The sequence below is a fragment of the Streptomyces sp. NBC_00503 genome, assembly GCF_036346895.1.
Taxonomy (GTDB): Bacteria; Actinomycetota; Actinomycetes; order Streptomycetales; family Streptomycetaceae; genus Streptomyces.
Genome location: NZ_CP107856.1, coordinates 171,624 through 225,709 on the forward strand (window position 1 = coordinate 171,624; position 54,086 = coordinate 225,709).

General features: G+C 71.3%; 57 protein-coding genes (2 of these 57 cut by a window edge). 29 read left to right on the top strand and 28 right to left on the bottom strand.

Annotated features, from left to right (window positions below):
- The 3 genes in view from OG490_RS38020 to OG490_RS38030 are tightly spaced (at most 21 nt apart) and all read right to left on the bottom strand, a layout consistent with a single transcriptional unit that may run on beyond the window.
- Positions 1-40, bottom strand: the 5' portion of a protein-coding gene (locus OG490_RS38020) for a DUF2071 domain-containing protein (RefSeq protein ID WP_330301310.1). The gene continues 704 nt to the left of window position 1, outside the view; 40 of the gene's 744 nt are visible here — the first part of the coding sequence; the start codon lies at positions 38-40; its stop codon lies off the left edge, out of view.
- Positions 37-369, bottom strand: coding sequence for a metalloregulator ArsR/SmtB family transcription factor (locus OG490_RS38025; protein ID WP_330301311.1), 333 nt, complete (start codon positions 367-369; stop codon positions 37-39). Before OG490_RS38025 ends, OG490_RS38020 begins: the two co-directional genes overlap by 4 nt.
- Before the next feature lie 21 nt (positions 370-390).
- Positions 391-867 (bottom strand): phospholipase, encoded by a 477-nt coding sequence (locus OG490_RS38030; protein ID WP_330301312.1) that lies wholly within the window; start codon positions 865-867, stop codon positions 391-393.
- Positions 868-1,226: 359 nt separating this feature from the next.
- Here OG490_RS38030 and OG490_RS38035 point away from each other — a divergent pair, with 359 nt between their 5' ends.
- Together OG490_RS38035 and OG490_RS38040 are read left to right on the top strand one after the other, a co-directional pair.
- Positions 1,227-1,898 carry a DUF4097 family beta strand repeat-containing protein gene (locus OG490_RS38035; protein ID WP_330301313.1) on the top strand — a complete coding sequence of 224 codons (672 nt, stop codon included), beginning with the start codon at positions 1,227-1,229 and terminating at the stop codon, positions 1,896-1,898.
- A 77-nt stretch (positions 1,899-1,975) separates the two neighbouring features.
- Entirely contained in the window at positions 1,976-4,252 is a 2,277-nt protein-coding gene (locus OG490_RS38040) for a S9 family peptidase (RefSeq protein ID WP_330301314.1), read from the top strand.
- Here OG490_RS38040 and OG490_RS38045 read toward each other — a convergent pair.
- Positions 4,249-5,862 carry a TROVE domain-containing protein gene (locus OG490_RS38045; RefSeq protein ID WP_330301315.1) on the bottom strand — a complete coding sequence of 538 codons (1,614 nt, stop codon included), beginning with the start codon at positions 5,860-5,862 and terminating at the stop codon, positions 4,249-4,251. The genes OG490_RS38040 and OG490_RS38045 overlap by 4 nt on opposite strands.
- Positions 5,863-6,184: 322 nt before the next feature.
- Between OG490_RS38045 and OG490_RS38050 the strand changes: the two genes are divergently transcribed.
- Positions 6,185-6,838, top strand: a complete 654-nt coding sequence (locus tag OG490_RS38050) for an HAD family hydrolase (protein ID WP_330301316.1) — start codon at positions 6,185-6,187, stop codon at positions 6,836-6,838.
- 19 nt (positions 6,839-6,857) lie between these two features.
- Here OG490_RS38050 and OG490_RS38055 read toward each other — a convergent pair whose 3' ends face one another.
- From OG490_RS38055 to OG490_RS38070, 4 genes are all read right to left on the bottom strand, one after another.
- On the bottom strand, positions 6,858-7,334 hold the full coding sequence (locus tag OG490_RS38055) for a hypothetical protein (RefSeq protein ID WP_330301317.1): 477 nt from the start codon (positions 7,332-7,334) through the stop codon (positions 6,858-6,860).
- A gap of 32 nt (positions 7,335-7,366) precedes the next feature.
- Positions 7,367-7,639 carry a hypothetical protein gene (locus tag OG490_RS38060; RefSeq protein WP_330301318.1) on the bottom strand — a complete coding sequence of 91 codons (273 nt, stop codon included), beginning with the start codon at positions 7,637-7,639 and terminating at the stop codon, positions 7,367-7,369.
- A 171-nt stretch (positions 7,640-7,810) separates the two neighbouring features.
- Complete coding sequence (locus OG490_RS38065) at positions 7,811-9,709, bottom strand: S9 family peptidase (protein WP_330301319.1); 1,899 nt, start codon at positions 9,707-9,709, stop codon at positions 7,811-7,813.
- A gap of 191 nt (positions 9,710-9,900) precedes the next feature.
- Positions 9,901-10,890, bottom strand: coding sequence for a helix-turn-helix transcriptional regulator (locus OG490_RS38070; RefSeq protein ID WP_330301320.1), 990 nt, complete (start codon positions 10,888-10,890; stop codon positions 9,901-9,903).
- 272 nt (positions 10,891-11,162) lie between these two features.
- Here OG490_RS38070 and OG490_RS38075 point away from each other — a divergent pair, with 272 nt between their 5' ends.
- The 7 genes from OG490_RS38075 (at position 11,163) to gatA (ending at position 16,297) form a co-directional block, all read left to right on the top strand.
- The gene (locus tag OG490_RS38075) at positions 11,163-11,462 is read left to right on the top strand and encodes a hypothetical protein (RefSeq protein WP_330301321.1); all 300 of its coding nucleotides are present in this window, start codon (positions 11,163-11,165) and stop codon (positions 11,460-11,462) included.
- Positions 11,463-11,657: 195 nt separating this feature from the next.
- Positions 11,658-11,822: a hypothetical protein gene (locus OG490_RS38080; protein WP_330301322.1), complete on the top strand. Its 165-nt coding sequence runs from the start codon at positions 11,658-11,660 to the stop codon at positions 11,820-11,822.
- 218 nt (positions 11,823-12,040) lie between these two features.
- Positions 12,041-13,105: a ParB N-terminal domain-containing protein gene (locus tag OG490_RS38085; RefSeq protein ID WP_330301323.1), complete on the top strand. Its 1,065-nt coding sequence runs from the start codon at positions 12,041-12,043 to the stop codon at positions 13,103-13,105.
- An 81-nt stretch (positions 13,106-13,186) separates the two neighbouring features.
- The gene (locus tag OG490_RS38090) at positions 13,187-13,711 is read left to right on the top strand and encodes a nucleoside deaminase (RefSeq protein WP_330301324.1); all 525 of its coding nucleotides are present in this window, start codon (positions 13,187-13,189) and stop codon (positions 13,709-13,711) included.
- 108 nt (positions 13,712-13,819) lie between these two features.
- Positions 13,820-14,392, top strand: coding sequence for a nitroreductase family protein (locus OG490_RS38095; RefSeq protein WP_330301325.1), 573 nt, complete (start codon positions 13,820-13,822; stop codon positions 14,390-14,392).
- A 95-nt stretch (positions 14,393-14,487) separates the two neighbouring features.
- The gene (gene gatC / locus OG490_RS38100) at positions 14,488-14,784 is read left to right on the top strand and encodes an Asp-tRNA(Asn)/Glu-tRNA(Gln) amidotransferase subunit GatC (protein WP_330301326.1); all 297 of its coding nucleotides are present in this window, start codon (positions 14,488-14,490) and stop codon (positions 14,782-14,784) included.
- A 4-nt stretch (positions 14,785-14,788) separates the two neighbouring features.
- A complete protein-coding gene (gene gatA / locus OG490_RS38105; protein ID WP_330301327.1) occupies positions 14,789-16,297 on the top strand; it encodes an Asp-tRNA(Asn)/Glu-tRNA(Gln) amidotransferase subunit GatA in 1,509 nt (502 codons plus the stop codon).
- 85 nt (positions 16,298-16,382) lie between these two features.
- Here the strand turns inward: gatA and OG490_RS38110 are convergent, their stop codons facing one another.
- The 4 genes from OG490_RS38110 to OG490_RS38125 all read right to left on the bottom strand — a co-directional run bounded on the left by OG490_RS38110 (position 16,383) and on the right by OG490_RS38125 (position 18,749).
- Positions 16,383-16,556, bottom strand: coding sequence for a hypothetical protein (locus OG490_RS38110; RefSeq protein WP_330301328.1), 174 nt, complete (start codon positions 16,554-16,556; stop codon positions 16,383-16,385).
- Between the two features lie 16 nt (positions 16,557-16,572).
- Positions 16,573-17,154 (bottom strand): TIGR00730 family Rossman fold protein, encoded by a 582-nt coding sequence (locus OG490_RS38115; RefSeq protein ID WP_330301329.1) that lies wholly within the window; start codon positions 17,152-17,154, stop codon positions 16,573-16,575.
- Positions 17,155-17,213: 59 nt separating this feature from the next.
- On the bottom strand, positions 17,214-18,503 hold the full coding sequence (locus OG490_RS38120) for a Zn-dependent hydrolase (protein WP_330301330.1): 1,290 nt from the start codon (positions 18,501-18,503) through the stop codon (positions 17,214-17,216).
- A 69-nt stretch (positions 18,504-18,572) separates the two neighbouring features.
- Positions 18,573-18,749, bottom strand: coding sequence for a hypothetical protein (locus OG490_RS38125; protein ID WP_330301331.1), 177 nt, complete (start codon positions 18,747-18,749; stop codon positions 18,573-18,575).
- A gap of 40 nt (positions 18,750-18,789) precedes the next feature.
- Here OG490_RS38125 and OG490_RS38130 point away from each other — a divergent pair, with 40 nt between their 5' ends.
- The 7 genes from OG490_RS38130 to OG490_RS38160 all read left to right on the top strand — a co-directional run bounded on the left by OG490_RS38130 (position 18,790) and on the right by OG490_RS38160 (position 27,272).
- Positions 18,790-20,739 carry a S9 family peptidase gene (locus OG490_RS38130; protein ID WP_330301332.1) on the top strand — a complete coding sequence of 650 codons (1,950 nt, stop codon included), beginning with the start codon at positions 18,790-18,792 and terminating at the stop codon, positions 20,737-20,739.
- A gap of 106 nt (positions 20,740-20,845) precedes the next feature.
- A complete protein-coding gene (locus OG490_RS38135) occupies positions 20,846-22,813 on the top strand; it encodes a carbamoyltransferase C-terminal domain-containing protein (protein ID WP_330301333.1) in 1,968 nt (655 codons plus the stop codon).
- Between the two features lie 89 nt (positions 22,814-22,902).
- A complete protein-coding gene (locus OG490_RS38140; RefSeq protein WP_330301334.1) occupies positions 22,903-23,352 on the top strand; it encodes a hypothetical protein in 450 nt (149 codons plus the stop codon).
- A complete protein-coding gene (locus tag OG490_RS38145) occupies positions 23,322-23,828 on the top strand; it encodes a DinB family protein (RefSeq protein ID WP_330301335.1) in 507 nt (168 codons plus the stop codon). Before OG490_RS38140 ends, OG490_RS38145 begins: the two co-directional genes overlap by 31 nt.
- A 545-nt stretch (positions 23,829-24,373) precedes the next feature.
- Positions 24,374-25,573 (top strand): cupin domain-containing protein, encoded by a 1,200-nt coding sequence (locus tag OG490_RS38150; RefSeq protein ID WP_330301336.1) that lies wholly within the window; start codon positions 24,374-24,376, stop codon positions 25,571-25,573.
- Positions 25,574-25,734: 161 nt separating this feature from the next.
- Positions 25,735-26,985, top strand: coding sequence for an MFS transporter (locus OG490_RS38155; RefSeq protein ID WP_330301337.1), 1,251 nt, complete (start codon positions 25,735-25,737; stop codon positions 26,983-26,985).
- A 119-nt stretch (positions 26,986-27,104) separates the two neighbouring features.
- Positions 27,105-27,272, top strand: a complete 168-nt coding sequence (locus OG490_RS38160; protein ID WP_330301338.1) for a hypothetical protein — start codon at positions 27,105-27,107, stop codon at positions 27,270-27,272.
- 79 nt (positions 27,273-27,351) lie between these two features.
- On the opposite strand, the gene OG490_RS38165 is transcribed toward OG490_RS38160, so the two are convergent.
- Positions 27,352-27,927 (bottom strand): hypothetical protein, encoded by a 576-nt coding sequence (locus OG490_RS38165; protein ID WP_330301339.1) that lies wholly within the window; start codon positions 27,925-27,927, stop codon positions 27,352-27,354.
- Between the two features lie 125 nt (positions 27,928-28,052).
- Here OG490_RS38165 and OG490_RS38170 point away from each other — a divergent pair, with 125 nt between their 5' ends.
- Positions 28,053-28,571 carry a PadR family transcriptional regulator gene (locus OG490_RS38170; protein ID WP_330301340.1) on the top strand — a complete coding sequence of 173 codons (519 nt, stop codon included), beginning with the start codon at positions 28,053-28,055 and terminating at the stop codon, positions 28,569-28,571.
- A 101-nt stretch (positions 28,572-28,672) separates the two neighbouring features.
- Here OG490_RS38170 and OG490_RS38175 read toward each other — a convergent pair whose 3' ends face one another.
- Complete coding sequence (locus OG490_RS38175) at positions 28,673-29,764, bottom strand: alpha/beta fold hydrolase (RefSeq protein ID WP_330301341.1); 1,092 nt, start codon at positions 29,762-29,764, stop codon at positions 28,673-28,675.
- 106 nt (positions 29,765-29,870) lie between these two features.
- Here OG490_RS38175 and OG490_RS38180 point away from each other — a divergent pair, with 106 nt between their 5' ends.
- The gene (locus OG490_RS38180; RefSeq protein WP_330301506.1) at positions 29,871-30,611 is read left to right on the top strand and encodes a TetR/AcrR family transcriptional regulator; all 741 of its coding nucleotides are present in this window, start codon (positions 29,871-29,873) and stop codon (positions 30,609-30,611) included.
- A gap of 143 nt (positions 30,612-30,754) precedes the next feature.
- Here the strand turns inward: OG490_RS38180 and OG490_RS38185 are convergent, their stop codons facing one another.
- Positions 30,755-31,603: an SDR family oxidoreductase gene (locus OG490_RS38185; protein ID WP_330301342.1), complete on the bottom strand. Its 849-nt coding sequence runs from the start codon at positions 31,601-31,603 to the stop codon at positions 30,755-30,757.
- 106 nt (positions 31,604-31,709) lie between these two features.
- Here OG490_RS38185 and OG490_RS38190 point away from each other — a divergent pair, with 106 nt between their 5' ends.
- Positions 31,710-32,099: a winged helix-turn-helix transcriptional regulator gene (locus OG490_RS38190; protein WP_330301343.1), complete on the top strand. Its 390-nt coding sequence runs from the start codon at positions 31,710-31,712 to the stop codon at positions 32,097-32,099.
- On the opposite strand, the gene OG490_RS38195 is transcribed toward OG490_RS38190, so the two are convergent.
- The gene (locus OG490_RS38195) at positions 32,083-33,348 is read right to left on the bottom strand and encodes an MFS transporter (protein ID WP_330301344.1); all 1,266 of its coding nucleotides are present in this window, start codon (positions 33,346-33,348) and stop codon (positions 32,083-32,085) included. The genes OG490_RS38190 and OG490_RS38195 overlap by 17 nt on opposite strands.
- Before the next feature lie 91 nt (positions 33,349-33,439).
- The gene (locus OG490_RS38200; RefSeq protein WP_330301345.1) at positions 33,440-33,652 is read right to left on the bottom strand and encodes a hypothetical protein; all 213 of its coding nucleotides are present in this window, start codon (positions 33,650-33,652) and stop codon (positions 33,440-33,442) included.
- Between the two features lie 154 nt (positions 33,653-33,806).
- On the opposite strand from OG490_RS38200, the gene OG490_RS38205 reads away from it, so the two are divergent.
- Complete coding sequence (locus OG490_RS38205) at positions 33,807-33,968, top strand: carbohydrate-binding protein (RefSeq protein ID WP_330301346.1); 162 nt, start codon at positions 33,807-33,809, stop codon at positions 33,966-33,968.
- 46 nt (positions 33,969-34,014) lie between these two features.
- Here the strand turns inward: OG490_RS38205 and OG490_RS38210 are convergent, their stop codons facing one another.
- The 4 genes from OG490_RS38210 to OG490_RS38225 all read right to left on the bottom strand — a co-directional run bounded on the left by OG490_RS38210 (position 34,015) and on the right by OG490_RS38225 (position 36,596).
- Positions 34,015-34,890, bottom strand: a complete 876-nt coding sequence (locus OG490_RS38210) for a hypothetical protein (protein ID WP_330301347.1) — start codon at positions 34,888-34,890, stop codon at positions 34,015-34,017.
- Positions 34,887-35,774, bottom strand: a complete 888-nt coding sequence (locus tag OG490_RS38215; RefSeq protein WP_330301507.1) for a sigma-70 family RNA polymerase sigma factor — start codon at positions 35,772-35,774, stop codon at positions 34,887-34,889. Before OG490_RS38215 ends, OG490_RS38210 begins: the two co-directional genes overlap by 4 nt.
- 2 nt (positions 35,775-35,776) lie before the next feature.
- A complete protein-coding gene (locus OG490_RS38220) occupies positions 35,777-35,995 on the bottom strand; it encodes a hypothetical protein (protein WP_330301348.1) in 219 nt (72 codons plus the stop codon).
- Between the two features lie 436 nt (positions 35,996-36,431).
- Complete coding sequence (locus OG490_RS38225; RefSeq protein WP_330301349.1) at positions 36,432-36,596, bottom strand: alpha-hydroxy-acid oxidizing protein; 165 nt, start codon at positions 36,594-36,596, stop codon at positions 36,432-36,434.
- 58 nt (positions 36,597-36,654) lie between these two features.
- Here OG490_RS38225 and OG490_RS38230 point away from each other — a divergent pair, with 58 nt between their 5' ends.
- From OG490_RS38230 to OG490_RS38240, 3 genes are all read left to right on the top strand, one after another.
- Positions 36,655-37,392 carry a hypothetical protein gene (locus tag OG490_RS38230; protein ID WP_330301350.1) on the top strand — a complete coding sequence of 246 codons (738 nt, stop codon included), beginning with the start codon at positions 36,655-36,657 and terminating at the stop codon, positions 37,390-37,392.
- Positions 37,389-37,721 carry a winged helix-turn-helix domain-containing protein gene (locus OG490_RS38235; RefSeq protein ID WP_330301351.1) on the top strand — a complete coding sequence of 111 codons (333 nt, stop codon included), beginning with the start codon at positions 37,389-37,391 and terminating at the stop codon, positions 37,719-37,721. Before OG490_RS38230 ends, OG490_RS38235 begins: the two co-directional genes overlap by 4 nt.
- A 67-nt stretch (positions 37,722-37,788) precedes the next feature.
- Entirely contained in the window at positions 37,789-38,577 is a 789-nt protein-coding gene (locus tag OG490_RS38240; RefSeq protein ID WP_330301352.1) for an HNH endonuclease family protein, read from the top strand.
- Here the strand turns inward: OG490_RS38240 and OG490_RS38245 are convergent.
- The 3 genes from OG490_RS38245 to OG490_RS38255 form a co-directional block, all read right to left on the bottom strand.
- Positions 38,564-40,081 carry a hypothetical protein gene (locus OG490_RS38245; RefSeq protein ID WP_330301353.1) on the bottom strand — a complete coding sequence of 506 codons (1,518 nt, stop codon included), beginning with the start codon at positions 40,079-40,081 and terminating at the stop codon, positions 38,564-38,566. The genes OG490_RS38240 and OG490_RS38245 overlap by 14 nt on opposite strands.
- Positions 40,082-40,119: 38 nt before the next feature.
- The gene (locus tag OG490_RS38250) at positions 40,120-43,893 is read right to left on the bottom strand and encodes an ACP S-malonyltransferase (protein ID WP_330301354.1); all 3,774 of its coding nucleotides are present in this window, start codon (positions 43,891-43,893) and stop codon (positions 40,120-40,122) included.
- A 323-nt stretch (positions 43,894-44,216) separates the two neighbouring features.
- Positions 44,217-45,425 carry an MFS transporter gene (locus tag OG490_RS38255; protein ID WP_330301355.1) on the bottom strand — a complete coding sequence of 403 codons (1,209 nt, stop codon included), beginning with the start codon at positions 45,423-45,425 and terminating at the stop codon, positions 44,217-44,219.
- A 248-nt stretch (positions 45,426-45,673) separates the two neighbouring features.
- Here OG490_RS38255 and OG490_RS38260 point away from each other — a divergent pair, with 248 nt between their 5' ends.
- Positions 45,674-46,024 carry an ArsR/SmtB family transcription factor gene (locus OG490_RS38260; protein WP_330301356.1) on the top strand — a complete coding sequence of 117 codons (351 nt, stop codon included), beginning with the start codon at positions 45,674-45,676 and terminating at the stop codon, positions 46,022-46,024.
- Between the two features lie 8 nt (positions 46,025-46,032).
- On the opposite strand, the gene OG490_RS38265 is transcribed toward OG490_RS38260, so the two are convergent.
- The gene (locus tag OG490_RS38265; RefSeq protein WP_330301357.1) at positions 46,033-46,785 is read right to left on the bottom strand and encodes a response regulator transcription factor; all 753 of its coding nucleotides are present in this window, start codon (positions 46,783-46,785) and stop codon (positions 46,033-46,035) included.
- Positions 46,786-46,971: 186 nt separating this feature from the next.
- On the opposite strand from OG490_RS38265, the gene OG490_RS38270 reads away from it, so the two are divergent.
- Positions 46,972-47,565 (top strand): TetR/AcrR family transcriptional regulator, encoded by a 594-nt coding sequence (locus OG490_RS38270; RefSeq protein WP_330301358.1) that lies wholly within the window; start codon positions 46,972-46,974, stop codon positions 47,563-47,565.
- 41 nt (positions 47,566-47,606) lie between these two features.
- Here the strand turns inward: OG490_RS38270 and OG490_RS38275 are convergent, their stop codons facing one another.
- Together OG490_RS38275 and OG490_RS38280 are read right to left on the bottom strand one after the other, a co-directional pair.
- Positions 47,607-48,380: an SDR family NAD(P)-dependent oxidoreductase gene (locus OG490_RS38275; protein ID WP_330301359.1), complete on the bottom strand. Its 774-nt coding sequence runs from the start codon at positions 48,378-48,380 to the stop codon at positions 47,607-47,609.
- A gap of 174 nt (positions 48,381-48,554) precedes the next feature.
- On the bottom strand, positions 48,555-49,193 hold the full coding sequence (locus OG490_RS38280; protein ID WP_330301360.1) for a ScbR family autoregulator-binding transcription factor: 639 nt from the start codon (positions 49,191-49,193) through the stop codon (positions 48,555-48,557).
- Between the two features lie 123 nt (positions 49,194-49,316).
- Here OG490_RS38280 and OG490_RS38285 point away from each other — a divergent pair, with 123 nt between their 5' ends.
- Positions 49,317-50,333, top strand: a complete 1,017-nt coding sequence (locus OG490_RS38285) for a ScbA/BarX family gamma-butyrolactone biosynthesis protein (RefSeq protein WP_330301361.1) — start codon at positions 49,317-49,319, stop codon at positions 50,331-50,333.
- Positions 50,334-50,429: 96 nt separating this feature from the next.
- Here OG490_RS38285 and OG490_RS38290 read toward each other — a convergent pair whose 3' ends face one another.
- Complete coding sequence (locus OG490_RS38290) at positions 50,430-52,004, bottom strand: FAD-dependent monooxygenase (RefSeq protein WP_330301362.1); 1,575 nt, start codon at positions 52,002-52,004, stop codon at positions 50,430-50,432.
- Positions 52,005-52,180: 176 nt separating this feature from the next.
- Between OG490_RS38290 and OG490_RS38295 the strand changes: the two genes are divergently transcribed.
- Positions 52,181-52,990, top strand: coding sequence for a 2-amino-3,7-dideoxy-D-threo-hept-6-ulosonate synthase (locus OG490_RS38295; protein WP_330301508.1), 810 nt, complete (start codon positions 52,181-52,183; stop codon positions 52,988-52,990).
- Positions 52,987-54,086: the 5' portion of a 3-dehydroquinate synthase II gene (locus tag OG490_RS38300; protein ID WP_330301363.1), read on the top strand. It continues 10 nt past the right edge of the window; only the first 1,100 of its 1,110 coding nucleotides appear in the window; its start codon is at positions 52,987-52,989; the stop codon falls past the right edge of the window. The genes OG490_RS38295 and OG490_RS38300 overlap by 4 nt, the downstream gene beginning before the upstream one ends.

The window sequence follows — 54,086 nt, forward strand, 5'->3', positions numbered from 1 at the left end:
GCCGTCGCTCGACGACGCTGGACAGGTTCGGCTGCCTCATGATTCCTCGCTCTGCGCCCCGGGGCGCCATTTGGTGTGCCGCAGGACGATCTGCTCGGGGCAGACGGCGCTGAGGAAGCGGCCGATGGAGGTGGCCAGGCGGTCCTCGGCGAGCGTGTAGAGGACCCGGTTGCCGTCCCGGCGCTCGGTGATCAGCCCCGCTCCCTTGAGCACGCCGAGGTGGCGCGAGATGGACGGCGCGCTGATCGCGAACCTGCTCGCGATCTCGCCGGCCGCGAGCTCCCCGTCCCTGAGGTCCTCGAGGATCTGGCGCCTCGTCGGATCGGCGAGGGCGCGGAACGCCCCCGCCTCGTCCTGGGTTTCTGTCATGTTAGATATTTAGCACATTAGCTAAATATCTAACAAGGGTTCGGCGACCGCGCTGTTGCCGAGGGCCCTGACCGCCCGGTAGTAGGTCCACGCGGTGGAGTCGCAGGAGCCCTTCTTGACGGTGGAGTACCCGGAGCAGACCCGCTTGAGGTCCGCATAGAAGGCGTTGTCGAGGCGCAGCTTGTTCGCACTGAAGGAGCCCGCCGCCTTGTAGTTGCGGTAGCCGAAGTCGTGGCGGGCGCAGGCGGTCCTGAAGGGGAATCCGAACGGGTTGTCGGGTGATGAGCTGCAGTAGTCGGTCGACCAGTCGAACCCGTACGAGTTCCAGTTGCCCGGCGAGGAGCGGGCCGCGACCCAGGCCTTGTAACTGGCCTCGCCGGTCTGGGTCCAGCGGCTCAGCACCTGGGGCTTGTCGGCCGGCACCGCGGCGGCAGGGCCCGCGAGGGCGACAAGGCCGGTCACGGCGGTGGCCGCGACAGCGGCGAGGCGACGGCGCATCAGAGTCCTCCATCGGACGGGGCGTCGGGTGTTCCCGGGGGTCGGGCCACCAGAGTGGAGGAGACGGGCACCGCGGATTGCCACCGCGGCCGTACGGAACCTCTTGGCGGACGACCGGGGCCGACTGGGGGCGCCCCGGGGCGGCCTGACGTTCCCGCAGAGCGTTCAGCATCAGGCCATTGCAACGAGCGAGGTGCTTGCGTTGCATTAAGTCTCAGGATCGTTGCAATGAAATCCCTGATCTTACCTGCAATTACTAGGATTTCAGGCAACAGAGCTGTTGCCCGACCCTCGAACGCAACGTAGCTTTTCCCTTGTCGGAAAAACCGGCAAGGACACGAGAAGCTCAGGAGAGCGTCATGCAGAAGTTCGCCACCACCGCCCCGATCGCCGCCGTCCTCGACATCCCCGCGGGCAGCATCCGCTTCATCGCCGCCGACCGGAACGACGCCGTCGTCGAGGTCCTGCCCTCCGACGCTTCGAAGAGCCGCGACGTGAAGGCCGCCGAGCAGGTCACCGTCGAGTACGTGGACGGGGTCCTGCGGGTCGGGGCCGCCGCGGCCAAGAACCGGGTGCTCGGCAACCCCGGATCCGTCGAGGTCACCGTCCAGCTGCCCGCCGGGTCCAGCGTCGAGGCGAAGGCGGCCAGCGCCGAGTTCCGCGGCGTCGGGCGGCTCGGCGACGTCGTCTTCGAGGGTGCGCAGGGAGTGGTCAAGCTCGACGAGGCGGCCAGTGCGCGCCTCACCCTCCAGGCGGGCGACATCACCGTCGGCCGGCTCGGCGGCTCCGCCGAGATCAGCGTCACCAAGGGCGGCCTGACCATCACCGAAGCCCTGCGCGGGTCCCTCGAACTGACCACCCAGGCGGGCGACATCACCGTCGGCGCCGCCCGCGGGGTCTCCGCCACGCTCGACGCCGGCACCACCTACGGCCGCATCCGCAACACCCTCGAGAACAGCGAGGGCGCCGCCGCCGGCCTGAACATCCGCGCCACCACCTCCTACGGCGACATCACCGCCCGGAGCCTGTGACCGCCGAGCGGCGGCCCCCGTCACCCGCCTCACCCCCGTCGCCCCCGTCACCACCTGCCCTGAGGAAATCGAGAAGCATGAGCACCACGCAGAACTACCAGGCCGCCGAGCAGCTCTTCCGCCGTCCCGCCCGCCCCGGCGAGCTCGTCGTCGGCGACAAGGTCAGGCCGCAGTGGATCGACGGGGGCGCCCGGTTCTGGTACGCGGTGAGCGACGGGCCCGGCCGGCGGTTCGTGCTGGTCGACCCGGCGGCGGGGACCCGTGAGCCGGCCTTCGACCACGCGCTGCTCGCCGCCGCGCTGGCCGGGGCCTGCGGGCAGCAGGTGGATCCGACGGCCCTGCCGTTCATGGCCATCGAACTGGCCGACAACGCCGTGGAGTTCGCCGCCTTCGGCGAGTACTGGCGCTGCCGGCTGGACGGCTACGTCTGTGAGCGGGCCGAGTTCACCCCTCCGGGCAGCCCCCTGGACGTGCCCTCGCCCGACGGGAAGACCGCGGTCTCCCTGCGGGGGAACGACCTGTGGGCGCGCTCGCTGTCCGACGGCCGCGAGTGGGCGCTGACCACCGACGGCGAGAGCGACCACGGGTACGGCTCCGGCCCGCAGTGCACGGCCAACGCCACCCTGCTGCGCAAGATAGGCCTGCCGCACCTGCCGCCCGCGGTGGCCTGGTCGCCCGACTCCACGAAGGTGCTGGCACACCGGACCGACGAACGCGGCGTCCGAGAGACCCACCTGGTGGAGGCCGCGCCCGCCGGCGGCGGCGCCCCCGTCACCCACACCCAGCGGTACGCCTACCCCGGGGACGAGGCGATGCCGCTGGCCGAGCTGGTCGTACTGGACCTCGCCTCGGGCACGGTGGTCCGTGCGCAGGCCGAGCCGCTGCTCATGCCGCAGTTGTCGCCGATCACGACCAAGTGGGCGTGGTGGGCCGCGGACGGCTCGGCCGTGTACTACCTCGGCCGCCCGCGCGACCAGCGCACGCTCACCCTGTACCGGATGGACCCGGCCACGGGCGAGGTCACCGCCGTGCTCGGCGAGAGCGGCGACACCCGGGTGGAGCCCAACCAGTGGATGTACGAGCCGCCGATCGTGCGGGTGCTGGCCGACGAGGTGCTGTGGTACTCGCAGCGGGACGGCTGGGGCCACCTGTACCGGTACGACCTCCGCACCGGCGCGCTGCTCGGGCAGGTGACCTCCGGTCAGTGGGCGGTACGGCAGATCCTGCGCGTCGACGAGGCCGCGCGGGTGGTGTACTTCAGCGCCTCCGGACTGGTCGACGAGGACCCGTACCGGCGCACGGTGTGCCGCGTCGGCCTGGACGGCTCCGGCTTCGCCAAGGTCACCGACGACGCGCTGGACCACGTGGTCGTGGTGGCGGACCGTCAGGAGTACTTCATCGATTCCGCGTCCACCGTCGACACCCCGCCGGTGTCCCGCGTACGGGACTGGACCGGGCGGGTGCTGGTCGAGCTGGAGCGCGCCGACGTCTCCAGGCTCGCCGCCACCGGCTGGACGCCGCCGGAGCGGTTCCGCGTCAAGGCGGCCGACGGGGTGACGGACATCTACGGGGTGCTGTACCGGCCGCACGGGTTCGACCCCGCCGCCAACTACCCGGTGGTGGACAACGTCTATCCCGGCCCGCAGGTCAACCGGGTCGCCCCCTGCTTCGACCCCGGCGGCATGGGCCTCGACGCGGAACCCCTCGCGGCGCTGGGCTTCGTGGTGGTGGCACTCGACGGGCGGGGCACCCCGGGGCGGAACAAGGCCTTCCACGACGCCTCGTACGGTCGCCTCGGCGACGCCGGCTGCCTGGCCGACCACGTCGCCGCGCTGCGCCAGCTCGCCGGGACCCGGCCGTGGATGGACCTGGACCGGGTGGGCGTGTTCGGCCACTCCGGAGGCGGATTCGCCGCGGCGCGGGCGGCCTTGGACTTCCCCGAGGTGTTCAAGGCCTCGGTCGCCCTCTCCGGCTCGCACGACACCCGCCACTTCAACCTGGGCTTCGTGGAGACCTACGACGGCGCGGACGCCCCGGAGGCCTGGGCCCGTTCCTCCAACGTGGGCCTCGCGGACCGGCTGGCGGGCAAGCTGCTGCTCGTCCACGGCGAGATGGACGACCAGGTCCACCCGGACCACACGCTGCGGCTGGCCGACCGGCTCGTCGCCGCGGGCAAGGACTTCGAGCTGCTCATCGTGCCCGGCGCGGAGCACACCTTCATCGACTGCCTGACCTACGTCCGCAAGCGCGCCTGGGACTTCCTGGTGCGCGAGCTGATGGGCACGCAGCCGCCCGCCTACCGCCCGGCCCCGATCGCCCTCGGGCCCGAGTTGCTCGGCGAGCTCTTCTCCTAGGCCGTCCAGCCGGGGTCGGCCGTCCAGGGCCAGCGGGCGGCGCGGCCGGCCTCGGCCAGGCCGATCATCCGGAACGCGGCGTCCGTCAGACCGCCGAAGGTGTGCCGGTTGGGGCCGGACGGGCCGTGGGCGGGCTGGTAGCCGGCCAGGTTCCAGGTGTAGACGGGGACCTCCGGCGGTACCGGTTCGGCCGGACCGCGGCGGGCCCGGTGCGGGCCCGTCTGCTCGTCGGTGACGATCAGCACCCGGTCGTGGCCCTGGTAGTGGGCGCGCACCGCCTTGGTGGTGTCGGTGCCCCCGAGGTTGTGGAACCGTTTCAGTACGTCGAGCACCGGCTCCCCGGCCCGGAGCGGCACCTGGGCGCTCGACCACCCGAACTCCACCAGGTCCGCGTCCTCGGCCCGCATCGCCAGCGCCGTGCCGAACACGGCCGCGGCGTCGGCCCGGGTCAGTGTGGACCGCTCGGAGACGGTGTCGTAGAACATCGAGCCCGACCGGTCCACCATGATCAGCGTCCGGCCCGGCAGGGCCGGTACGTTGGCCAGCGAGCGGCTCAGGGCCAGCTCCAGCTGCGCCGACCAGCGCGGCGAGGGTGCGTGGCGGTGGGCGGCCAGGTAGCGGAAGGGGAACTGCCGGGACCGGGCGATCTCCTCGGTGTCCGAGATCCGTGCGGCGACCGCGGCCGCCGCCTCGTCCGAGATCCCGGCCCGGTCGAAGTTGCGCAGGTTGCGCAGCAGCGCCATCGGTCCCATCGAGGGGATCACGGCCTCCCAGACGGCCGCGTCCATCGGCCCCTGGAGCCAGCCCGCCAGGGCCTCCCAGGTCATGCCCGCCCCGGCCAGCCGCTCGGCGCCGTCCGGCCCGGTGACCAGGGCCCGCCGCTCGTCGACCGGCAGTTCCATCAAGGTCCGGTGTGCGGTGAGCAGCCGGTCGCCGGGTGGCGGCGCGTGCTCCGGGTGGTGGCGGCGGTCCAGGGCGTGCCGGAACAGCTCGCCCTGCCAGGGCTTGGCCGGGTCGGGCGCGGCGTGGACGAGGTTGAGGACGTCGCCGAAGCGGAAGGCCTTGGCGGCGGTGTCGTACTTCAGCAGCGAGCGGGAGGAGTACAGCCGCCGTACGGCGTCGGCGATGCCCCGTTTCACGGGCTGGGGGAGGCTGCGCCCGTAGGCCGAGGTCCAGTGGGCGAGCAACTCGCCTGGTTCGTCGGCCCGCTGGAGCACCGAGTCGATGACGGACCGGTTGGACGGACCCTCGCAGGACCCGGCGGCGAGCCGTGCCCTGACGTACGCGGCCGCGCCGATCAGTGAGGCCGTGCGCAGGTTGCCTTCGCCGCGGAGCCAGCGGAGCAGGCCGGCGGTCCAGACGGGGTCCTGGAGGGCGAGTTCGCTGACGAGGCGGGTGTAGCGCTCGTCGCGTTCGGGGCCGCTCTCGTAGTAGGTCTGCTGGGAGACGAAGTTCCCGACGGCCAGGAGGAAGAGCTCCTCGCGGGGCTCCCGGACGAAGGCGGGGCCGCCTTCGTGGGTGAGAGGATCCGCCTTGGCGGGGCGGTGGTGGACCCACGGCTCGGGCGCGGTGCGGGCCGCCGCCGCCGAGACGTGCGGGGCCACGAGCATCTCGGACCAGACTTTCGACGTGCGCGGGGCGTGGCGAGGCAGGGAATCCCCCGGATCCAAAGGCGATGGGAAACCCCGGCCGAGGCGTCCGACGTGGCGGAGGGACGGGCGGGGCACAGGCGCCCGCGCCACCCGAGATCAGAAGTGGCCGCGGCGTCACTTGGTGTCAGAAGGAAGTAGCCGCAGCCGAACGCATCGGGGGACGCGGTCGCGCCGTCACATTAGGCAGGACCGCGCGCCGCGTGCCAGCCAATTAAATGCCCAGGTCCCACGCTTCGTCCGGCCCCGCCGGTGTGACGACGGCAAGCCCTATGCTGCCGGGATGATCAAGCCGATTGAACTCGTCGTATTCGACTGCGACGGGGTGCTGGTCGACAGCGAGCGCATCGCCGCACGGGTGCAGGTCGCCCTCGGGGCGGAGTTGGGCTGGCCGCTGACCGAGGGCGAGGTCGTGGAGCGGTTCATCGGGCGCTCGCACGCCGCCATCCGCGAGCAGGTCGCCGATCGGCTCGGCCGGGACATCGCCGCGATCTGGTCGGAGCGGTTCGAGGAGCTCCACCGCGAGGCCGTGGATGCCGGGCTGGCTCCGGTCGACGGGCTGCCGGAGGCATTGGACGCGCTGCTCGGGACGGCGACCTGTGTCGCCTCCAGCGGCTCCCACGACAAGATGCGGCACACCCTGGGTCGCACCGGGCTCTACGAACGGTTCGCGGGCCGCATCTACAGCGCCTCCGAGGTCCCCCGCGGCAAGCCCGCGCCCGACCTGTTCCTGCACGCGGCCCGGCAGATGGGCGTCGACCCGCAGGCGTGCGTGGTGGTCGAGGACAGCCGGCCCGGCGTCCTCGCCGCCCGCGCGGCCGGCATGCGGTCCTTCGGCTACGCCGGCGGGCTGACTCCGGGCGAACGCCTCGAAGGCGAGGACACCGTCGTCTTCCACGACATGCGCGAGCTGCCGGGGCTCATCGCCGGGCGGTAGCCACCGGCGTCGCCCGGCGTCAGCTCCCGGTGGCCACCACGCGGGCGTTGTCGATGTGCAGGAGCAGTCCACCGTCCTCGGGACATCTGAGGCCGACCGACAGGCCGGCGACCCGGCCGTCCGCGTCGAGGCCGAAGGCGATGGCCACCTCGAACACGCCGTGCCGCGCCGGGCACCAGCAGACCTCTTCCGGACGGAAGGGTCCGGGCGTGTGGGTCGGGAGCGGGACTTCGGAGGGCTCGAGCTTCCACGGGTACGACCCGGGGAGAAGCTCCGAGCCGTCCGGCACACCCAGCGGTAGGCAGCAGCCGAAGCAGAAGCATTCCGCCGCCACCACTTCGAACTCGTCCGAGCCGCACATCGAGCAGACGATCAGCACGGCAGCGGCCTGTTCGTACGGCCCGACACGGGCGGCCCGGCTGGTCAGCCGGACAAGACTCTCGCGCCCCTCGGCCCGGCCCCGAGGTCCGGCGTTCCACATGTTTCCACTCCCCATGAAGTGGATCCTTGCACGTCAGGCCCGCGCGGTCAGGCCTCGGGGCCGGTTCCGGATTCGCGGGCGGCGTGGCGCAGTACTTCCTGCGAAGGGGGGATCTGCGGGGCCGGTCGGTCGGGGGCGGCGGGGTGGCGGTGGACCACGGCACGGTACGCCGTGGTCAGCACGATCAGCAGGCTCATGGCCCACAGGACGTACGCCGTGTGCTCGTAGGCGTGACGGCCTGCCCACCAGCCGGCCGCCGAGAGGCCGGCGCCGATCATGAAACCGTCCAGGACGATCCGTTCCCTGCCGTACGAGGCCATCCGCAGGTCCTCCAAGTCGCTCCGGGTCCGCCCCCAGGATCCCACCGGCCTGCGGATGCCAGGCGCCCCCTGGGGGTGAATTACCCCTCGAGGCGCAGGGCCGGGCCGTCCGGGACGACTTCCAGGCCGTACGTGGACTCGGCCTCGCGGATCGCCTCGTGGTAGCAGCGCCTAGTACGGGACGAGGCAGTCTCCCTCGGGCCAGGACAGCGGGCCGTCCTGGGGAGCGGGGTCGTCGGGGCGGGGGGCGAGGTGGGTGGCCAGGAAGCGCTCCGCAGCCTCGTAGAAGCGCAGGCGGTTCTCGGGCCTGGCCATGCCGTGGCCCTCGTCCGGGAAGACGATGTACTCGTGCGGGATGCCCTTGGCCCGCAGGGCCTCGACGATCCGCTCGCTCTCCGACTGTTTGACGCGGGGGTCGTTGGCGCCGTGGACGATCAGGAGGGGGATCCGGATGTCGTCGACCCGGGAGAGCGGCGAGCGGGACCACAGGAAGTCCGCATCGGTCTCGGGGTTGCCGACGCGGGTGTGCATCTGCGCGATGGTCGGGGCCCAGTACGCCGGGATCCCCTCGATCAGGGTCGCCAGGCTGGACGGTCCGACCACGTCGACCGCGCAGCGGAAGCGGTCCGGGGTGAAGGCGGCCCCCACCAGTGCGGCGTAGCCCCCGTAGGAGCCGCCGTAGATGCCCACGAGAGCGGGGTCCGTGTAGCCGCGGGCGATGGTCCAGTCGAGGGCGTCGATCAGGTCGTCGTGCATCCGGCCGCCCCATTCGCGGTCGCCGGCGTTGACGAAGTCCTTGCCGTACCCGGTGGACCCGCGGAAGTTGACCTGTACGCAGAGGTAGCCGCGGTCGGCGAGCCACTGGGCCTCGCTGTCCAGGCGCCAGCTGTCGCGGGTCCAGGGGCCGCCGTGCACCTTGATGACGGTCGGCAGGTCGCGGCGCGGCCCCCGGGTGGGGAAGGTGAGGTAGCCGTGGATGGTGAGGCCGTCCCGGGCGGTGAACTCGAACGGTTCGATCGGGGTGAGCCCGGCGCCTTCCAGGGCGGGCCGGTCCGAGAAGAGGTACGTGCCGGTCTTCGTCGGGCGGTGGTAGGTGTAGAAGCGGGTGGGTCCGCCGGAGTGGTCGTACGCGGTGAGCCAGACCGTGTCCTCGCGGTCCCGGGAGACCAGCCGCAGATCGCCGTCGTCCAGGGCGCGCAGTGCGTCGAGTTCGGGCTGGGCCGCGGGATCGAGGGCGTGCCACTGGGCCCGTGCCCCGGCGAAGGCGATCATGGTGGGCTTCCGTGAGGCGCGCTCGCCGATCATCGAGGTGACGTCGTGGCGCGGGTGCTCGGCGACCACCTCCATGGCGCCGTCCGCCAGGGCGATCCAGACCAGCCGGGTGGTGTTGGCGCCCGCCGAGGTGGTCAGCAGCAGCCGGCTTCCGCTCGCGTCGAAGCGCAGCGGCACGGTGGACAGGCCGTCCTCGTGGCCGACCTCCAGGAGCGGGCGCCACGGCGCGTCCGGGCCTCCCCGGTCGCGGACGACCACGGTCCGGCCGCCGTCCGGGCGGGCGTTGATCGCGGCGCGCACCTCCAGGTCGCGGTCGGCGACCATGGCGACGAGGCCGGGGTTGCGCAGGACACGGGTCAGCGTGCCGTCCTCGATGCGCAGCTCGTAGACGTCGTGGAGCCGGGGGTTGTCGATGTTCAGGCCCACCAGGATCCGGTCGCGGACGTCGAGGTCCACGCCGATGACCTGGGCCCGGACGCTGTCGAAGGGGGTCAGGTCGCGGGTGTCGCCGGTCCGCGGGTCGATGTCGTACAGGCGCCAGTTCTCGTCTCCGGCGCGGTCTTGGAGGTAGCCGATGCGGGAGCCGTCGGGGGTCCAGAAGCAGGTGCGGATGCCGCGGTTGGCATCGTGGGTGACCGGGCGCGGGTCGTCGGCGCCCAGGGTCGCGGTCCAGACGTTGAGGACCCCTTCGTACGGGGCGATCCAGGCCAGTCGGGTGCCGTCGGGCGCGAGCTGCGGAGAGATCCGCTCGGGGTTGCCGAAAAGTGCTTCACGGGGGATCAACGAGGGCTCGGTCACCTCGTAGACGCTAGTCGGGGCCGTCGGCCGACCGGCCTTCCCCGTCAGTCAGTTGAACGGGCCGAGCGGCGGCCGCGCGGTGTTCAACCGATCCCGCGCGGCTGTTTGAACGGGCCTTCGTCCGGAGCTACGGGGCTACAGGACTACGGGGTTACGGGACTACGAGGCTACGGGGCTTTCGCGCGCGGAGGTCAGCGCTCGGCGGGCAGCAGCCCCTGCTGCACCGCGCGTACCCCCGCCTCGAAGCGGCTGCGGGCCCCGAGACGGTCCATCAGCTCGGCGGCGACCCGGCGCACCGTACGGGAGGAGACGCCGAACTTCTTGGCGATGGCCTCGTCGGTCAGCCCGTTGGCCAGGAACTGGAGCACCTCCGCCTCCTGGCGGGGCAGCCCGCAGGGGTCCGGAGCGGGCTGGCAGCCGAACGGGGTGGCGGCGGCCCAGGTGGTGTCGAACAGGGCGCACAGCGCGGCCACGTTCCCCTCGCTCTCCACGAGGTCGGCGCCGCTGCGGGCATCGGAGAGCCGGGTCGGCAGGATGGCCTGCTTGCGGTCGATGATGATGAGCCGGGTGGGGAGGCTGGGTACGGTGCGCACCTCGCCGCCCATCTCGTGCAGCCACGTCACGTGCTCGACCATCGGCTGGTGGTTGCGGACGCTGTCCAGGTAGATGGTGCGCATCCGGATGCGTCTGCGCAGCAGGTCCGCGTTGGGTTCGCGGCTGGCGGCGAGGTCCTCGGCCCTGTGGGCTCCACCGGGCGCGAAGGTCATGACCTCGGATTCCGCGGCCTGTCCCAGCTGCGCCAGGCGGCGGCGTATCTCGTCGACGCCCGCCAGGTGGTCGGTGGCCGAAGTGGAGACGCCCACGGCCGCGTACTCGGCGATGAGTTCGGCGGCGGCGGCCCGGGACGCCTCGACCCTGGACTGCTCCTCCGCGAGCCGGGCCTGCTGACGGGCCAGCAGCAGCTCCATCGCGAGCCGTGGGGCGACCGGGCAGTAGCCGATGTCGGAGCTGTCGGTGGGCCGGATGAGGGAGAGTTCGCTGAGCCGGGCGAGCGCCCGGCAGATCTCTTCCTCGTCCGTTCCGTGCCGCGCGGCGAGATCCCTTACGCCTTCCTCCGGATTCGCCAGCATCGAGCGGTACACCTTTTCGGAAAGGGAGTCGATCCCCAGACCAACCAGCATGCCCGCCCCCTGATCAGTGCATCCGCATTTCGACAATGGCGTCGGTGTGAGCGGCATCCTAGTGGTCTGAACCGGAGATCCTTCGGTGGAAGTGGACAAACGGAGTTGATGATCTCTTCGGAGGTCCAGGTCACGGCCACGGTCCACCAGCGCCCACGCCGCCGGGGCGTTCCGGTTCGGCGCCGCGGGACCCGGCGCCCGTTGTTGCCATGTCATAAAGAGGACCGGTTGACCACCACCGGCCCGGCCGGGTGCGGGCCGATCATGGGCGCATGTATCTCATCCATGCCCAACTGATGGCCAGGAGCGGGGCGTTCCTTCCCGAGGAGGCCGCTGCCATCGTGCGGGGGTTCGCCCGCGCCGAGGAGCGCGTCGAGTACGTGTCGGCCCACCCGGAGGGCTTCCCTCAACCGGTCCTGGGGCTGTACCTGCTCGGCGGCAGCCGGCGGGAGGCCGAACTGGTGGCGGAGGCGGTGTGCCGGCGGGCGCTGGCGGCCAGTCCCCAGCTCCAGGGCTTCGCCCTGCTGGCGTGCCGGGCCGCCGTCCCGCGGGAGCCCTTCGCGGATTTCTAGCACTTTGGCCAGGCGACCGACTCTGTCCACATTGTGACACTTCCCGTTCAGGACAGGTGGAACCTCTTCCCTGAGGTCCTCGACTTTCGGCAGAGTTCCACTCGTCGAAGCAACCAAATTCGATGGAGTGTGACTAGAGGATCACACCAGGCCAATCGGCCTGTGATCCCCGATCGTTGTCGGAGGGAAGTCCCGTTGTCTGCATTTCGCCGCCTCCTCGTCCTGTCCGTGCTGTGCGTGGGTCCGCTGACGTCCCTGGTTGTCGCCGAGGGAGCCTCTGCCGCACCCGTCCGGGCCGAGGCCGCCGTGGTGCCGTCCAACGCCGGCGAGAACCCTGACGACCTGACCTGGGGCGGCTGACCCGTACGCCCGCACCGCGCACGGCGCCCCAGGAGGCCGTCCGGTCCAGCGTCCCGCCCGTGCAGCGCTTCCCTCCTCCTCCCCCTCCTTCCTTCCTCCCCAATTCTGTTCGGCAATCGGCCGATTACGGGAGAGTTTCTCCGGGTGCCACCAAAAGTAGGGATCCCGGGAATGCATGCGTATTCGTATACGGTTCTGCCCTTCATCGAGGAGCCAGTATGAGAAATCATCAGCAGGATGAGGGGACCGACACCGGAACTGGCAATCCCGACCACCTGATCGCGCTGCGGGACAAGGCCCTGCGGGAATTCCCCGTCGAGTGGGTCCCCATCGAGACCCTGACGGTCTCCTCGACACCCCGCGTGGACGGTGAGGACCTCGCCTACGCCCGCGCCCTGGCCGAATCCGGAGCGGCGCTGCCGCCGATCCTGGTCCACCGGGCCACCATGCAGGTCGTCGACGGCGTGCACCGGCTGCGGGCCGCACGGATCCGGGGAGCCGACTGCGTCGAGGTCCGTTTCTTCGACGGGACCGAGGCGGAGTCCTTCCCCCTCTCGGTGGCCATCAACGTCGCCCAGGGCCGTCCGTTGTCCTCGACCGACCGCACCGTCGCCGTGACCCGCATCCTGGCTTCCCATCCGCACTGGTCCGACCGGGGGGTCGCGGCCATCGTCGGACTGTCGCCGCAGAAGGTCGGGCACATCCGGCGGCGCACGCTGGATCCCGCACGGCAGGCCCCCTCGCGCCTCGGCAGGGACGGCCGGGCCCGGCCGCTCAACTCGGCCCGGGCCCGCACCCTGGCCGGCGAGCTGATCCGCGCCAACCCCGAGGCCTCGCTGCGGCAGATCGGCCAGCAGGCCGGGCTCTCCCCGGCCACCGTGGCCGACGTACGGGCCAGGCTCCAGCGCGGCGAGGACGTGGTGCCGCCGCAGCAGCGGGGGCTGGCCGCCGTGCCGTCGGTCCCGCACAAGAAGACCGCCGAGGCGCCGCCGCGCGGGGCCGACGCCGTGCCCAAGTCCGTCACGCAGCTGCTCGCCCTCTACGACACCCTGCGGCGCGACCCGTCACTGCGGTTCAACGACAGCGGACGCGCGCTCCTGCGCATGCTCGAGGTGTGCGCCCTGGTCGCCCGGGACCGGCAGCGGATCGCCTCCACCGTGCCGCACCACTGCAAGGGCCCGGTGTCGGAGCTCGTGCACGGCTTCGCCGATGTCTGGGCCGGGCTGGCCGAGCAGTTGAAGGGGACGGAGCTGACGGAGCTGCTCGACACCCGGTCGGTGTGATGCCTCCGCCCGTGGCCCGTCGCCCGTCAAGGACGCCCCCCTTTCCGAGAGCCCCCGAAGACCAAGGACCAAGGACCGCAGATGACCCTCATCGACCAATCCCCGATCGTCCAGAGCCCGGCCGAGCAGGGCCCCACCGGCCAGGAACAGGCCTGGATGGAGCAGGCCCTCGACCTGGCGGCCGCCAACGTCGCCGCGGGCGGCGGCCCCTTCGGGGCCGTGGTGGTCCGCGACGGCCTGGTGCTCGGCCGCAGCGGCAACCGCGTCACCGACTCCCACGACCCCACCGCCCACGCGGAGATCATGGCCATCCGGGTGGCCTGCGAGAAGATCCAGGACTTCCGTCTGGACGGAGCCCTGCTGATCAGCTCGTGCGAGCCGTGCCCGATGTGCCTGACCGCCATCCTCTGGGCCCGCGTGGACCGCGTGCTGTTCGCGGCCGACCGGTACGACGCCGCCACCGCGGGCTTCGACGACCTGGAGTTCTACCGGCTGCTGGAACGCCCGCGCTCCACGTGGTCGGTGCCGGTGGCCCGGATCTCGCACGAGAAGGCCCAGCTCCCCTTCGAGGCGTGGTCGGCGTACGCCGACCGGATCGACTACTGAGCCCGACCGCCACCACCGCCATCACCCGTACGGGGCCGCGCCCGCGGACCCCGTAGGACCGACCGGGCTCGTCCACGTGTGCGACGGGCCGCACGAAAGGGCTCCCGCATGGACGTGATGACCGCGATCCTGACCCGGCGCAGCGAGCAGGTGCTGGTCGAGCCCTCCCCCGGTGAGGAGGAGTTCGCCTACCTCCTGCGCGGCGCGGCCGCCTTCCCCGACCACGGGCCGCTCGACCCCTGGCGGTGGATCCTGCTGCGCGGCGAGGACCGTCGGGTACTGGGCGACTGCCTGGCCGGGGACGACGGGCCCGACGGGTCCGGACCCGGGGGGAACGGGCCGGGCGGGGCCGCCGCTCCGCTGCTCGCGGCCCTGGTCCTGGCCCCGCGCGGCGGCCCCCGGCCGCCGGAGTGGGAGCCCGTGTCGGCCGCCGGCGGCATGGTGCACGCGCTGATCCTGCTGCTGCACAGCCGCGGTTACGGCAGCACGTGGCGGATCGGACGCCGGCCGCACAGCCCCGCCACGGCGGCCGCGCTGGGCCTGGGGGCCGGTGAGCGGCTGCTCGGGGGGCTGAGCATCGGCACCCCCGCCGCCGGTGCGCCGCCGCGCAGGGCCCTGGCCGATGTCGCCGCGCAGCTCTCGGTGTTCCGCGCCGCCCCCGCTCCCGCCCCCGCCCGCTGACCACTGGTCCGGACGGTACGGTGGCTTACCAACTCGGCCGCCGCGCAGCGGAGTCGGCAGGGGTCGGCAGTTCGTACACATGTGAAAGGCGCTCGATGCCCGGCATTACCCGTGACGAAGTCACCCATCTCGCCCGGTTGTCCCGGCTGGAGCTCAGCGAAGCGGAGGTGGGGGACTTCACCGGTCAGCTGAACGCCATCGTCGAGGCCGTCGCCCGCGTCTCCGAGGTCGCCGGCCAGGACGTCGCGCCGACCTCCCACCCGCTGCCGCTGACGAACGTCATGCGCGCGGACGAGGTCCGGCCCTCGCTCGCCCCCGAGCAGGCGCTCTCCGGCGCCCCCGCGCAGGAACTGCAGCGGTTCAAGGTGCCCCAGATCCTCGGGGAGGACTGACGACATGAGCGCCGACAACGATCAGAGCATCATCAAGCTGACGGCCGCCGCGACCGCCGAGAAGATCGCCTCCGGCGAGCTGACGGCCGTCGAGGTCACCGAGGCCCACCTGGCCCGCATCGAGGCCGTGGACGAGAAGGTGCACGCGTTCCTGCACGTCGACCGCGAGGGCGCGCTGGCCCAGGCGCGCGCCGTCGACGCCAAGCGCGAGCGCGGCGAGAAGCTGGGCCCGCTGGCCGGCGTCCCCCTCGCCCTCAAGGACGCCTTCACCACCGTCGGGGTTCCGACCACTGCCGGTTCGAAGATCCTGGAGGGCTGGATCCCGCCCTACGACGCCACCCTGACGCGCAAGCTGAAGGAAGCCGACGTCGTCATCCTGGGCAAGACCAACATGGACGAGTTCGCCATGGGGTCCTCCACCGAGAACAGCGCCTACGGGCCCACGTGCAATCCGTGGGACCTCACGAGGGTTCCCGGCGGCTCCGGCGGTGGCTCGGCCGCCGCCCTGGCCGCGTACGAGGCCCCGCTCGCCATCGGCACCGACACCGGCGGCTCCATCCGCCAACCCGCTTCGCTGACCTGCACGGTGGGGGTGAAACCCACGTACGGCGGTGTCTCCCGCTACGGCCTGATCGCGTACTCCTCCTCCCTGGACCAGGGCGGGCCGTGCGCCCGTACAGTGCTGGACACGGCGCTGCTGCACGAGGTGATCGCCGGTCACGACCCGCTGGACTCCACCTCGATCAACGCCCCGGTCCCGCCGGTGGTCGAGGCGGCCCGCAACGGCTCGGTGGCCGGGATGCGCGTCGGTGTGGTCAAGCAGTTCGCCGGTGAGGGCTACCAGGCAGGCGTCGTCCAGCGCTTCAACGAGTCGGTCGAGCTGCTCAAGGAGCTGGGCGCCGAGATCGTCGAGCTGGACTGCCCGTCCTTCGACCTCGCGCTCGCCGCGTACTACCTGATCGCGCCGTCCGAGTGCTCCTCCAACCTCGCCCGCTTCGACGCCATGCGCTACGGCCTGCGCGTCGGCGACGACGGCGTGCGGTCCACGGAGGAGGTCACCGCGCTGACCCGGGAGGCCGGGTTCGGTCCCGAGGTCAAGCGCCGCATCATCCTCGGTACGTACGCGCTCAGCTCCGGCTACTACGACGCGTACTACGGCTCGGCGCAGAAGGTCCGCACGCTCATCACGCAGGACTTCGAGAGGGCGTTCGAGGAGGTGGACGTGATCGTCTCCCCGACCATGCCGACCACCGCATTCCCGATCGGTGAGCGCGTGGACGACCCGCTCGCCATGTACCTGGCCGACCTGTGCACCATCCCGACCAACCTGGCCGGCAACTCCGCCATGTCGCTGCCCTGCGGCCTGGCCCCGGAGGACGGTCTCCCGGTCGGGCTGCAGATCATCGCCCCCGCGATGAAGGACGACCGGCTGTACAAGGTCGGCGCCGCGGTGGAGAAGGCGCTGGAGGAGCGGTGGGGCGGCCCGCTGCTCTCGAAGGGCCCCATGCTCTGAGCTCTGAGCTCTGAGCGGCCATGGGGCGGCCCGCTGACTGCGGGCCGCCCCATCATGGCGCCGGTGGACCTTTCCGGTCACAGCCCTACAGGCCGCGCCAGGCGGGATCGGAGTCCTGGCAGCCGGCCCCGTCGGGCCCCTGTCCGCAGGACCGGTGGGGCTGCCCGGGCTCGTGTCCGACGGGCCGCTCGAAGGTCTCCAGCCGTTCGGCGCGGGAGGCTTCGGACTTGCGGGCGAAGGGCCGGGTGCTGAGGATCACGGTCCGCTCCTCGCGCTCAGGCCGCGACGGCGAGCGGGGCCCGCAGTCGCAGGAGGTCGCAGGCGTGCTGCGGGCAGTCGGTCGCCCGGATGAGCTGCCGCTCGGACGGGGCGAGGAACCCTTCGGCCACCAGGTGGTCGAGCAGGGCGAGGAGCGGGTCGAAGAAGCCCCGGTGGTTGACGAGGACGATGGGCTTGTCGATCATGCCGAGCTGGTTCCAGGTCAGGACCTCCATGACCTCGTCCAGGGTGCCGATGCCGCCGGGGAGCACGGCGAATCCGCTGGAGAGGGCGTACATCAGGGCCTTGCGCTCGTGCATGGTGGCGACGACGTGGATGGTTCCCAGCGGGTCGTCGGCCTGCTCGCGCTCGCGCAGTGCCTGGGGCACCACGCCGGTGATGTCCCCGCCGCCCTCCATGACGCCCTGGGCGACCGCGCCCATCACGCCCACGCCGCCGGCTCCGTAGACGAGTCCCGAGCCGCGGCGGGCCAGTTCGAGGCCGAACTCGCGGGCGAATTCGATGTGGTCGGGGTGGACGCCCGGCCGGGCACCGCAGAACACCGCGATGTTCGGCCCCGTTTCGGCTGTTGATGGCATGTCTGCTCCCTGGGTGGTGGCTGGTTGCTCGGTGGGTGGTGTGTCGTCACCGTGGGTCGTTACTGGGGGGTGTGGCCGAGGGTGCGCAGCACGGTGTGCAGCAGCACGTTGGCGCCGCCGACCAGGTGCTCCGGGTGGGTGTCCTCCTCGGGCACGTGGCTGACCCCGCCGATGCTCGGGACGAAGATCATGGCGATGGGCGCGATGTCCGCGACGACCTGTGCGTCGTGGCCCGCGCCGCTGGGCAGCGGCAGGTGCGACAGGCCCAGTTCCTCGGAGCTGAGGGCGATCGCCGCGCGCAGCGGGGCGTGGGTGGCCACGGGCTCGGAGCGGGTCAGCGCGGTGACGGTGATGCCGGTACCGGTGCGGTCGGCGATCCGCCGCAGGGCGCCCCGCATGGCCTCCTCGGCCGAGCGCAGCCGGACCGGGTCGGTGTCGCGCAGGTCGACGGTGAGGGTGACGGCGCCCGCGATGGTGTTGGGGGTGTTGGGGTAGGCGTCGAGGTGGCCGACGGTGGCCACCCGGCACAGGTCCTGCCCGCCGCTGATGGACTCGGCGGCCACGACCACGAGGGCCGCCGCGACCATGGCGTCGCGCCGTCCCTCCATCGGGGTGGTGCCCGAGTGCCCGGCGCTGCCCTGGATCCGGAGCGTGAGTACGGCCCGTCCGGTGATCGCCTCGACGACGCCGATCTGCGTTCCGGCGCGTTCGAGTACGGGGCCCTGCTCGATGTGCAGTTCGAGGTAGGCGGCGACGGATCCGGGAGACCAGGCCGCGGTGCCCAGGGCGTCGAGGTTGCCGCCGGCTTCCTCCAGGGCCTTGCGCAGGGGGCGGCCGTGGTGGTCGGCGGGCTCGCCCGGGAGCGCGTCCAGCCGTCCGGCCAGGGCCATCGACCCCCAGAAGGGCTGGGGGAACAGGGCGCCCTCCTCGTTGGCGAAGCCCACGGCCACCGGCTCGTACGGGGTCTCGAGCCCTGCCTCGGCGCAGCACTGGAGGACCTCCAGGGCCGCGAGGACGCCGTAGGCCCCGTCGAGGGGACCGCCGTTGACGACGGTGTCGAGGTGGGAGCCCATGAGGACGGCGGTCCGCTGCCCGGCGCTGTCGTCGGGCAGCGGCCGGCGCATGATCACGTTGCCCGCGGCGTCCACGCCGGCGGTCAGTCCGGCCGCGCGGGCCTGGCCGATCAGATAGGTCCGGGCCTCCTGGTCGGCGGGGCCGAAGCCCGGCCGGGTGATCCCTCCGGTGGCGGGGTCGACTCCGATGGACCCCAGTTCGCGGATTCGGCGCAGCAGACGGCCGCCGTCGATCCGCAGCGATGTGGCCGGCGGCGAGATGAGTGTCTCGGTCATGCTCCGCTCCTGTGGGAAATCTTGTCGACGCGGTGTTCCGAAGGGAAAGCGTCACCACGGCGCGATGGTTCAGTCAAGAACTGCCGATTGAATGCGCGGGTGTTCGACCGAGTTTTTCACGCGCTTGAACATTCCCTCGGCAATCCCGATGATCTGGGCTGCGACCTGCTGTTCTGTCAAGCCGTCGACCGCTTGAACAGGCATCGGCGCACCATCGCCGTCCAACTGTATTTCGTCCAACTGCATTTCGTTGACATCGATCCGAATAACTTCATAGTTTTACGGCATGATCCCCTCCGATATCAGCCTTCTTCCTATTCTCGGGCGTCCGACCCTGTCGGGCGACGGCCGTTTCGCCGTCGTATCCGTCTCCCGTGTCGACCTCGACGCCGACGACAGCGTCCACGAGTTGTGGCTGGCGGACACCACCGGACGGAGCCCGGCCCGCCTCCTGACGCAGGGGCCCTACGACGGTGCTCCGGCGTTCTCCCCGGACGGGCGCTGGCTGGCGTTCCTGCGCCCCGCCCCCGGCGGCGCGCAGCTGCACCTGCTGCCCATGGACGGCGGCGGCGGCGGCGAGGCCTTCGTGGTGACGGACCAGCCGCTCGGTGCGGGCCAGCCGGTGTGGAGCCCCGACTCGCAGCGGATCGCCTACGCCGCCCGCGTCCCGCAGGCGGGCCGCTACCGGCGCGGGGTCCCGCCCCAGAAGGAGGCCCCGCGGCGGATCACCAAACTGCGGTACATGGCGGACGGCTTCGGCTACTGGTTCGACCGCCCCCGGCAGGTGTTCGTGACCGACCCGTTCACCGAGGACCGGACCACCGTCCGGATCACCGCCTCGGAGCACGACCACGGCGACATCGCCTGGAGCCCGGACGGGGCCCTGCTGACCTTCGTCGCCGCCCGGCACGACACGCACGGCGACGACCTGCGCAACGACGTGTGGGTGGTCCCCTCCGACGGCACCGGCGAGCTGCGCTCCCTCACCGACGGCGGCCTGACCCTGGGCTGCCCGCGGTTCTCCGCGGACGGCACCGTGGTCTGCTTCGCGGCGGAGCACCTCGACGAGCACAACCAGGGGATCGGCAACAGCAGTTACGGCCTGTGGTCCGCGCCGGTCGACGGATCGGCGCCCCCGCGGCGGCTGACCGACCCGGAGCCGTACCACCTCAGCTACTCCAGCCAGATGATCGCGACGGGCCGCGAGGGCGTGTACTTCGCCAACGACCGCCGCGGCGAGGTCAACCTGATCCTCGTCCCCTACGACGGCGGCGAGCCCACCCCCGTGATCACCGGCGAGCGCCAGGTGAACGGGTTCGCGGTGGCCGAGGGCGAGCACGGCGTCACGATCGCCGCGGTCGTCGCCGACTCCTCCAGCGCCGGCGACCTGATGGTGTGGTCCAACGGCACCGAGCGGATGCTCACTTCCTTCGGCCCGCAACTGGGGGCCACCGGCCGCGTGCTGCCGGCCGAGGAGTTCACGGCCATCACGCCGGACGGCCACCCGCTGCAGGGCTGGATCGTCCGCCCCGAGGGCGAGGGACCGCACCCGGTCATCCTGCAGATCAAGGGCGGGCCCTTCACCCAGTGGGGCTACACCCTCAACGGCCCGGCCTCCTTCGAGGAGGCGCAGGTCTACGCGGGCGCCGGCTACGCGGTGGTGCTCGGCAACCCGCGCGGCGCCGCCGGCTACGGCCAGGCCCACGGCAAGTACATCCTGGACGACCTGCCGCGCCGCACCGCCGACGACCTGCTGACCCTGCTGGGCGCCGCACTCGAGGCCCCCGACCTGGACGGCAGCCGGGTGGGCATGATGGGCGGCTCGTTCGGCGGCTACATGGCGGCCTGGATGGCGGCCCACCACGGCAAGCACTTCAACGCCGCCATCGCCGAACGCGGTTGCTACGCCATCGACAGCCACAGCGCCTCGTCCGACGAGGGCATCATCCTCTCGCTGGCCCTGTACGGGACGGACCCCGAGCGGTGGCGCGACGCCAGCCCCCTGACGCACGCGGACGGGATCGACCTCCCGATGCTGCTGATCCAGTCGGAGGAGGACCGGCACACCCCGATGGAGCAGGCGCAGCGCATGTTCGTGGCGCTCAAGCTGCGCGGGGTCCCCGTCGAAATGCTGGTCTTCCCCGGCGAGACGCACGAGATGTCCCGGACCGGCCTGCCCAGCCACCGGCTGGCCCGCTACGAGGCCGTCCTGGAGTGGTGGGCCCGCCACCTGTGAGTGCGTGACGCCCAGGCCGTCTCTTTCGGATCTTGCCGGGTCCTGTTGCCCGGCTGACGAAGCAACCGCGCAACAGGACCCAGGACCCAGGAATGAGGCATCGGCCATGACCGACCACCCCGTCGAGCACTATCTCTCCACCTACCTGACGCCGCCCGGCGAGCGGTCCGTGCTCTCGCCCCGCCACGACCACAACGTGGCGCTGTGGCGGCGCGGTCCCGGCTCCGTGGAGCTGGTCCGGCACTGGGAACTGGAACGCATCAGCGGCCGCAAGCACCACGCCATGCCGCTGTACACCCCCGAGCGGGCGGAGGCCTTCCTGGCCGGCCTGCTGGCCACCGAGGGGCTGACCCTCGCCGACATCAGCGCCACCTGGGGCACCCCGGGGCTGCCGGGCCACCAGCCGCTGCCGCTGCCGCCCGGCAGCGAGGGTCTGGCGGTCCACACGCTGGCGCACCTGTTCAGCGGTCTGCTGCTGGACAGCCGGATCTTCAAGGAAGAGACCATCATCGGGCTCGCCGTGGACGCGGCGCCCGACCTGATCCTCGAGGACGAGCGCCCCACCGGCTACTACGCGGGCTGCGTCTCGGTGAAGGGGCGGCTGACCTTCGCCGCCGTGGAGTCCCCGGCCCCGCTCTACCTCGCGGCGGACCGGATGTTCGGCAAGGAGCCGGGCACCCTGATGGCCCTGGCCACCGCATCGGTGGCGGAGATCTCCTTCGACGCCGAGGAGGCGGTCGCGGGGATCGAGCTGTTCGGCGGGAAGGTCCTGCCCTGGGCGGCCGCGTTCGGGCTGGTGGAGAAGGTCATAGCCGCCGCCCGGGAGCAGCTGGCGGGCCCCAGCCCCGACGTCCGCTTCAGCGACGAGGACAACCTGCAGAGCGCGGTGATGAAGGTCGTCCAGCGCTGCTGCGATCTGATCATCATGCGCAACGTCGAGCGGCTGTGCGCCCTCGCGGACGTCCGCACCGAGGACTGCTACCTCTCCATGAGCGGCGGGTTCGCCCTCAACTGCCCCACCAACACGGCGACCCTGGACCGGTACGGGTTCCGCGGCCTGCTGGCCCCGCCGTGCGCCAACGACTCCGGCGAAGCCCTGGGCATCGGCCTCCTCGGCCTGCACGCCCTGAACGCCTTCGACGACGCCGACCTGCACATCGCCACCGCGTACTACGGCAACGAACTGCGGGACGTGGACGCCGCGCTGGAGGAGTTCGCCCCCTGGGTCGAGCAGGTCACCGAGTTCTCGCCCGAGCAGTTCGTCGAAGACCTCGCCGACAGCGTGATCGCCTGGGCCGACGGCGCCGCGGAGATGGGCCCCCGGGCGCTCGGACACCGCAGCCTGCTGGGCGACCCGCGCTCCGAGAAGGTCAAGGACCTCCTCAACGAGTACAAGCAGCGCCAGTGGTGGCGCCCCGTCGCACCGATCGTGCTGGCCGAGCACGCGGAGCCCTGGTTCGTGCAGCGCCGCCCCTCCCCCTTCATGCTGGAGGCCGTCGAGGTGCGCGAAGAGGTACGGGCGCGGGTGCCGGCCATCCTCCACCTGGACGGCTCCGCCCGGCACCAGACCCTGACCGCGGAGGCCAACCCGCTGCTGCACCGGGCGATCGAGGCCTTCCACGCCGCGACCGGGGTACCGATCGTGTGCAACACCTCGCTCAACGACCGCGGCGAGCCCGTCGTGGACACCGCCGCGCAGACGCTCACCTTCTGCGTGCGCAAGTCCATCCGCGTCGCCTACCTCGGCGGGCGCCGGGTGCTCCTGCGGACCGAGCCGACGCCGCCGACCGCCGTGCCCCAGGGCCCGCGCCCCCGCGACGACCACTGGTTCACGGGCCAGGAGGCCGACCGCGACGGCTACTGGAACGAGTGGCTGGCCCGCGGCTACACCGAGGGCGGCCTGATGCTGATGACCGGCACCCCGCAACTCCTCGCCGACCGGGAGACCTACACCCCGAACCGGGTCAACCTGCTGGCGGAGCGGGTGGCCGCCGCCGATCCGGGCTTCGCCAAGGGCCTCGCGGACTACCTCGTGGAGCAGGACCTGCCGCGCTCCGGGGACGCCTCTTCCTGAGCCCTTCGCGCCCTCCGGCCGGCCCCGTTCGCACGGGGCCGGCGGGAGGGCTCCCGCCGTTTCACGCGATGCCCCCGAAGGGAGCCCGAATGCAGCACACCGCCGAGTGGGCGGCCGAGTTGGCGCCCCAGCTTGCGACCGACAGCCCCCGCCACCTCATCGCCGCCGCACTGCACGAACTCCTGGTGACCGTGGACCGCGCCACGCCCCTGGGCGAGGCCCAGGTCGCGTCCCTGGAAGCCGCCCACAAACTCCTCGAGGCGGACTCCGCCGCGTACCATCCGTCCGAGACCCGCACCGAGATCCTGCGCGAAGCGCTGGGCTCGGCCCGTGCTGCCGTCTCCGCGGCCGCCACGGCCACCGTGCTGGCCCAGGACATGTGGCGGCACGAGGCCCGCGCAGCCGCGGCCGGCGCTCGCCGACCACCGCACCACGTCCCCGTACCGTCCCCGACCGCGCCGGCCGCGGCTCGCCCCCCGGGCCTGCTCGCGCCGGACAAGGAGAGCCCATGGCCGTCGACCGCGACTTCCCGCCCCTGATCGCCGACGAACGCGAGATGCTGCGCGCCTATCTCGACTACCAGCGCGCCACCCTCGCCATCAAGTGCGAGGGGCTCGCCGACGAGGACCTGCGCCGGCAGTCGGTTCCGCCGTCCACGCTGTCCCTCCTGGGGCTGGTCCGGCACATGGCCGAGGTCGAACGGGCCTGGTTCCGCCGGATCATCGGCGGCGAGGACATTCCGCTGGTCTGGTCGGACCAGGGCGACTTCCAGGTGGCCTACGAGGTCAGTGAGGCCTCCGGGAGCGAGGCGTTCGCCGCCTGGGAGGCCGAGATCGAACGGTCCCGCGCCATCGAGCGGGAGGCCAAGTCCCTGGACGTCACCGCCTATCTGGCCAAGGCGGACAGCCAGGTCTCGCTGCGCCGGGCCATGGTCCACCTGATCGACGAGTACGCACGCCACAACGGCCACGCGGACCTGCTCCGCGAGGCCATCGACGGAACGGTCGGCTTCTGACCCTCCTCCGTCCTTCTCCCTGTCGAATGCCGTCGGCCCCCCGGAACTCCGGGGGGCCGACGGCATTCCTGCGCCCGGAGCCGACCTCCCGGCCCTCTCGCAGAGCTCGTCCAAGCGACTGTTCCACCCGGTTGGACATTTCCCGGACGCCATTTCTGCAGATGAATAGGGCGGACGAATTCAACGTTGTTCAAGCGGTCGCACATTCGTTGACGAAGACCGCTCCACAGGGAAGTATTCACATCACACCGAGCGAGTCGCTCGGGAAAAACAAAAAGGAGAATCACATGTCTGACATCGAGTTCGTCGACACCGCCGCTGACCTGGTTGCCTCGTACTACCTCGGCATTCAGTAAGAATCCCGCATGCGGCGGAGGGAGCTGCTACAGCCCCCTCCGCCGCGGCCGGTACCCGTACAAAAGAATGAACGAACGGCGGTTGCAAAAACCGCCCTGCGGCTGTCAGGACAAACAGCCCCGAAGGGCCACTTCTCCGCCGTCCGCACGACATTCTGCGTCGCCCGTGGGCCAGTAAATGGAGAAGTTATGGAAAGCTATACGTTTGCGGACCTCGTCGGCGACGAGGAATTGTTCTTCGCCGAGTACTGGGACAAGAAGCCCATGCTCCGGAAGAACGCTCTGAAGGGCAACCCCAGCGAGATCCTCTCGGTCGCACGGCTGGACGAGATGGTCAACATGGAGGTCATCCGGCCTCCGTACGTACGGGTCAACCTGAACGGGAACGGCATCCCCGAGAAGGCCTTCACCCAGACGGTCACCGTCCAGGGCACCGAGATCCCCGACTCCGTGATCCCGGAGCGTCTCTACGATCTCTACCGTTCCGGCGCGACCATCGTGTGGAGCTCCCTCAACCACATCGAGCCCAGGCTCCGTTCCTTCTGCGGGCTGATCAGCGACAAGCTGGGGGCGCGCACCGACTGCGTCGCCTTCCTCACGCCCGCCGGCCACCAGGGCTTCAACCCGCACCACGACCCCGTGGACCTGTTCATCGTGCAGACCGAGGGGACCAAGCACTGGCGGCTGTGGAACCCGCAGGGCGAGCGGTCCTCGCAGATCGGCACGTACACCGAGGAGCAGCTCGGCGAGCCGGCCATCGACGTGCTGATGGAGCCCGGCGACGTGCTCTACCTGCCGTACCACACCCCGCACGCGGCGGCCGCCCGCGACCGCACCTCCGTGCACCTGTCCATCATGATGCGACCGCGCAAGTGGGAGGAACTCCTCCACAAGACGGTGGAGTCGCTGACCGAGGGGCCCGAATTCGCTGCCTTCCCCTACATCGGGGACTCACGCGGGGCCTCGGTCGAAGAGGAGTTCCAGGTCAAGCTGGCCGCTCTCGCCACCAAGCTCGGCAACCTGGACGCGTCCACGGAACTCGACCGGCTGCTGGACTCCGGCCGCCGGCTCGAGCCCGGCCGCCCGCCGCGCCACCGCCCCGAGGACACCTTCGCCCACTCGGCCTCGCTCGATGTGCTGGGGCCCGAGGCGAAGCTGCGCCGCACCGGGATACCGCTGGAGTTCGGTGCCAGCGACAACGGCCGTACCCAGCTCGTCTGCAAGGGCCGCACCATCGCGGTGCCGTCCGCGGTCGCCGAGGTCCTCGCCGGCCTGGAGGAGGGCGCGTCGGTCGACGCCGCCACCCTCTTCCCCGACCTGCCGGTCGAACGGTCCGTCAAGAACGCCCAGGGATTCGCCCGTCTGGGCGTCCTGGAAGTCGCGGCCTGAGGCCCGTCCGGCCGGCCCGTACGCGGGCCGGCCGGACACCCTTTCCCCACCGGCGCACCGGCCGGACCGGGAGCGGGATGTCGAACTCCCGCCCCGCACACCGTGCGGGGCTTTTTCGGTTCGGTGGCATCGCAGCCGCCCTACATCAGGAGCTGGTCCGCATGGCCGTCAGCGTCTCCCCACCCCTGCAGGCGGACGCGACCCCCGCCCGCGCCTCCGCGTGGCGGGAGGTCCGTCTCCTTGCCGGAATGCGGTCGCTGTCGGTCGCCGGCGACATCATGGCCGCCACCGCCCTGACGCTCCTGGCGCAGAAGAACGGCGCCGGCGGCTGGGGCGTGATGGCCCTGCTCCTGGCGGCCACGCTGCCGCCCGTCTTCCTCGCGCCCATCACCGGGAAGTTCGCGGACCGCGTCGACAGCAAGAAGATCATCGTGGTCGTGGCCTCCCTGCAGGCCCTGGTCTGCCTGGCGATGCTGACGACCACCTCGATCCCGCTGCTCGTCGCCCTGTGCGGGCTGCTGGCCGCGGGCGTCTCCTTCACCCACCCCGTCTTCGGCGGGCTGCCCAGCGCGATGGTCTCTCCCGAGGAGGTGCCGCGGGCGTCCGCGATCTCCCAGACCACGACCATGGCCGGCATGCTCTTCGCGCCGGCCGCGGCGGGCTTCCTCAGCAGCCGCTCCGGCACCACGCTGCCGCTGGTGCTGGACGCGTTCTCCTTCGTCCTCGTGGCCCTCGGCGGGCTGGCCATCTCCACCCGCCTGCACAAGAAGGCGGCGCCCGCCTCCCCCGCTTCCCCGGCCGCGCCCGCGCAGCCCGAGGCCGCTCCCTACCGCGTCTGGTCCGACCCGTTCCTGCGCTCGGTCCTGGTCCTCAGCGGCATCGTGATGGCCTGCGCCTGCATCATCAACGTGCTGATCGTCTTCTACGTCCGCAGCACCTTCGGCGCCTCCGAGCAGGTCTACGGCATCATCATGACCACCTGGGCCGCGGGCATGGTCCCCGGCGCACTGCTGGCCCGCAAGGTCAAGAACCTCAGCCACGAGGCCATCCTGATCGGCTCCTTCGTGTGCATCGCGATCGCCATCCTCGGTGCCGGCCTCGCCCCGGGCGTCTGGTGGATCGCCCCCTTCTACCTCCTGGGCGGCATCGGCAACGGAGCCCAGGCCACCGTCACCCACATCGTCTTCAACCTCCGCGCCCCGCAGAGCCACCGCGGCCGCGCCTTCGCCGCCCTGGGCGCCGTCTCCAACACCGGTCCGGGCCTGGGCTTCCTCCTCGGCGGCCTGCTCGTCAGCGCCTTCGAACCGCGCTACGGGTTCCTCGCCGCCGGGGGCCTGATCGCCATCGCGCTCCTGACCACGGCCCGCACCCTGATCCGTTCCGCCGCCAAGCCCGTCGCGGCCACCGCCTGACCCGGCCGCACCCCAGTGCTCCCGGCCGAGCCGTGACCCTCTTCCGGCTCGGCCGGAGACAAACCCGCCCCGACAGGTCCTGTGTGCCAACTCGCCACCGCACTCGAAGGATTCGGTCCATGTCTGAGACCCACCAGCCCGCCTCGCTCCTGTACGGCCTCCCCGGCACCTCCTCCCAGCCGAAGCCGGCCCAGGCCGACGACCTCGGCCTGCGCCCCGAGTGGTTCCCGTTGTGCTGGGTCCTCCCCGGCCTCGACCGCCCCTCCACCCACCACCCGCTCATCTGACCCCCGGACACCACGAGGAGGCCGGCGCCCTGACGGGGCGCCGGCCTCCTCGCGCGTCGGGCCCGTACGGGCCGCGGCGTCACACGGACTGGAGGGCGCTGGGGGTCTGCCGGGCCCGGTAGCCCTTCATGAAGACGAACATCCGCTGGACGGCCACGATCGGGACGATCCAGTTGCAGACCACGTCCAGGGCCGTGTTGTGCGGGGCGAGCGACGCGAGGAGGTGGGCGAGGGTCATCAGGGCGAAGACCCCGCCCCAGGCCGCGGAGAAGAGGCGGTTGGTCTTCTTGAAGGCCGGCGAGGACCAGACGATGCGGGGGGCCTCCTCACGGGCGTACTGCTCCGTGAAGGGCAGGAAGGGGAGGGTCAGGAAGATCAGCGCGGCCAGGGCGCCGGTGGCGACGGTCCGGCCGTGGTCCGTGACGAAGGCCTGCGCCCCCGGGCCGCCCGTGAAGGCGAGGGCGGAGAGCGCGGCGAAGGTCGCGATGCCCATGGCGTCCAGCAGCTTGGGGCGGCGGGCGAGGAGCGAGGGGACCGCGGCGGCCAGGGCCACCAGGGCGGCGAGTGCGGCCGACCACTGGGCGGCGACACCGTTGCCGGCGGCCAGGGTGAAGACGATCCAGGGAGCCAGGCTCAGGAGGGGGTTCGACTTCATGGTCGTGGTCCGTCTCTTCTCGGCGGGCGGGCCGTTTCCGGCCTCGCTTCACATTCCTATGTTGACAGGTCGAATGTAGAAGCTCCCATTGTGACCTGTCAAGAGTGGAAGGTAGGGTGGGTGTCATGAGCCTTCGCCACGCACTCCTCGGCCTGCTGGCCGACCGCCCGTCCAGCGGCTACGACCTGATGAAGCTTTTCGACACCACGCTCGCCAGCGTCTGGAAGGCGACACAGAGCCAGGTCTACGGGGAACTCACGCGGATGACCGACGCCGGGCTGGTCGAGGTCGCCGCCGAGGGCCCCCGGGGGCGCAAGGAGTACGCCCTCCTCCCCGACGGCCGGGCCGAGTTGCAGCGCTGGCTGACCACGCCCGCACAGCCCCAGCCGCTGCGCAGCGAGTGGATGCTGCGGGTGTTCTTCCTCGGGTTCCTGCCCGCGGAGCAGGCGCGCGAGCAGCTGGAGGGGATGGCCGAGGCGGAGGCGCGGCAGATCGTGGAGCTGGAGGCCCTGCTCGCCTCGCGCGACTGGACGGGGGATCCGCTGTCGGTCTCCGGGCGGCTGGTGCTGGAGTACGGACTGCGCGGCAGCGCGATGAAGCAGGAGTGGGCGCGGTGGGCCCTCGGGGAGCTGCCGGCGTCCTGAGTGGCTGCGTCAGTGACAACCGGCTCCAGTGGTGGGCCCAGCTCTGACTCCGCTGGGGGTGTCCAGTCGGACGGCGAGGCATCGGCCGGCCACGCACGGGGTCAGATGCCCGCTGTACCTGTCGGCTCTCCGGCGACCACGGGCCGGACGCGGGTCAGCAGGAGTTCCAGGAACCGCTCCGGCCGCCGGAACGCCGCGAAGTGGCTGCAGTCCTCGATCAGCGCGAAGTCCTTGACCGGCGCCTGGACGTCGTCGAAGAAGCGGCGGGCGAGCTCCGGCGGCGCGAGGACGTCCTTGTCTCCCTGGAAGATGAAGAAGGGAAGCTCGAACTTCGTGCCCTCGGCCCAGTCGTCGAACCCGGTGGTGGCCTCAGTGATCTGCTCCGAGATGGTCATGCCCTTGACGAACCGCCCCAGCTCGCGCAGCGAGTGCAGCGGCGAGAACCACAGGGACCCCATGACGACCTTCTTCATCGTGTCCAGCGTCAGCGGGTCGCTGGTGGCCAACAGCTTGGCGTGCATGGCGCGCTGGCGGGCGGTCCACTGCCGTTCGTCGGGGTCGAGCGCCTCGACTGCCGCCAGTTCCTTGCGCTTTCCGGTCGCACGCAGCCGGGTGAGCAGGGCCTGGCGCGTGGAGTCGTCACGGCCGGCGTCGTGGATGTTCTGGTCGGTGCCGATGTATGCGCAGTAGCGTTCGGGGAACTCTCGGGCGAGCCGCAGGCCGAAGGCGCTTCCGTAGGAGTGTCCGAGCAGGACGATCTTTTCGGCGCCCAGGCGCACGCGTATGTGGTCGGTGACCTCGATCGCGTCCGCGTAGATCCGGTCGAAGGTCATTTCCCCCTGGCCTTGCGGACCGCTGCGGCCGAGGGTCTTGAGGGCGCCGCGCATGTCCCAGCGGACGATCGTGAAGTGCTTCTCCCAGGATCTCGTGCGTGGTCCGAAGATCGCGGTCGAGGCTCCGGGGCCGCCGTGCAGTTCCAGAACCACCGGGTTGGCCAGATCCTCGCCACGGACCGAAATCCACTGGTCGATGCCGCCGATGCTGACGAAGCCCTGCTCGTCGATGCCGTTCGGAGTGTCGATCTTCATCAGCGAGGCGTTACGGGAACGCTTGATGGCGCGGTGGCCAAGGGCGCCGACCGCGGGTGCGGCGAGGAGGACAGCTGCGGACGTGGCGGCGATGGTGGCGATCACGATGACTCCCTGAGGCAGAACTGTATATGCCGTAAGCGGTTGGCTATACGATATAAACAGTTAGAGTGAGGTGTCAACGGGGGCAGCAGAGGAGGCGAAGGTGGCCATGAAGAAGGTCGGGAAGCAGGCCGGCGTGAAGGAGAGCTTCGCGCTGCTGTGGGGTGAGCAGGAGCCGCCGAGCCGGGGCCCGAAGCCCTCGCTCACCGCGGGCCAGATCGCAGAGGCGGCCATCGAGATCGCCGACGCGGAGGGCCTGAAGGCGGTCTCGCTTGCGCGGGTGGCCAAGGAATTCGACGTCACCGCGATGGCGCTCTACCGGTACGTTCCCGGTAAGACGGAGCTCCTCGACCTGATGGTCGACCTTGCGATCGGCCCCCCGACCCCGGTCGCCGGCCTCCCCGGCGGCTGGCGCCCGCAGCTGACCGAGTGGGCCCGGCAGTGCCTGGCGACGTACCACCGCCACCCGTGGATCCTGGCAGCGACCGGCATGCGTCGTCAGATCATGGGCCCTCATCAACTCGGCTGGCTGGACGCAGCCTTGGCCGCGCTGGCCGCGACGGGGCTGTCGGCCGCCCAGCAACACGACACGTTCCTGCTGCTCGTCGGCCATGTTCGCAATGTCGCCCATCAGTACGTCGATGACGACGAGGCGGCGAACGAGGAGTGGGCCCACCTGACGGCCAAGGTCCTGGAGCGAGACAAAGAGCGCTTTCCCGCGCTGACGGCGGTGGTCGCGGCAGGCGGCTTCGCCCCGCAAGGCGGGGATCCGTTGGACTTCGGCCTGGAACGCATCCTTGACGGGGTAGCGGACCTGATCCCCAGTGACCCGGTTCGGGACTGCCAGTAGTCAAGAACTCACCGACCGAGCGATCATGCACCCTCCCGCTCCGCGCTCCCCGACACGGCAAGGTGGCGTCAGAACTCGCCTTCCGACTGGAGTCACTTGGTGTCTACAAAGCCATCTGAGGGCCCCGCCCCCTGCCCCGCCCCCTACGTGAAGGCGGGGAGGTTGCGCCGGGCCCAGGCGGCGAAGGGGGCGGCCGGGCGGCCGAGGACCTTCTCCACGTCCGGGCCGACCCGCTGCTCGGCCGGGAGCGGCAGGCCCAGGACGTCCAGGGTGCCGTGGACCACGTCCTGCGGCATGAACTGCGACAGGTGCGCGGCGGCGGCCTCCCGGGTCAGTTCGATGAAGGCGACCTCCTCGCCGAGGACCCCGGCGAGGGCCGCGGCCTGCTCGCGCGGGGTGATCGCGGCCGGGCCGGTCAGTTCGTAGGTCTGCCCAAAGTGGCCCTCCTCGCGGAGCGCGACGGCGGCGACGGCCGCGATGTCCGCCGGGTCGACGACGGGGAGAGCGACATCGCCGAAGGGGGCGAGGACGGTGCGGTCCGAGCGGACCGACTCGGCCCAGGCGAAGGCGTTGGAGGCGAATCCGCCCGGGCGCAGGATCGTGTGGTCCAGTCCCGACCCGCGCACGGCCGCCTCGAACTCCCGGAGGCGGCTGTGGGAGGCGTTGCCGGCGGGGCGGGTACCCGCGAGCTGGGAGGAGACCAGGACGACCCGTCCGACGCCGGCCGCCACGGCCGCGTCCAGCAGCACGTTCGCGCTCTCGCCGGGTCCGTTGAGTTCGCCCGCCAGCAGGATGAAGAAGGCGTCGGCGCCCTCGAGAACCGGCGCCATGCTCGCGAAATCGGCGAGGTCCGCCTGGGCGCGGCGGACGCCGTCCGCAAGCCCGGAGGCCTGGGGACGCCGTGAAACGGCCACCACGTCCTCGCCCGCTTCCGCGAGTGCGGCGACCAGCGGGCGGCCGATGTTCCCGGTGGCTCCGGTGACGACGATCATGGGAAAGCTCCTCGGTTCCGACGGCGCCCTCGGCCGCGATGTCGGCGAAGCTAACATCCTCAAGACAGTAGGTACCTAGAGGAAAGTGACTTCCCGGAGGGTCGGCATGAACAGCAGTACCGCCCGTGTGACGTCCGAACAGGCCTGCCCCATCGCCCCGGTGCTCGACATCGTCTTCAGCCGGTGGACGACGCCGATCCTGTGGACGCTGAACGAGTACGGGGTCCAGCGCTTCGTGCAGCTGCACCGCAATGTCGGCACGATCACCGCGAAGGTGCTGACGCAGCGTCTGCGGCAGCTGGAGCGCGACGGTCTGGTGGTGCGCACGTACCACCCCGAGATTCCTCCCCGGGTGGAGTACGAGATCAGCGAGCTCGGGCGCAGCCTGGCTCCGCTCTTCGCCCACCTCGCGGACTGGTCGGCGGACAACCTGCCCCGGGTGGAGCGTGCGCGGCAGGAGTTCGACGGCGCGGGCGGGCCTACCGTCGGCCACTGACAGGTGCCGGGGCCGCGGTGTCCGGGGCCGTGGAACGGGAACCTCGCCGCAGCCGCGGCGCCAGCAGGACCACGAGGGCCGCGGTCAGCGACGCCGTCCCGCCCGCCCACAGGCCCGAGCGGGCTCCGTGGCGGGCCATCAGCCAGCCGACGAGCAGGGCGCCCAGCGGAGTGAGGCCTTGCAGGATCAGGGCGTAGAGCGCCATCACCCGGCCCCGGAACCGGGGGTCCGAGCCGAGCTGGATCCGGTGGTTGACGGCTTGGGCGAAGTACATGGTGGCGAAGCCGGTCAGGCAGAGCAGGACGGCCGCCGAGAGGTAGCCGGGAGCGAACCCCACGGCGGTCTCCAGCACCCCGAACGCCAGCGCCGAGCCGGTGACGGTCCGGGCGGCGGGCCGGCCGCGCCGGGCGGTGGTGGCGAACGCGGCGAACAGCGAGCCGGCCGCGAAGGCGGTGGTGAGCAGGCCGAAGGCGGTCGCGTCCGTGTGGAAGACGGTTTTGGCGAGCAGCGGCAGCGTCAGCTGGAAGTTGAATCCGAGCAGCCCGATCACCGCCAGCAGGGCCAGCGGGACCACCAGGTCGGGCCGGGTGCGTACGTACCGCAGTCCGTCCAGGACCCCGGAGGCGCGGCCGGCGGGCTCGGCGCGGACCATGTCACCCGGGCGCATCATCCGCAGGCCCGCCACGGCGGCGAGGTAGCTCGCGGCGTTGAGGAGCATGACCGGTCCGGTGCCGGCGGCGGAAATGAGCAGGCCGGACACGGCCGGGCCCGCCACGCGCGCGGCGCTGAAGTAGGCCGCGCTCAGCGCCGAGGCGTTGGGCAGCAGGTCCGGTCCCACCAGTTCGGCCACGAAGGCCATCCGGGCGGGCACTTCGAAGGCGTTGACGGTGCCCAGGCCGACCGCGAACAGGTACAGGTGCCACAGCCGCACGTCCCCCGCCAGGACCAGTACGGCCAGGCCCAGGGCCAGGGCCCCGGAGGCCAGGTTGGCGACGGTGAGCAGCAGTCTCTTGTCGTAGCGGTCCGCGAGCCGGCCGCCGTAGAGGGTGAGCAGCAGCACCGGCGTGAACTGCAGCGCGGTCAGCGTGCCGAGGGCGGTGGCGGAGTCCCCGGTCATGTCCAGGACCAGCCAGTCCTGGGACACGACCATCATCCAGGTCCCCGCCACGGACACCACCTGCCCGGCCGCGAACAGCCGGAAGTTGCGTACGGCGAGCGAGCGGAAAGGGCTGGCCTGCGTCTTGTCCATGAGGGTGTCGTACGCCACGCCTCGCGTGGTCCGACTGATTGGCGGTCCGTGTCGCCTGTCGGACCGGCCCTCCGGACCTGACCGCTGTCCGCTACGGCCGGAACCGCTGCTGCTGCGGCGTGGAGCCGTGCATCGAGGCCGCGTTGTAGGTGCTGCGGTCCTCGCGCGCCTGCGCCGTATGGGCCGACTCGATCAGCAGGCCCTCCACGTTCTCCGTACGCCGTTTCCCCCGGCGCAGGACGACCTTCACCATCCAGGCCGCCGCCAGCACCATCACACCCAGCAGCACACCGATCTCGATCACAGCACCCTCCCCCGTTGCAGCCGAGGTATGAAGCTACCTCGATCGATCTCCAGGACAAAGGGATACCACGGACTCGGAGCGGGCCCCAGGGCTCCGACGTGCGAGGATTCGGGTGGGATCGGCAGTGAGCCGGCCCGATGAAAGGTGCCGCGACATGGCAGCAGGGTTTTCGGAATGGAAAGTCAACCGGGAGTATTCGGCGAATGACCGGGTCTCCTATCAGGGAAAGCAGTACCGCTGCCTGGTGGCGCACAAGTCGAATTCCGCGTCGAACCCGAAGACGACCGTGAAGGTGTGGCAGCGGTACTCCGTCTGACCGGCGGGCGCACGCCCCGGAGAGGCCGGCGGCCCGGTCCCGCGGCTCAGCGCGTGGCCGTCCCTCCCAGGCACCGGTGGATCCCTCTCACCTCCATGACGGGGGCCGGGGCGAACCCGTGCTCCTCTCCCCCCACGGGGTTCAGCAGCATCTGGATGCGTTCCGCGAAGTCCTGTCCGGGCATGGGCAGGTCCATGTCGGGATCGCGCAGATAGCCGGTGGCGACCGCCGAGGGCATGAAGTCCATCAGCTCCATCACCGCGGCCGATCTGGGCCGGGGCATCTGCCGGGCGAGCCGGTGCAGGACGCGCAGGATCATGGTGGTGGAAGCGCTGGTGATCCGCTCGGCGGCCGCCGTGTCGGCTTCCGGCCGGTCCTCGGGTTCCCGCTGGACGTCATCGGTCTGGCGGTGCCACCACCGGGCGGCCTCTTCCTCCCCGAGGGACAGGTGGTGGAGGTAGAGGCAGTAGGCGGCCGTGGCCTGGCCCGCGCCGGCGGCGTACTGCCACCAGAAGCGGGCACCGTCCTCGGCCTGGGTCAGCTGCAGCACGCAGGCCAGTACGAGCGCGCTGCGGGGCTCGGGGACCTGTTCGGTGACGAACCCGGTGACGATGACGGCCGGGGTGTGGGTGACCAGCGTCTCGCACAGGGCCCGGAGGTTCTCGGCCGCGGCGCCGGCCGAGGTCCGTGCGTTCTGCCGGGTCTGCGCGGTCCGCGAGGCCTGCCGGAGCCGGGCCTCGCGCGGGAGGGCGGACATGTTCTCGGACGCGGGCCCGGACGTGGATCCGGGCGCGGGCTCGGACGTGGACTCGGAGGGCTCGCACTCGGGCGCCGGGACGGTGCGGGGCAGGACGACGTCCCTGGGCACGGCACGGTCGCGGACCAGCAACGCCCGTGCCAGGATCGCTTCGACGGCTGTCATTCGATGGGGCCTTCGCTCTCGGGCGGCGGGAAGATGACGCGGACGGCATGGCGTTCGTCGGATCGGACCGTGGGCGGCGGAACACCGAGCAGGGCGGCGGCTTCCTCCTCGGTGTTGCCGCACAGGTGGCGCAGCACCATGACGTCCAGGAGGTTGTCGGGCAGCCGGCTGATGGCCCGGAACAGCTCCAGGCTTTCGGCCATCTGCTCGGTGAGCTCGGCCGGGCTCTTCAGGCTCTGCATCACGACGGTGTCGAAGACGGCGGATCCCAGCTCGGGCCGGCCGTCCAGGTGCGGGGTCTTGGCCATGACGGTGGCGCGCAGGATGTTCCACGCGTAGCGGCGTATGTCGGGGCTGGCCAGCGCGCTGTTCCAGGAGAGCCACAGGATGTCGAAGGTGTCCTCCACGGCCGCGTCGCGCGCACCGTCGTCGAGGAACGCCTGCGCGTAGAGGCGGTAGTCGCCCTCGACGGTCCGGCGGAAGGGTTCGTGTTCCACGGGGGGACGCGGATGCGGAGTGGCCAGGACGGACTTGGCGCTGGAGCGCTCGACCCACTCACCGGTCTTGCGCGCGTCCAGGGCCGCCTGCCGCCACAACCGGTACAGGGGCGAGGCGGGCATGTTCAGCTCGATGGCCAGGCGGTGGACGATCTCCCACCGCGGGTACAGGCCCAGGCCCCTGAGCAGCTCGGACAGCTTGGACTTGGCCATCAGGACACGGGAACCGAGCTCGTTGAGGGTGAGGCCGCTGGCCAGGTAGCTGTCGCGGGTCTGCTCCAGCCAGGCCCGGTGGGAGCTGCCGACGGTGTCCGCGATCGGGCCGAGCTTGCGGCCGGGGCGGACAGGAGCCGGCTGAGGGGCCGGGACCTGCGATTCGAAGGGCATGGTCACGGGGCTTTGTCCTCCCCGTCGGGCACCGATGCCACGCGGTGCCCGGAGGCGGCGGCGGTTCGCGAGCGCGCGGCCTGGACGATCTGCTGGACGGTCAGTCCCAGGGCCGGTGCGAGGGTGGCGATCGCGGCGGTCTGGCCCATTGCGGTCATCGCCACGCTCCACCCCAGCACCATCAGCAGCGCGACGATGAACACGATGTACTTCTTTGGCATTGGTCGTCCTCGACATCATTGGGAGTCGGCCGATTGCCCGTCCGGCCATCCGGGGACCTGCGGCGGGATTCCCCCAACACCCGGGTGCCGACCGGTTGTTGGGGAGGGCTCAGCATGGACTGCCGTCCCGCCGAAATGCCACGTGATCATGGATTCGCGGAACAATGCCGGTCACGGAGTGTCGTGGGAATGAACACGGATGACCGTTCCGGTGCTGGTCGAGGGCACAAGGTCGCCTGTCCCGGTGAAGTTCCCGGTTTTCCTTGCAATCCCGGCGTCCACGCCCGTCAATGGGGCAGGACACCCTTGGTGTCGGCCTTCCATCCGGAAGCTGCCCGCCCTCGTGCCGAGAATTACAGAGGGCGTGCTCAACCGTTCCCGCCCGGCCCCTGCAGGAGGCCGGGCGGGAAATGCGGGGCCACGGGCCAGCGGCGGGTCAGCGGGCCAGCAGGTCGAAGCCGATTCCGGCCGGCGCCCACAGGACCGGGCGCCCGCTCAGGACCGCGTCGGCGCCCAGCGCCAGAGCCGTCAGTACGTCCGTACCGGTGCGGATCCCTCCGTCGACCAGGACCGGGACGTCTCGGGCCGGGGCCTCCACCACCGAGCGCGGATGTGCGCAGTCTCTTGCCCCAACTGGTTTGTGATGCAAAGCTGACTGCATGACAGACGCATCGGTGCCGTCGCCGGGCACTCCTCATCAAGTCCTCGCCGATCTGGGTGAGTTGACGCGCAAGGTCCGCACCGCCCAGCGGGGCACCTGGTTCCCCCTCCTGCTGTTCGGCGTGCTCACCCTCGGCGGGATCCTCGTCGACCGCCTCACTTCCACCGTCTTGACCGTCACCACCTGCCCGCCCATGCCCGGCTCGACGGGAACCGTCCCCGAGAGCTGCACCGTGACCAGGCAGGGGTCACCGCTCTACTGGATCCTCGGGATCACCCTGGCCTACGCCCTGACCGCGTTCTTCTACGTCCGCCGCTCCCGCAACCGCGGCGTCGGAACCCCGGTCCGGCCCTACGTCCTCGCGGGGATCGCCCTCGTGGCCCTGGTGGCGGCCACCTCGTTCTGGGTCGTCCGGCACGGGATGCCGCTGCCCGGCGCCCCGCTCGACTTCTGGGGCCTGCGCCTGGACCCCGCCGCGAGGCCGACGCAGATCCTCGAACGGTTCGTCGCGGAGCCCGCGACCATCGGGCTGCCGCTGCTGGTGCTGTCCTGGGTGGAACGCAGCCGCGCCCTGCTCCTGTTCACCCTGGCCTACCTGGCCATCGAGCTGGCGCCGGTCTCCACCGGCTCGCCCTGGTCCGACCTGCCCCGACTGGCCGTCCCGGCCGCGTTCCTCCTGCTCGGCTCCCTCGGCTTCGCCCTGGCCCAGCGGCCCCGTCAGCGCGGCGCGTCATGACCGACGGGCCCGATCAGCACCCCGTCAACGGCCTCGACGACGTGGTCCACCAGCGCGTCCGCCTCGGCATCCTGACCGTCGCCCACCAGGCGCGCCGTGTCGAGTTCGGCTTCCTGCGCACGGCGCTCGGCCTCACCGCCGGAAACCTCAGCCGGCACCTGGCCGTCCTGGAACAGGCCGGCCTGGTCCACATCGAGAAGGGCTACGAGGGCAAGCGCGCCCGCACCTGGCTCTCTCTCACCCCGGCGGGCGACCGCGCCCTCCAGGAGGAGGTCACCCAGCTCAAGCGGCTCATCCAGCAGATCGAGGGTGAGCGCATGTCACCGTGACGGCGACCCCGGTGATCGAATTATGGTGGTTTGGTCCTATCGTCGATTGACCACCGAGGTTGTGCCCGTGCCCCACCCCCGCTCCTCCCGCGCATCCCGTGCCTCCCGTTCCTCCCGGATGCGGCGCGCCCTGACCGCAGGCGTACTGGCCCTCGTCGTGGTGGGCGTTTCGGGGTGCGAGTACCCCGACGATCGCGCGGCCGGGAAGACACCGCCCGCGCAGGGCGGCCCGGCGGTCGTGGGAGCCCGGGCCGCCCTCGACGGGCTGGCGGTCAAGGGCCGGGCGCCGAAGACCGGTTACGACCGCGTCGGGAAGTTCGGGCCCGCCTGGTCGGGGTCCACCGGCGGGTCCGGGACCGGCGGGCGCTGCGACACCCGCAACGACATACTGCGGCGCGACCTCACCGGGGTCGTCGGCAAGGACGGGTCCCGGTGCGTGGTGGGCACCGGAACCCTCCCCGAGGACCCGTACACCGGCAAGCGGATCGACTTCGTGCGCGGGCCCGACAGCTCCGCCGCCGTCCAGATCGACCATGTGGTCGCCCTGTCCGATGCCTGGCAGAAGGGCGCTCAGCAGATCTCCCAGAGCCGGCGCGAAGCCCTCGCGAACGACCCGCTGAACCTGCTCGCCGCCGACGGGCCCGCCAACCAGCAGAAGTCCGACTCCGACGCAGCGAGCTGGCTGCCGCCCCACAAGGCCTTCCGCTGCGCTTACGTGGCCCGGCAGATCGCGGTCAAGAAGCACTACGCCCTGTGGGTGACCGCCGCCGAGAAGGCCGCCATGGGGCGGGTCCTGAACACCTGCCCCGGCCAGCCCCTGCCCACCCACGACTCCCCCGGCGTCAAACTCCGCTGACCGGGGTGGTGACCGCGGCCCCCGGGAAGCGGAACCGCCCGGACAGGGGCGTCTCCTTGAGCGCCGGGCCGCGCATGCGCAGCGCGTAACTGATCAGGGCGTGGTCGAGCATGTACAGCCGGGGCTCCTCGCGGCCGCCCTCCGAGAGCTGGTCGATGACCCAGGTCATGGGCGAGGCGCCGCCGTAGGCCTCCCTGGGCTCGAAGAGGAGGTCGGCGCGGCCGATCTCCCCCAGCACGTTGAGCGTGTAGGCGAACGGATAGGGGCGGTTGACCCGGTCGTCGTCCGTGCGGTTCAGATCGGGGAAACCGTCCACGAGCCGGTCGAGCGCCTTGTCCCCGATCAGGTCCATGCGGCCGGTGAGCATCGCGGTCTGGATGACGTAGGCGTAGGCGATCCCGTTCAGGAAGTAGTTCGCCCCGGGATCGATGTGCACCCACTCCCCCACGATCTCCTCGACGAGGGCGTCCAGGTCCGGCACCTGCTCGTCGAGGCGGCCCAGGTTGTGCAGGGCCATGACGTGGTACAGCCCCATGTGGGTGCGCTCGACGGAGGTGATCCGCCCCATCAGCTCCTTCGCCTGCGCCAGCCGGTCGCGGCCGTGGGTGAGGTACTCCTCGGGGCGGCCGGTCATGGCGATGGCGTTCAGCATCGTCAGCAGCGGATAGACCTGGGGGAAGGCTTCCGACATGGGCTGCGGGAACACCGGCGGACTGTTCAGCTCGTCCGCGCGGTCGAGGTGGTCCAGGACCTCCTTGATGTGATCGCGGCCCTCGCCGGAGATGAAGTGCCCGTACCCGAGCAGGGAGATGACCGACAGCAGCACCGCGCCGCCGCGCCCCCGGAAGAACGGCGCCGGGATCTGCTCCAGCAGGCCCAGCGCCTCCCGTACGTAGTTGCGCCGCCCGGCGACCAGCCGCTCGCCGAGCCCGAGCTGGCCCAGGGCGAGGAAGACCGCGGAGTAGGCGGACAGCTTTTCGTACTGGCCGTGGCGCCCGGCGTTCTCGTCCTTGATCCGGTCCGGTTCGATCGCGTCGGCCACGGCCAGGATCTCCGCGGGGAAGTCGGTGTCCGCGTTCAGCAGCGGACTCCGGTCCAGGCCGAGCTTGGCGAAGGAGTCCATCACGATGCAGCCGGCCATCAGCCGGAAGTACGGGTTCTCCTGCGCGCGCACCGCCTCCAGGACCGGGCCGAGGGCCTCCTCCAGGTCGGAGCCGCGCAGCGGGCGGGCGGGATCGAGGACGCCCAGGACGAATTCGGCCATGAGCCGCGAGAACCGGGTGTAGCCGCTTGCCGTGACCCCCTTCGCGTCGAGCAGGGCGAAGGTCCGGCGGATCCGCTCGGCGGCGGCGGGATCGTAGGCCACGGGGTACTGGCCCAGGCCGATCCCGCGCACCATGCGGCTCCACGGCGTGGCGATCATGCGGGTCTCGTTCGACAGGTGGCGCAGGCCGTCCACCGGAACGGGGAAAGGGGAGGGGGACGGGGAGGGAAGGGAGGTCATGGGAGTGCCTTCCGTAGGGCGGGATGGGACGGGGTCGGCTAGTTGCCCGGCCTGCGGCGCGGCGGTACTTCGAGGCCCAGGAACTCGGTCCTGGTGCCCTCCAGCATCTCCAGGGCCCAGTTCAGCCACTTGATGCCCTCGCAGTAGATCGCCACGGGCCTGCGCTGCGTCTGGTAGGTGTCCATGAGCGTCCCGTCCAGCTCCTTCTGGAAGTGGAAGGGCGGCATCGCGGTGAAGTGCTGCCCCATCACGAACACGAACCGCACCAGCCAGTACGGGTCGTCCCGGAGGTAGGCCGAGTCCGGGTCGTCGAGACCGAGCGCGGCCGTCATCACGGGGGCGAACCAGTCCTCCATTCCCCGGGGCTCCGCGTGGTCGACCGTGCCTCCGCCCTGGACCACGTCCCGTACCCGGTACGCCCGCTGGTACGGGTTGTCCTCCAGGAAGGCGATGTCGACGGCGGGGGTCTTCCCCGGGCCCACGTCGACGCCCAGCGTGAACTGCTCGAAGTGGATCTCGTCGTAGTGGCCGATGGAGTTGTGCCACGGCTTGTTGTCGTACATCGCGTCGTCGCGGGTGTCCTTGCCGTCGCTCTTGTAGCCGATGGCCCGCGGATCGAGGAACTTGATGCCGAGCGAGTCCGCGGTGATGGCCGCCAGCGCCGCGTCGAGCTCCTCGCGCGCCGCCCCCTCCTCGATGAGCCGCTGCGCGCGCAGCAGCGGGCCGCTGTCGGTGATCTTGATGTTCTCGGTGTTCGTGTCGCCCATGACCAGCGAGTGGAAGGCCGGCTCCAGGATCTCCAGGAACTCGGGAGCCGCCCGGAACCGCTCCAGCAGGGCCCCCGAGTTGAGGTAGGACACCCCGTTGATCACGATGCGCTCCGAGTCGAGGAGGTCCTCGCCGAAGGTCCGGGGCGCGGTGCGGCGGCACAGGGCGAGGCGGTCCTCGATCTTCTTGAAGTACGAGGTGTTCAGGGTCTCGCCGGGCGCCAGGTGGCGGCCCACGCTGTGCACGTTCTCGTTCAGCACCCGGATGATCTGCTCGTAGAGCCGCGCGACCACCGCGGGCGGCGGGGTGTGCTTCTCGACGAACCGGCTGACCTCGTCGCCCGCCACGTAGCTCATCTCGTAGATGACCTCCCGGTACCCGGTGCGGCCGTCCTGTCCGCGCAGGTGGGCCGGTACGGGGACCTCCCGTTCCAGGGTGGCGAAGGCCTCGGGGAAGTGGTCGCGCACCGGCAGCGGCAGGGACTGCAGGAACTCGGCCTGCTTCGCGGCCTTCGCGAACGGCGGCAGCATCACGCCGTCCCCGTCCGGGTTCCAGTGCGCGGTGGTCAGGGCCTCGCTCAGGATCTTGCGCACGGTGACCTGCTCCTCGTCCTCCTTCCTGATGAAGATCGTCATGGACTCGCTGCCGCCCTTGCCGAAACCGACGATCCGCTCGCCGGGCTCGACGTAGGAGTAGACCGTGCTGGAGAGGACCTTGCGGCTCTGGGCGTTGTCCAGGACGCGCTCGTTCTCCCCGGTCATCGCGAGGACGCAGGCGTACTCGAACGCGTCCAGCTCCGGGCTCAGCCGCTTCTTCCACGCCTGCGCCGGGTCCGTGATCCGCAGGACGTGCCCGTGGTACGGGCCCACGTCCAGGGAGGCCGCGTCGAGCTCCGAACCCAGCGCGACGACCTGGCAGTTGCCGTTGAGGTGGATCCGGCGCACCTCGGTGTTCAGGGTGGCGCCCCGGAGCACCGCGCGGGTGGCGTCCTCCAGGTCCTTCCTGGACTGCACCGGTACGCCTTCGGGCGATATGACGGCGATCACGGCACTGGTGAGGCTGCTCAGCACCAGCTCGACGGCATCGTCGCGCAGCCGCGCCGCGGACAGGGCGACGGCGTCGGCCAGGGAGATCGCGCCCGACACCGCCAGGGCCACCAGCCAGCCGAGCGCGTCGCTGCCCTCCAGGTAGTAGTCGCTCTGGGTGAACAGCGCGGGCCGGTGCCGGGCGAGGGTGTGGAAGAGCAGGTACGGGTAGACGATGCGGTGGTCCACCGGGGGGAGTCGCTCGCCGCCGCCCCGCAGGCCCTTGAACATCTGGTTGTACGCCTGGAGCGCCACCGGCTGGGTGTTGACGAGCAGCTCGGTGCGGCGCTTCAGCTCCGCGTCGTCGAGGTCGGCGAGCGCGTCGAAGTGGAAGACGAGCACCTCCGGACGGCCGGTCTCGACCGTCCGGGTGCGTGCGGTGCCCGCGGCGTCGACCACGCGCAGCTCCAGGTAGGCCTTGCCGAGGAGCTCGGCGGCGGGGTCCTCGGCTGCGGGGTCCTCGGCGGGCGCGGGGCTCTCGGAGGTGACCCGCTTCTTCAGCCGGGCCTTGGTGACCAGCTCGCCGCGGCCCACGTCGATGTGGTCCCGGTGGTTGCGCGTGTGCTGGAAGACCTCGAGCAACTCGTAGAACGCGTCGGCCCCTTCCCGGTCCGTGCAGAGCATCTCCGCCGTGATGACGCGGCCGAGGGTGCGGGAGAAGTACTCGTCCCAGGCCTCGCTGCCCTCGGCGAGGCGGAACAGTTCACGGAGCGTCTCGTGGTGCCCGTGGTCCGGCCGGCCCCCGGCGGCGTACAGGGCCTCCAGGTCGGTCATCAGGGCGTCCACCACGCCGAGGGCGTGCAGGAACCGGTCGGTGTCCGCCGGGGTTCCGGTGTAGGCCATGACGGGGGCGTCGGTGGCGTTGTCCTTCAGCAGCCGGGCCGACTTGTTGCCGAGGCCCAGCTCCAGCACGAGGTCCGCGTCGAGGCCGTCGAGGACCTCGCAGGTGTCCCGGGAGGCCATCACCCGGTCGGTCATCGCCAGGATCCCCTGGCGGATGCCGGCCGCCGTGGTGAGCAGCGACCGGTCGTGGTTGGACACCACCGGGACACGGGGGTCGGCGAAGCGGACCGACTGGATGTCGAGGAACTTCTCCAGGGCCTGGCGGGCGGGCCGCATCCGCGCGGAGTGGGCCAGGAAGAAGGTCGGGTCCTTCAGCTCCTCGGTGGCCACGCCCGGGAACCCGGCGACGAACCGGTCGAAGTCCGCCTTGGCGCCGGGGCTCACGTAGACGTTCGCCTGCGTCGGCGAGTAGGCCTTGTGCAGTTCCACGTCCACGAGCGGGTATGTGGCGTGCAGCGCGGCCAGGACCTCCGTGAGGGCCTCGGGCCCGGGGGCCTTGACCGCGACCACGTGGGAGGGCTCGGGCACCAGGGGCGTCTGGCGGACGGAAGGCGGCAGGTAGCAGGCCATGTTGCGGGCGAAGGGCTCGTCGGTGCTCCGGCCGCCGGCCGCGAGCAGCATCAGCGGGGTGAAGGCCGTGGCGATCTTCACGCCGTCGGCGACGGACAGGGAACCGCTGGCCACCGCGGCCGTCAGGATGCCGAAGCTCTCGCCCGTGTAGGCGATGAAGCTGAGCGGAGTCCCGTTCTTCTCGGCCCGGTCCCGCAGGTAGGCGTCCAGGGCCAGGCTGTGCACCAGCAGGGCGGCCCCGATGAATCCCTGGCGCTCCAGCTTGCCTTGGGGGAGGTTCTCGGACGCGGTGAGCACCAGGTCGGGCCGGGTGGGGAAGCCGAGGGCGCGGGCGGCGTCCTGGTAGATGCCGGTGACCTCCGGGATGCCTGAGTCGAGGAGTGCGCGGCCGAGGTCCTGGTAGGACGCCCGGCTGCCCAGGCCGGGGAAGAACCCGGCCACGCGTACGCGGTCCTTCGTGCTGAGGATGTCCTCGAGGAGCGCGGGCCGGTAGGGGGTGGCCGGGAACGGCCGGGCGGGCTGGGCGGGGGTGCTGGAGCTGGACACGTGCATCGCCTTCTCGCGTTGGGCTGCGCGGCGGAGGAAGGGAATTCCCCGACGCTTTCCATCGGATGACGAGAGAAAGTCTTGTCCAGCCGACCGGGCCGGTTCAATGCATTCCAATTCAGGCTTGTTCAGGTCTTTACAGGGCGGGCAAGGGAGTTTTCCGGGAAGGTCAAGGCATGTCAGATGATTGACAACTGTGCAGGTCAGTCGTGCAGCAGTGACGACTTCCAGGCTTCCCCTGCCTTTTTGGAGAACGGCAAAAAAGCAGGACCGCGGGAGCCCCGAGGCCCCGCGGTCCTGATTTATCGAAGCTTTTACAATTCCTACTGGACGCCCGCCCCGACCTTTCCGGGCTGCGGTGCGGAGCCGGCCGAAATCACCTGGGCGGCCTTGGAACGGACGGCCATCGAGCCGCCGCCGACCGCGACGACGAGGGCCGCGAGGGCGAGGCCGGCGCCGACCCACAGCGGGGAGACGAACCCGTACCCGGCGGCGATGGTCAGTCCGCCGATCCAGGCGCCGAGCGCGTTGCCGACGTTGAAGGCGGCCACGTTGGCGCCGGAGGCCATGGTCGGCGCGTCCTGGGCGTACTTCATGATCCGGACCATCAGGCCGGGGGCCGCGGAGAGGCCGACGGTGCCCATCAGCAGCAGCGAGATGATGGTGGCGGTCTTGTTCTCCGCCGTGAGGGCGAAGAAGACGAGCACGGCGATGAGGACCGCCATGATGCCGGCCAGCGAAGCGTTCAGGGACTTGTCGGCGACCTTGCCGCCGACGAAGTTGCCGATGAACGTGCCCACGCCGAAGACCACGAGCAGCCACGGCACGGTGCCGGTGGCGAAGCCGGTGACGTCGGTGAGCGTGAAGGCGATGTAGGTGTACGCACCGATCACGGCGCCGAAGGCGAGCACGCTGAGCGCGAGCGAGATCCAGACCTGGCCGCGCCGGAAGACGGCGAGCTCGCCGCGCAGGCTCTGCCCGGACGAGGGGGTCTGCGGCACCAGGAGCTGGATGCCGATCAGCGCGACGACGCCGATGACGGTGATGGCCCAGAAGGTGGAGCGCCAGCCGAACTGCTGGCCCACGAAGGTGCCGAGCGGTACGCCGAGCACGTTGGCGGCGGTCAGTCCGCCGAACATGAGCGCGATGGCGCTGGCCTTCTTGTTGTCGGCGACCATGTCGGAGGCGACGACGGCGCCGACACCGAAGAACGCGCCGTGGCACAGGGCCGCGACGATCCGGCCGGTCATGAGCAGCGCGTAGGTCGGGGCGACGGCGGACATCAGGTTGCCGACGATGAAGAGCAGCATGAGGCCCGAGAGGACCTTCTTGCGGTCGAAGCGGGCGACGGCCGCGGTCAGCGCGATGGCGCCGATCGCGACGCTCAGCGCGTAGCCGGAGACCAGGTAGCCGGCGACCGCTTCGGAGACGTTGAAATCGTCCGCCACCTCGGGCAGCAGACCTACGATCCCGAACTCGGTGAGGCCGATACCGAAGCCTCCGAGTGCCAGGGCAATGAGCCCGATAGGCATGTGAAAACCCTTCGTTGTTGCGTGGCATGCGGTGCGGGACCGTGCCGTGCCTGACCAGTGAATGGACGCATCGAAGTATCGCAGTATTTCGATGCGAGATGTCAAGTCGGTCGCTGCGCCACGGCCCGCGGCCGCCGGTGGCGTAACGTATCGCCTATCCTCGATGCGTAGAGGACCGTCCTGCGCCCACCCGAGAAGGCTCGATGACGACACAAGACACGCGAGGCATGGCCGTGAACGACATGCCCATGACAGATGACTCCGCGGCTGAGCTCACGGCGCTGATCGAGCCCCTGAAGGCGCTCGCCCACCCCGTACGGCTCCAGGTGCTCCAGTGGCTGCGCACCCCCGAGGAGCACTTCCCCGTCCACGAGGTCGGGGTCTGCGTCAGCCACATCCAGGCCAGGACGGGGCTCGCGCAGTCCACCGTCTCGGCGTACATGGCCGTACTCGAACGCGCGGGGCTCGTACGCTCCGCACGCGTCGGGAAGTGGACCCACTACCGGCGCGACGAGGAGGGCATCGCCCGGCTCATCGAGGGGCTCGGGCGGGACATCGGGGGCATCGGGGCGGCGCCCGCACCGTCCGCCCGGCCCTGAAGGCGGGCTCATCCGTGGCCCATGCGGTAGCCGACGCCGCGGATGGTGATGACCCACGTACCGGCGCCGAGCTTCGCCCGCAGGCTGCTCACATGGGTGTCTATGGTGCGGCTGGAGTCGGCCCAGCTGGTGTCCCAGACCCGGTCCATCAGCTCCTTGCGGGAGATGACGTTCTCGGGGGCCGAGGCCAGGATGTGCAGCAGCTCGAACTCCTTGGCCGTCAGGCTGACCGGCCCGCCGCGCAGGTGGACCTCACGGGTCTTGCCGTCGAGGTGGAGCGGCCCGATGGAGATGTTGCGGGTCGGCTCCGGCCGGGCGTGGGCCCGGCGCAGCACGGCCTCGATGCGCGCCGTCATCTCGTGCACTCCGCAGGAGGCGAGTACGCAGTCGTCCGCCCCGGCCTGCAGGGCGAGGACCCGGTCCAGCTCGGTGTCGCGGCTGGTGACGGCGATGACCGGCTTGTCCCCCGCCTCCCGTATCGACCGGCAGACCTCCAGGCCGGCGATGTCGGGGAGGTCGAGGTCGAGCACGACCAGGTCCGCGTTGCGGTGCGCACGTAACGCCTCCTCCCCGGTTTCCACGCTGGTCGCCGAGTACCCCTGCCTGCGCAGGTAGCCGACCCGCGCCTCGGCCATGGCCTCGTCGCCCTCGACGACCAGTACGCGGATCTTCAGTGCCTCGGTGACCTTGCTGGGATACGGGCCCGCGGTGTCCGCCGCGTCCCGCCGGCCAAGCCACGCGAGGTGTCCCCCCAGAGTCATGCCTCCCCCTCTGTCCGAGGAAAATAATAGTACGTTTTTTGTTTTTTGGCGATCGAGCCCGGTCGACAGCAGGTCCGGACTCGATTAAATAATAGTGTGCACTTTTTTTTAAGGCCCATCCAGCCCCGGATGAGCAATCTCACTCGACGACCGGCCGCCCCGTGCTGCCACGGAAGGAGCGCAGGGATGCAAGAGAGGGCCGCCCGGACGCGACGGACCCTGGTCTCCGCCGCCGCCTGCGAGTTCGACCGCAGTGGCTACGCGGGGGCGTCCCTGGTCCGGATCGCACGGTCCGCCGGGATCTCCTTGGGGGCGCTGACCTTCCACTTCTCCAACAAGGAGGAGCTGGCGGAGGTGGTCCGGGCCAAGGGCCACGACGCCACCGTGGCCGTCGTGGACCAGGTGCGGGACCGTCAGGAACCGCCGGTGGAATCGGTCGTGACCCTGACCCTGGCACTCGCCGGACTGCTGGAGGCGGACCACTGCGTCCGCGCGGCGGCCCGGCTGACCAGGGAACTGCCCGGGTGCGCCCCCGACTGGACCTCGGCGTGGGTCCCGTTGATCGGCGAGTGCCTGGGGCGCGGCGGCCCGGGCCGGTCGGGTCCCGTCGCCGATCCGGCGGCGCTCACCGTGCTGGCCACCCACCTCGTTGCCGGTGCGGAGGCCGACCTGCGGCGGCGGGCCGACCACGAGGAGGATCCCGCGGGGCGGACCGCCGCGCAGCTCGCCCGGATCTGGGACCTCGTCCTCGGCGACTTCCGCTCCTGGGGCGCCGGCTGACGGAGCGTGCGGGCCCCGGCCCCGGCCCGCGCCCCGGGGGATCAGACCGCGCTGGTGCCGCCGTCCACCGGGACCGCTCCGCCGGTGATGAAGGAGGCCTGGTCGCTGAGGAGCCAGGCGGCCGCGCGGGCCACCTCCACCGGTTCGGCCAGGCGCTGCTGGACGGCTCTGGCGGCAGCGGCCTGTTCCAGTTGCGGGAAGGCGCGGATGGCGTCCTCCATCAGGTCGGTGCGGGTGGCTCCCACCATCAGGGCGTTGATCCTGATGCCGTGCTGCCCGTACTCGGCCGCCGCGGCCCTGGTCAGGCCCAGCACGGCGTGCTTGGCCGCCACGTACGGGGAGATCGCCCCGGTGGCGAACTGGCCCGCGGTGCTGGAGGTGTTCACGATGGCGCCGCCCGTCTCCTGCCGGATCAGGACCGGGAGCTGCTGCTTGAGGCAGTTCCAGACGCCGCGGACGTTGACGTCCATGATCTGGTCGAAGACCGCGTCGTCCGTCTCGTGCAGGCGGGGCCCGATCGAGCCCCAGCCGGCGTTGTTGAAGGCCCCGTCCAGTCCCCCGAAGGCCTCGACCGCACGGGTGACCGCGCGTTCCACGTCCGCGGTGGCCGTCACGTCTCCGGCCACCGCCTCGGCGCGGCCGCCCGCGGCCCGTATCCCGGCGGCGAGTTCCGCCAGCCGGTCCTCGCGGCGGGCCATCAGCACCACCGCCGCACCCTCGGCAGCGAACAGCCGCGCGGCCGACGCGCCGATGCCGCTCGAAGCCCCCGTGACCATGATCCGCTTGCCCCGCAGCATTCCCTGGACCTGTTCCATCCCGCGCCCTCTCCCCTCACCCCGACACTGGTACGCCGCCCACCTGGGCCGTCTCGGCCCCGGCCGGTGTCACCGGGCCGCCCGTACCGGGCCGCCCCGCGTGTTCCTACGCCGCGCGTGTTCCTACGCCCCGCGTGTTCCTACGCCCCGCGTGTTCCTACGCCCCGCGTGTTCCTACGCCGCGCGCCCGCGGGCCTCGCCGTACTCGATCCTCTTGAGGGCGCTCGGCACGGCCACGGCCTGGAGCAGGCACTCCCAGATCTCCCCGATCCGCTGCGGCAGGTCCTCGTGCGCGCTCTCGACGAAGGAGTGCATCTGCGCGCCGGTACAGGCGTTGACCACCACCCGGGCCAGCGCGGCGACGTCGGTGCCCGCCCGCAGCTCCCGCATGCCCTGCGCGACGAGCAGGTCCTCCAGGATGATCTCGGTCCACTGCCGGTGGGAGTTGTCCGCCGCCGGGGTGAACTGCTCCTGTTCCCACACCAGTCGCGCGCCCGCCCGCAGGACCGGGCTGGAGGGCAGCTGGCAGGCCCAGGTGAGCGTCACGTCCACGGCGTGCTGGAGCCCGCGCGAGGGGTGCGGCGGGACCACGAGCTCGGGCTGGCCGGCCACGATGTGCCGAGCCAGTTCGCCCTTGTTCCTGAAGTGGAAGTACACCGCGCCCAGGGTCACGCCCGCCCGGTCGGCGATCTTCATCACGCTGGTTCCGGCGAAGCCCTGCTCCGCGAACTCCTCGGCCGCGGCCTCGATCAGCGCGGCGCGCGTCCGCTCGGCCCGCTCCTGTTTCACTGCCCGCACGGCCACGTGCTTCACCCACTCTTCATCCGACTGGCTTCACTAAAAGAAAAATATTTTCTATTTTATACGCGAGGGGTGGATGGTGGACCCACACACCGCACCGCCCGGTTCCGCAAGCATTCCAGGGGGCACGTCGTCATGACATCAACCGCGACCAGCATCACCCACCACGCCGCCGCAGCCGAAGGCGGCCCCGCGGTGTCATCCGCACCCGCGGCGTTATCCGGGCCCGCTGCGTTAGCCGCCTCCGCGCCGTCGTCCCGTCCCGCCTTCGAGTCCCTGGTCGGCAAGTCCAGACCGGACGAGACCCTGGTCACCGACTGGAGCATGGTGTCCGACACCCTCCAGCGGGTCACCGTGCGATGGCCGCGCGACCACTCCTTCTACACCGCGAACGGGCGCTACAGCCCGCTGCTCTTCACCGAGAGCCTGCGCCAGGCGCTGGCCCTGCTCACCCACAGCGTCCACGAGGTCCCCCTCACCCACCGGACCGGCTGGGAGTACTTCGCCTCCTGCGTCGACCCCGAGGCGCTCGCCATCACGCCGGAACCCGGGCTCGAAACGGTCACCCTGCTCATCAGCCACCTCTCGGTGAAGCGCCGCCGCCTCGGCTCGGTCCACCTCACCTCGGCCGTCGAAGCGCGGCGCGGCGAGCGGCCCATCGGCGCCGCCGAACTGCGCTACAGCGCCCATCCGCCCGCCCTCTACAACCGGCTGCGGGGCACCTACGCGCAGGCCTCGCAGGCCTTCGGACGGGCCCTGCCGCTCACCCCGGCGGTGCCGGCCGCCCTGGTGGGCCGCCCGTACGAGCGGGACGTGGTCCTCTCCCCCACCGCCGCGGAACGCACCTGGCAGCTGCGCGTCGACGTGGGCCACGGCGTCCTGTTCGACCACCCGCACGACCACGTGCCGGGCATGGTGCTGCTGGAGGCCGCGGTCCAGGCGGCGCAGGCGTGCGCGGACCGGCCGGTGGTGGCCACGGCCTTTGAGACCGAGTTCCACCGGTACGTCGAGTTCGACCGGCGCTGCCTGGTGACGGCGGAGCCCGTCGCCCCCGACAGCGCGGGCCGCGACCGGGTACGGGTCACCGCGACGCAGGAGGGCCGCCCCGTCTTCTCCGCGACCGTGGCGACCGTACCGCTGCACCGGTACTGACGGGCCCGGCGGCGGTCGCCCCCGCTGCCGTCGTCCCCGCTGCCGTCGCCCCCGCTGCTGTCACCCCCGCAGCGGCCGTGCCCGTAGCGGCCGTCGTCACACCGCCCGCGGCAGCGGCAGCCCGGGGTCCCCGAACCAGCGGGTCAGGGCCAGTCGCAGCTCCTCCGCGTCCCGGGCCTCGCCCAGGGCCGACCAGACCGCGTAGCCGTCGGGGCGCACCAGCAGCGCGCCGGTGCCCCACCCGTCGCTCGCGGCGGTGGCCGTCACCACGTCCACACGGTCGGCCCAGGGCGCGGCGAGGGTGCGCAGGCCGAGGTGGCCGGCCAGGTCCAGGAGCAACGGGCGGCCACGGTGCAGGAGTTCGGCCAGGCTGGTGGGCCCGTCCGCGGTCTTCAGGGGCAGGCTGGGAACGAGCCGGCCGGCCAGCGGGTCGGCGGGGCGCGCGCCCACCGGGTACGTCACCGCGGTGCCGGTGATCATGGCGCTGAGGTAGGCGTTGACCTCGTCGAAGTGCATGAGCTCCGAGAAGAGCTCGCGCAGCGCGTCGGTGCGCGGATCGGGATCCATGAGCGCGACCTGGGCCCGTACGTTGTGCAGGACGGCGGCCGCGACGGGGTGCCGCTCGCTCTGGTAGGTGTCGAGCAGTCCGGGCGGCGCCCAGCCGCGCAGCTCCGCGGCGAGCTTCCAGCCGAGGTTGACCGCGTCCTGCAGGCCCAGGTTCACGCCCTGGCCGCCGGCCGGGAAGTGCACGTGCGCGGCGTCGCCCGCCAGCAGGACCCGGCCCTTGCGGTAGAGCTCCGCCTGGAGCGAGGCGTCGCTGAACCGGGAGATCCAGGCGGGGCTGTCCATCGGGACGGGCCGGCCCGCGATCCGCTCCACCTCGGTGCGCAGCTCGGCGAGGGTGACGGGGGCGTGCCGGTCCTGGTGCGGGCCGCGGAAGTCGTAGGTGCACACCCGGCTCAGCCCGTACGGGTTGGTCCACAGCAGCGTCCAGCCGCGCGGGGTGCGCTGCCAGCCGCCGGGGGCCCCGGCCGGGTCCAGCAGCCGCACTTCGCCCATGAGCGCGGCGACGGTCGGCCCGGCGCCCAGGAACCGGATGCCGCTCAGTTTGCGTACGGCGCTGCGTGCCCCGTCCGCTCCGACGACCCAGCGGGCGGTGAGGGTGCGCTCGCTGCCGCCGGGGGCGCGCAGGCGCAGCCGCACGTGGTCGGCGTACTCGTCGAGGCCGACCAGTTCCGCGCCCGGGACGACGCGCGCGCCGAGCCGGGCGGCGTCCCGTGCGAAGACCTCCTGTGCCCAGGCCTGCGGGCTGCCGACGATCACCGGGCCCTCCTCGACCACTTGTGACAGGTCCAGGTCGAAGAGGGCGCCGAAGTGGAAGCCCACCGGGCCCCGGATCGAGCGCGCGGCCGTGCGGTGGCCCGGCTGTACGGCCTCCAGCAGGCCGCGGCGGTCCAGGGTCTGCGCCGTGCGGGCGTGCAGGGTGCTCGCCTTGGAGATCCCGTCCGGCTCCGCCAGCCGTTCCAGCACGGTCACGTCGATGCCGAGCAGGGCCAGTTCGCGGGCGAGCAGGGTGCCGACCGGTCCGCCGCCGACCACGGCCACCTCGGTGTCGACGCCCAGCGCCTGCGCGCCCGCGCCGGCGTTCGCGGTGTCCTGTCCGGCATCCATGGGGCCTCCTTCGTCGGCGCTGCTCTCAGGGAACTAACACCGCCCGGGGCAGGGGAGTTGCCGTGCTCGGCGGGGGAGCGGCCGCGCGGCCGCTTGGCCCGATCCTTCAGCGGCCCTTGCCACAGTGCAGCCATGAGACAGAGCTGTCGCGAACGAAGGGGTGTGTCATGACGAGCATGCCGCTGACCGGGAAGGCATTACGGCTGGCGCGGTTGTCCCGGGGAGGTGACGGCCGGTATCTGTTCATCCCGCTCGATCACTCTGTCGCCGACGGGCCGATCGTGCCGGCAGCGGGATTCGCGGGCCTCGTGGCGGACATCGTGGAGGGCGGCGCGGACGCCGTCGTCGTCCACAAGGGCAGGGCGCGGATGATCCCGCCGACCCTGCTGACCCGCACCGGACTCGTGGTGCACCTCAGTGCCAGTACGAACCACGCACCCGATGTCGACGCCAAGGTCCTCGTCGGCGACGTGGAGGAGTGCGTGCGTCTGGGCGCGGACGCCGTGAGCGTCCACGTCAACATCGGCTCCGACACCGAGGCCGACCAGCTGAGCGACCTCGGGACCGTGGCGGCCGCCTGCGAACGCTGGGGCATGCCCCTGGTCGCCATGATCTATCCGCGCGGGCCCCGGGTGGACAACCCCTTCCGACCGGAGCTCATCGCCAACGTGGTGGCCATCGCGGCCGACCTCGGCGTCGACATCGTCAAGACGGTCCTCGCGGCCCCGCCGGAGCGGATGGCGGAGGTGGTCGACAGTTCCCCGCTGCCGATCATCGTCGCCGGCGGCGGTGGCGGGTCCGACGAGAGCCTCACCGCCTTCGCCGTGTCGGCGATGGCCAACGGCTGTGCCGGTCTGGCAGTCGGCCGTCGCGTCTTCACCAGCTCCTCCCCCAAGCAAGCGGTCCAGAAACTGGCCGCGATCGTCCACGGCCATGGGCTCGCTGACCAGCCCGAGCCTCACCCCGAACTGGCAGGTGCCCTGTGAAATTCGCCTGGATCGACCTTCGCTCCGTCCCCGCCGCCCACCTCGAAGCGGTCATCGACGCTGCCGTCCACGCCCGTGTCGACGGCATCGTCGGCAGCGACCCCGAGGTGCTGGCCACGCTGCCCGCCACGGTCAAGCGCATCCTGATCGGCGCCGAACGCCCCGAGAACCAGGGCCTCGACGATCTGATCGTGCTGCGCGAGGTCGCCGGCAACGACCACCTCAACGAGTTGCGCGCCCGTCACCAGAACGGCGAGAAGGACATCGCCGCGCTGGTCAACGTGACCGACGACCCGACCCTGACGCTGGCCTGCGAGACGGCGATCGCCCTGCCGTACACGGTGGTCCAGTTCAAGGACCCGACCAAGATCCCGCTGGAGATCGTGATCGCCGCGGCGGACCGCGCCCCGGGCCAGCTGATCTGCCAGGCCGACGACCTCGAAGAGGCCAAGGTCATCATCGACGTCCTGGAGAAGGGCTCGGAGGGCGTACTGCTCTCCCCGCGCAGCGCCAACGACGTCTTCGAGCTCGTCGAGGCGCTGCGCGTCAAGACGCCCGACCTGAACCTGACCACGCTGACGGTCGACTCCATCGAGCACCTGGGCCTGGGCGACCGGGTCTGCATCGACACCACCTCGCACTTCGAGAAGGACGAGGGGATGCTCATCGGCAGCTACGCGCACGGGTTCATCCTGTGCGTCAGCGAGACGCACCCGCTGCCGTACATGCCCACCCGTCCGTTCCGCATCAACGCGGGCGCCCTGCACAGCTACGTGTTCGGGCAGGACAACCGGACGAACTACCTGAGCGAGCTCAAGGCCGGCAGCCCGGTCCTCGCCGTGGGCGCCGACGGCCGCACCCGCCGCATCGTCGTGGGCCGCATCAAGCTCGAATCGCGTCCGCTGCTGAGCATCAAGGCCACGTCTCCCGAGGGCGTCGAGGTCAACCTGATCGTCCAGGACGACTGGCACGTACGGGTCCTCGGCCCCGGCGCGAGCGTCCTGAACGTGACGGAGCTCAAGCAGGGCGACCAGGTCCTCGGCCACGTCGCCACCGACAAGCGCCACGTCGGCTGGCCCGTGGGCGAGTTCTGCGT

Bases quoted from the DNA above. Each gene is read 5' to 3' on its own strand.
- OG490_RS38085 (WP_330301323.1), top strand. From the start codon at position 12,041: ATGAGAAATCATCAGCAGGATGAGGGGACCGACACCGGAACTGGCAAT.
- OG490_RS38060 (WP_330301318.1), bottom strand. From the start codon at position 7,639: ATGGCCTCGTACGGCAGGGAACGGATCGTCCTGGACGGTTTCATGATC.
- OG490_RS38230 (WP_330301350.1), top strand. From the start codon at position 36,655: ATGACAGACGCATCGGTGCCGTCGCCGGGCACTCCTCATCAAGTCCTC.
- OG490_RS38030 (WP_330301312.1), bottom strand. From the start codon at position 867: ATGCGCCGTCGCCTCGCCGCTGTCGCGGCCACCGCCGTGACCGGCCTT.
- OG490_RS38040 (WP_330301314.1), top strand. From the start codon at position 1,976: ATGAGCACCACGCAGAACTACCAGGCCGCCGAGCAGCTCTTCCGCCGT.
- OG490_RS38290 (WP_330301362.1), bottom strand. From the start codon at position 52,004: ATGGATGCCGGACAGGACACCGCGAACGCCGGCGCGGGCGCGCAGGCG.
- OG490_RS38090 (WP_330301324.1), top strand. From the start codon at position 13,187: ATGACCCTCATCGACCAATCCCCGATCGTCCAGAGCCCGGCCGAGCAG.
- OG490_RS38050 (WP_330301316.1), top strand. From the start codon at position 6,185: ATGATCAAGCCGATTGAACTCGTCGTATTCGACTGCGACGGGGTGCTG.
- OG490_RS38145 (WP_330301335.1), top strand. From the start codon at position 23,322: ATGGCCGTCGACCGCGACTTCCCGCCCCTGATCGCCGACGAACGCGAG.
- gatA (WP_330301327.1), top strand. From the start codon at position 14,789: ATGAGCGCCGACAACGATCAGAGCATCATCAAGCTGACGGCCGCCGCG.
- OG490_RS38150 (WP_330301336.1), top strand. From the start codon at position 24,374: ATGGAAAGCTATACGTTTGCGGACCTCGTCGGCGACGAGGAATTGTTC.
- OG490_RS38245 (WP_330301353.1), bottom strand. From the start codon at position 40,081: ATGACCTCCCTTCCCTCCCCGTCCCCCTCCCCTTTCCCCGTTCCGGTG.
- OG490_RS38055 (WP_330301317.1), bottom strand. From the start codon at position 7,334: ATGGGGAGTGGAAACATGTGGAACGCCGGACCTCGGGGCCGGGCCGAG.
- OG490_RS38170 (WP_330301340.1), top strand. From the start codon at position 28,053: ATGAGCCTTCGCCACGCACTCCTCGGCCTGCTGGCCGACCGCCCGTCC.
- OG490_RS38205 (WP_330301346.1), top strand. From the start codon at position 33,807: ATGGCAGCAGGGTTTTCGGAATGGAAAGTCAACCGGGAGTATTCGGCG.
- OG490_RS38185 (WP_330301342.1), bottom strand. From the start codon at position 31,603: ATGATCGTCGTCACCGGAGCCACCGGGAACATCGGCCGCCCGCTGGTC.
- OG490_RS38260 (WP_330301356.1), top strand. From the start codon at position 45,674: ATGACAGATGACTCCGCGGCTGAGCTCACGGCGCTGATCGAGCCCCTG.
- OG490_RS38135 (WP_330301333.1), top strand. From the start codon at position 20,846: ATGACCGACCACCCCGTCGAGCACTATCTCTCCACCTACCTGACGCCG.
- OG490_RS38275 (WP_330301359.1), bottom strand. From the start codon at position 48,380: ATGGAACAGGTCCAGGGAATGCTGCGGGGCAAGCGGATCATGGTCACG.
- OG490_RS38125 (WP_330301331.1), bottom strand. From the start codon at position 18,749: ATGCAGTTGGACGAAATACAGTTGGACGGCGATGGTGCGCCGATGCCT.
- OG490_RS38025 (WP_330301311.1), bottom strand. From the start codon at position 369: ATGACAGAAACCCAGGACGAGGCGGGGGCGTTCCGCGCCCTCGCCGAT.
- OG490_RS38160 (WP_330301338.1), top strand. From the start codon at position 27,105: ATGTCTGAGACCCACCAGCCCGCCTCGCTCCTGTACGGCCTCCCCGGC.
- OG490_RS38215 (WP_330301507.1), bottom strand. From the start codon at position 35,774: ATGCCCTTCGAATCGCAGGTCCCGGCCCCTCAGCCGGCTCCTGTCCGC.
- OG490_RS38270 (WP_330301358.1), top strand. From the start codon at position 46,972: ATGCAAGAGAGGGCCGCCCGGACGCGACGGACCCTGGTCTCCGCCGCC.
- OG490_RS38265 (WP_330301357.1), bottom strand. From the start codon at position 46,785: ATGACTCTGGGGGGACACCTCGCGTGGCTTGGCCGGCGGGACGCGGCG.
- OG490_RS38220 (WP_330301348.1), bottom strand. From the start codon at position 35,995: ATGCCAAAGAAGTACATCGTGTTCATCGTCGCGCTGCTGATGGTGCTG.
- OG490_RS38035 (WP_330301313.1), top strand. From the start codon at position 1,227: ATGCAGAAGTTCGCCACCACCGCCCCGATCGCCGCCGTCCTCGACATC.
- OG490_RS38195 (WP_330301344.1), bottom strand. From the start codon at position 33,348: ATGGACAAGACGCAGGCCAGCCCTTTCCGCTCGCTCGCCGTACGCAAC.
- OG490_RS38180 (WP_330301506.1), top strand. From the start codon at position 29,871: ATGAAGAAGGTCGGGAAGCAGGCCGGCGTGAAGGAGAGCTTCGCGCTG.
- OG490_RS38095 (WP_330301325.1), top strand. From the start codon at position 13,820: ATGGACGTGATGACCGCGATCCTGACCCGGCGCAGCGAGCAGGTGCTG.
- OG490_RS38295 (WP_330301508.1), top strand. From the start codon at position 52,181: ATGCCGCTGACCGGGAAGGCATTACGGCTGGCGCGGTTGTCCCGGGGA.
- OG490_RS38255 (WP_330301355.1), bottom strand. From the start codon at position 45,425: ATGCCTATCGGGCTCATTGCCCTGGCACTCGGAGGCTTCGGTATCGGC.
- OG490_RS38285 (WP_330301361.1), top strand. From the start codon at position 49,317: ATGACATCAACCGCGACCAGCATCACCCACCACGCCGCCGCAGCCGAA.
- OG490_RS38130 (WP_330301332.1), top strand. From the start codon at position 18,790: ATGATCCCCTCCGATATCAGCCTTCTTCCTATTCTCGGGCGTCCGACC.
- OG490_RS38210 (WP_330301347.1), bottom strand. From the start codon at position 34,890: ATGACAGCCGTCGAAGCGATCCTGGCACGGGCGTTGCTGGTCCGCGAC.
- gatC (WP_330301326.1), top strand. From the start codon at position 14,488: ATGCCCGGCATTACCCGTGACGAAGTCACCCATCTCGCCCGGTTGTCC.
- OG490_RS38165 (WP_330301339.1), bottom strand. From the start codon at position 27,927: ATGAAGTCGAACCCCCTCCTGAGCCTGGCTCCCTGGATCGTCTTCACC.
- OG490_RS38140 (WP_330301334.1), top strand. From the start codon at position 22,903: ATGCAGCACACCGCCGAGTGGGCGGCCGAGTTGGCGCCCCAGCTTGCG.
- OG490_RS38120 (WP_330301330.1), bottom strand. From the start codon at position 18,503: ATGACCGAGACACTCATCTCGCCGCCGGCCACATCGCTGCGGATCGAC.
- OG490_RS38155 (WP_330301337.1), top strand. From the start codon at position 25,735: ATGGCCGTCAGCGTCTCCCCACCCCTGCAGGCGGACGCGACCCCCGCC.
- OG490_RS38115 (WP_330301329.1), bottom strand. From the start codon at position 17,154: ATGCCATCAACAGCCGAAACGGGGCCGAACATCGCGGTGTTCTGCGGT.
- OG490_RS38190 (WP_330301343.1), top strand. From the start codon at position 31,710: ATGAACAGCAGTACCGCCCGTGTGACGTCCGAACAGGCCTGCCCCATC.
- OG490_RS38070 (WP_330301320.1), bottom strand. From the start codon at position 10,890: ATGCTGGTTGGTCTGGGGATCGACTCCCTTTCCGAAAAGGTGTACCGC.
- OG490_RS38235 (WP_330301351.1), top strand. From the start codon at position 37,389: ATGACCGACGGGCCCGATCAGCACCCCGTCAACGGCCTCGACGACGTG.
- OG490_RS38075 (WP_330301321.1), top strand. From the start codon at position 11,163: ATGTATCTCATCCATGCCCAACTGATGGCCAGGAGCGGGGCGTTCCTT.
- OG490_RS38045 (WP_330301315.1), bottom strand. From the start codon at position 5,862: ATGCTCGTGGCCCCGCACGTCTCGGCGGCGGCGGCCCGCACCGCGCCC.